The 57,320-nt window shown below is 72.1% G+C and carries 48 protein-coding genes, 4 pseudogenes and 1 riboswitch (2 of these 53 only partly in view); of the genes and pseudogenes, 26 read left to right on the top strand and 26 right to left on the bottom strand.

Annotation, left to right across the window (positions count from 1 at the left end):
* Positions 1–173, bottom strand: a riboswitch (cobalamin riboswitch); it reaches 54 nt to the left of the window's first position.
* A 59-nt stretch (positions 174–232) separates the two neighbouring features.
* Positions 233–442, top strand: a pseudogene (locus ACIQUR_RS02015) (hypothetical protein); the annotation flags it as partial.
* Here ACIQUR_RS02015 and ACIQUR_RS02020 read toward each other — a convergent pair.
* Complete coding sequence (locus tag ACIQUR_RS02020) at positions 385–1,404, bottom strand: erythromycin esterase family protein (RefSeq protein ID WP_403656754.1); 1,020 nt, start codon at positions 1,402–1,404, stop codon at positions 385–387. The pseudogene ACIQUR_RS02015 and the gene ACIQUR_RS02020 overlap by 58 nt on opposite strands.
* Positions 1,405–2,032: 628 nt before the next feature.
* Here ACIQUR_RS02020 and ACIQUR_RS02025 point away from each other — a divergent pair.
* The gene (locus ACIQUR_RS02025; RefSeq protein WP_403656757.1) at positions 2,033–3,682 is read left to right on the top strand and encodes a PE-PGRS family protein; all 1,650 of its coding nucleotides are present in this window, start codon (positions 2,033–2,035) and stop codon (positions 3,680–3,682) included.
* Here ACIQUR_RS02025 and ACIQUR_RS02030 read toward each other — a convergent pair.
* On the bottom strand, positions 3,612–4,454 hold the full coding sequence (locus tag ACIQUR_RS02030; RefSeq protein ID WP_403656760.1) for a PE-PGRS family protein: 843 nt from the start codon (positions 4,452–4,454) through the stop codon (positions 3,612–3,614). The two genes, ACIQUR_RS02025 and ACIQUR_RS02030, sit on opposite strands and share 71 nt — an antisense overlap.
* A 62-nt stretch (positions 4,455–4,516) precedes the next feature.
* Positions 4,517–5,062, bottom strand: a complete 546-nt coding sequence (locus ACIQUR_RS02035; protein WP_403656763.1) for a restriction endonuclease — start codon at positions 5,060–5,062, stop codon at positions 4,517–4,519.
* Positions 5,063–5,452: 390 nt separating this feature from the next.
* Between ACIQUR_RS02035 and ACIQUR_RS02040 the strand changes: the two genes are divergently transcribed.
* The gene (locus ACIQUR_RS02040) at positions 5,453–6,307 is read left to right on the top strand and encodes a hypothetical protein (protein ID WP_403656766.1); all 855 of its coding nucleotides are present in this window, start codon (positions 5,453–5,455) and stop codon (positions 6,305–6,307) included.
* A 100-nt stretch (positions 6,308–6,407) separates the two neighbouring features.
* Here the strand turns inward: ACIQUR_RS02040 and ACIQUR_RS02045 are convergent, their stop codons facing one another.
* Positions 6,408–7,229 (bottom strand): class I SAM-dependent methyltransferase, encoded by an 822-nt coding sequence (locus tag ACIQUR_RS02045; protein ID WP_403656769.1) that lies wholly within the window; start codon positions 7,227–7,229, stop codon positions 6,408–6,410.
* Positions 7,226–8,539, bottom strand: coding sequence for a multiprotein-bridging factor 1 family protein (locus tag ACIQUR_RS02050; protein WP_403656772.1), 1,314 nt, complete (start codon positions 8,537–8,539; stop codon positions 7,226–7,228). Before ACIQUR_RS02050 ends, ACIQUR_RS02045 begins: the two co-directional genes overlap by 4 nt.
* Positions 8,540–8,695: 156 nt before the next feature.
* On the opposite strand from ACIQUR_RS02050, the gene ACIQUR_RS02055 reads away from it, so the two are divergent.
* The 8 genes and pseudogenes from ACIQUR_RS02055 (at position 8,696) to ACIQUR_RS02090 (ending at position 13,630) form a co-directional block, all read left to right on the top strand.
* Positions 8,696–8,905, top strand: a complete 210-nt coding sequence (locus tag ACIQUR_RS02055) for a hypothetical protein (protein ID WP_403656775.1) — start codon at positions 8,696–8,698, stop codon at positions 8,903–8,905.
* Positions 8,902–9,267: a DUF6415 family natural product biosynthesis protein gene (locus ACIQUR_RS02060; RefSeq protein WP_403656778.1), complete on the top strand. Its 366-nt coding sequence runs from the start codon at positions 8,902–8,904 to the stop codon at positions 9,265–9,267. The genes ACIQUR_RS02055 and ACIQUR_RS02060 overlap by 4 nt, the downstream gene beginning before the upstream one ends.
* Positions 9,268–9,423: 156 nt before the next feature.
* Entirely contained in the window at positions 9,424–9,558 is a 135-nt protein-coding gene (locus tag ACIQUR_RS02065) for a hypothetical protein (protein WP_266906427.1), read from the top strand.
* Between the two features lie 178 nt (positions 9,559–9,736).
* A complete protein-coding gene (locus ACIQUR_RS02070; RefSeq protein WP_403656782.1) occupies positions 9,737–11,236 on the top strand; it encodes an MBL fold metallo-hydrolase in 1,500 nt (499 codons plus the stop codon).
* On the top strand, positions 11,233–12,102 hold the full coding sequence (locus ACIQUR_RS02075) for a hypothetical protein (protein ID WP_403656785.1): 870 nt from the start codon (positions 11,233–11,235) through the stop codon (positions 12,100–12,102). The genes ACIQUR_RS02070 and ACIQUR_RS02075 overlap by 4 nt, the downstream gene beginning before the upstream one ends.
* A 47-nt stretch (positions 12,103–12,149) precedes the next feature.
* Positions 12,150–12,503 carry a VOC family protein gene (locus tag ACIQUR_RS02080; protein WP_403656788.1) on the top strand — a complete coding sequence of 118 codons (354 nt, stop codon included), beginning with the start codon at positions 12,150–12,152 and terminating at the stop codon, positions 12,501–12,503.
* Positions 12,504–12,520: 17 nt separating this feature from the next.
* Positions 12,521–13,156, top strand: coding sequence for a GNAT family N-acetyltransferase (locus tag ACIQUR_RS02085; RefSeq protein WP_403656791.1), 636 nt, complete (start codon positions 12,521–12,523; stop codon positions 13,154–13,156).
* Positions 13,157–13,216: 60 nt separating this feature from the next.
* Positions 13,217–13,630 (top strand): annotated as a pseudogene (locus tag ACIQUR_RS02090) (NUDIX hydrolase).
* A gap of 180 nt (positions 13,631–13,810) precedes the next feature.
* On the opposite strand, the gene ACIQUR_RS02095 reads toward ACIQUR_RS02090, so the two are convergent.
* Entirely contained in the window at positions 13,811–15,034 is a 1,224-nt protein-coding gene (locus ACIQUR_RS02095) for a hypothetical protein (RefSeq protein WP_403656794.1), read from the bottom strand.
* On the bottom strand, positions 15,031–20,277 hold the full coding sequence (locus tag ACIQUR_RS02100; RefSeq protein ID WP_403656797.1) for an AAA family ATPase: 5,247 nt from the start codon (positions 20,275–20,277) through the stop codon (positions 15,031–15,033). Before ACIQUR_RS02100 ends, ACIQUR_RS02095 begins: the two co-directional genes overlap by 4 nt.
* A gap of 499 nt (positions 20,278–20,776) precedes the next feature.
* Here ACIQUR_RS02100 and ACIQUR_RS02105 point away from each other — a divergent pair, with 499 nt between their 5' ends.
* Together ACIQUR_RS02105 and ACIQUR_RS02110 are read left to right on the top strand one after the other, a co-directional pair.
* Positions 20,777–21,871: a hypothetical protein gene (locus ACIQUR_RS02105; protein WP_403656800.1), complete on the top strand. Its 1,095-nt coding sequence runs from the start codon at positions 20,777–20,779 to the stop codon at positions 21,869–21,871.
* 866 nt (positions 21,872–22,737) lie between these two features.
* A complete protein-coding gene (locus tag ACIQUR_RS02110; protein ID WP_403656803.1) occupies positions 22,738–24,159 on the top strand; it encodes an NAD(P)/FAD-dependent oxidoreductase in 1,422 nt (473 codons plus the stop codon).
* A 121-nt stretch (positions 24,160–24,280) separates the two neighbouring features.
* Here the strand turns inward: ACIQUR_RS02110 and ACIQUR_RS02115 are convergent, their stop codons facing one another.
* Positions 24,281–24,838, bottom strand: coding sequence for a DM13 domain-containing protein (locus ACIQUR_RS02115; protein WP_403656806.1), 558 nt, complete (start codon positions 24,836–24,838; stop codon positions 24,281–24,283).
* 331 nt (positions 24,839–25,169) lie between these two features.
* Between ACIQUR_RS02115 and ACIQUR_RS02120 the strand changes: the two genes are divergently transcribed.
* From ACIQUR_RS02120 to ACIQUR_RS02135, 4 genes are all read left to right on the top strand, one after another.
* Positions 25,170–26,102, top strand: coding sequence for an NUDIX domain-containing protein (locus ACIQUR_RS02120; protein ID WP_403656808.1), 933 nt, complete (start codon positions 25,170–25,172; stop codon positions 26,100–26,102).
* Positions 26,099–27,514 (top strand): phosphotransferase, encoded by a 1,416-nt coding sequence (locus ACIQUR_RS02125; RefSeq protein ID WP_403656811.1) that lies wholly within the window; start codon positions 26,099–26,101, stop codon positions 27,512–27,514. The genes ACIQUR_RS02120 and ACIQUR_RS02125 overlap by 4 nt, the downstream gene beginning before the upstream one ends.
* A 212-nt stretch (positions 27,515–27,726) precedes the next feature.
* On the top strand, positions 27,727–28,341 hold the full coding sequence (locus ACIQUR_RS02130; protein WP_403656814.1) for an NUDIX domain-containing protein: 615 nt from the start codon (positions 27,727–27,729) through the stop codon (positions 28,339–28,341).
* Positions 28,342–28,461: 120 nt separating this feature from the next.
* The gene (locus ACIQUR_RS02135) at positions 28,462–28,722 is read left to right on the top strand and encodes a hypothetical protein (RefSeq protein ID WP_403656817.1); all 261 of its coding nucleotides are present in this window, start codon (positions 28,462–28,464) and stop codon (positions 28,720–28,722) included.
* On the opposite strand, the gene ACIQUR_RS02140 is transcribed toward ACIQUR_RS02135, so the two are convergent.
* Positions 28,692–30,584, bottom strand: a complete 1,893-nt coding sequence (locus ACIQUR_RS02140) for a glycosyltransferase 87 family protein (RefSeq protein ID WP_403656820.1) — start codon at positions 30,582–30,584, stop codon at positions 28,692–28,694. The two genes, ACIQUR_RS02135 and ACIQUR_RS02140, sit on opposite strands and share 31 nt — an antisense overlap.
* Positions 30,585–31,120: 536 nt before the next feature.
* Here ACIQUR_RS02140 and ACIQUR_RS02145 point away from each other — a divergent pair.
* Both ACIQUR_RS02145 and ACIQUR_RS02150 read left to right on the top strand, forming a co-directional pair.
* Entirely contained in the window at positions 31,121–32,266 is a 1,146-nt protein-coding gene (locus ACIQUR_RS02145) for a molybdopterin-dependent oxidoreductase (RefSeq protein WP_403657954.1), read from the top strand.
* A gap of 629 nt (positions 32,267–32,895) precedes the next feature.
* Positions 32,896–33,330 carry a hypothetical protein gene (locus ACIQUR_RS02150; RefSeq protein WP_403656823.1) on the top strand — a complete coding sequence of 145 codons (435 nt, stop codon included), beginning with the start codon at positions 32,896–32,898 and terminating at the stop codon, positions 33,328–33,330.
* Positions 33,331–34,690: 1,360 nt separating this feature from the next.
* Here the strand turns inward: ACIQUR_RS02150 and ACIQUR_RS02155 are convergent.
* From ACIQUR_RS02155 to ACIQUR_RS02165, 3 genes are read right to left on the bottom strand one after another with little or no spacing between them, the layout of a single operon-like run.
* Positions 34,691–35,356: a class I SAM-dependent methyltransferase gene (locus ACIQUR_RS02155; protein ID WP_403656826.1), complete on the bottom strand. Its 666-nt coding sequence runs from the start codon at positions 35,354–35,356 to the stop codon at positions 34,691–34,693.
* An 11-nt stretch (positions 35,357–35,367) separates the two neighbouring features.
* The gene (locus ACIQUR_RS02160) at positions 35,368–35,997 is read right to left on the bottom strand and encodes a DUF2064 domain-containing protein (protein ID WP_403656829.1); all 630 of its coding nucleotides are present in this window, start codon (positions 35,995–35,997) and stop codon (positions 35,368–35,370) included.
* Positions 35,994–36,710 (bottom strand): glycosyltransferase family 2 protein, encoded by a 717-nt coding sequence (locus ACIQUR_RS02165; RefSeq protein WP_403656832.1) that lies wholly within the window; start codon positions 36,708–36,710, stop codon positions 35,994–35,996. Before ACIQUR_RS02165 ends, ACIQUR_RS02160 begins: the two co-directional genes overlap by 4 nt.
* 124 nt (positions 36,711–36,834) lie before the next feature.
* Between ACIQUR_RS02165 and ACIQUR_RS02170 the strand changes: the two genes are divergently transcribed.
* Together ACIQUR_RS02170 and ACIQUR_RS02175 are read left to right on the top strand one after the other, a co-directional pair.
* Positions 36,835–37,761, top strand: coding sequence for a response regulator transcription factor (locus tag ACIQUR_RS02170; RefSeq protein WP_403656835.1), 927 nt, complete (start codon positions 36,835–36,837; stop codon positions 37,759–37,761).
* Entirely contained in the window at positions 37,758–38,864 is a 1,107-nt protein-coding gene (locus tag ACIQUR_RS02175; RefSeq protein ID WP_403656838.1) for a sensor histidine kinase, read from the top strand. The genes ACIQUR_RS02170 and ACIQUR_RS02175 overlap by 4 nt, the downstream gene beginning before the upstream one ends.
* 80 nt (positions 38,865–38,944) lie before the next feature.
* Here ACIQUR_RS02175 and ACIQUR_RS02180 read toward each other — a convergent pair whose 3' ends face one another.
* Both ACIQUR_RS02180 and ACIQUR_RS02185 read right to left on the bottom strand, forming a co-directional pair.
* Positions 38,945–40,009, bottom strand: a complete 1,065-nt coding sequence (locus ACIQUR_RS02180; protein WP_403656841.1) for an NAD-dependent epimerase/dehydratase family protein — start codon at positions 40,007–40,009, stop codon at positions 38,945–38,947.
* A 128-nt stretch (positions 40,010–40,137) separates the two neighbouring features.
* Positions 40,138–41,274, bottom strand: a complete 1,137-nt coding sequence (locus ACIQUR_RS02185) for a sulfite oxidase (protein WP_403656844.1) — start codon at positions 41,272–41,274, stop codon at positions 40,138–40,140.
* A 183-nt stretch (positions 41,275–41,457) separates the two neighbouring features.
* On the opposite strand from ACIQUR_RS02185, the gene thpR reads away from it, so the two are divergent.
* Positions 41,458–42,045, top strand: a complete 588-nt coding sequence (thpR, locus tag ACIQUR_RS02190) for an RNA 2',3'-cyclic phosphodiesterase (RefSeq protein ID WP_403656847.1) — start codon at positions 41,458–41,460, stop codon at positions 42,043–42,045.
* Here the strand turns inward: thpR and ACIQUR_RS02195 are convergent.
* Positions 42,003–42,593 (bottom strand): hypothetical protein, encoded by a 591-nt coding sequence (locus tag ACIQUR_RS02195; protein WP_403656850.1) that lies wholly within the window; start codon positions 42,591–42,593, stop codon positions 42,003–42,005. The two genes, thpR and ACIQUR_RS02195, sit on opposite strands and share 43 nt — an antisense overlap.
* A gap of 6 nt (positions 42,594–42,599) precedes the next feature.
* A pseudogene (locus ACIQUR_RS02200) lies at positions 42,600–42,704 on the bottom strand (SidA/IucD/PvdA family monooxygenase); the annotation flags it as partial.
* 182 nt (positions 42,705–42,886) lie between these two features.
* Between ACIQUR_RS02200 and ACIQUR_RS02205 the strand changes: the two are divergent.
* The gene (locus ACIQUR_RS02205; protein ID WP_403656853.1) at positions 42,887–43,543 is read left to right on the top strand and encodes a DUF2278 family protein; all 657 of its coding nucleotides are present in this window, start codon (positions 42,887–42,889) and stop codon (positions 43,541–43,543) included.
* Between the two features lie 132 nt (positions 43,544–43,675).
* Positions 43,676–44,122: a hypothetical protein gene (locus ACIQUR_RS02210; protein WP_403656856.1), complete on the top strand. Its 447-nt coding sequence runs from the start codon at positions 43,676–43,678 to the stop codon at positions 44,120–44,122.
* Positions 44,123–44,152: 30 nt separating this feature from the next.
* Here the strand turns inward: ACIQUR_RS02210 and ACIQUR_RS02215 are convergent, their stop codons facing one another.
* On the bottom strand, positions 44,153–45,394 hold the full coding sequence (locus ACIQUR_RS02215) for a styrene monooxygenase/indole monooxygenase family protein (RefSeq protein WP_403656859.1): 1,242 nt from the start codon (positions 45,392–45,394) through the stop codon (positions 44,153–44,155).
* 133 nt (positions 45,395–45,527) lie between these two features.
* On the opposite strand from ACIQUR_RS02215, the gene ACIQUR_RS02220 reads away from it, so the two are divergent.
* A complete protein-coding gene (locus ACIQUR_RS02220; protein WP_403656862.1) occupies positions 45,528–47,201 on the top strand; it encodes an AMP-binding protein in 1,674 nt (557 codons plus the stop codon).
* Positions 47,202–47,219: 18 nt separating this feature from the next.
* On the opposite strand, the pseudogene ACIQUR_RS02225 reads toward ACIQUR_RS02220, so the two are convergent.
* From ACIQUR_RS02225 to ACIQUR_RS02240, 4 genes and pseudogenes are all read right to left on the bottom strand, one after another.
* Positions 47,220–47,423: pseudogene (locus ACIQUR_RS02225) on the bottom strand (ADP-ribosylation/crystallin J1); the annotation flags it as partial.
* 86 nt (positions 47,424–47,509) lie between these two features.
* Positions 47,510–47,923 (bottom strand): PaaI family thioesterase, encoded by a 414-nt coding sequence (locus tag ACIQUR_RS02230; RefSeq protein WP_403656865.1) that lies wholly within the window; start codon positions 47,921–47,923, stop codon positions 47,510–47,512.
* Between the two features lie 113 nt (positions 47,924–48,036).
* On the bottom strand, positions 48,037–48,267 hold the full coding sequence (locus tag ACIQUR_RS02235; RefSeq protein ID WP_403656867.1) for a hypothetical protein: 231 nt from the start codon (positions 48,265–48,267) through the stop codon (positions 48,037–48,039).
* Positions 48,264–48,599 (bottom strand): DUF6233 domain-containing protein, encoded by a 336-nt coding sequence (locus tag ACIQUR_RS02240; RefSeq protein ID WP_403656870.1) that lies wholly within the window; start codon positions 48,597–48,599, stop codon positions 48,264–48,266. The genes ACIQUR_RS02235 and ACIQUR_RS02240 overlap by 4 nt, the downstream gene beginning before the upstream one ends.
* 299 nt (positions 48,600–48,898) lie before the next feature.
* Here ACIQUR_RS02240 and ACIQUR_RS02245 point away from each other — a divergent pair, with 299 nt between their 5' ends.
* A complete protein-coding gene (locus ACIQUR_RS02245; protein ID WP_403656873.1) occupies positions 48,899–49,273 on the top strand; it encodes a hypothetical protein in 375 nt (124 codons plus the stop codon).
* Between the two features lie 205 nt (positions 49,274–49,478).
* On the opposite strand, the gene ACIQUR_RS02250 is transcribed toward ACIQUR_RS02245, so the two are convergent.
* The 5 genes from ACIQUR_RS02250 to ACIQUR_RS02270 all read right to left on the bottom strand — a co-directional run.
* Complete coding sequence (locus ACIQUR_RS02250; RefSeq protein WP_403656876.1) at positions 49,479–50,621, bottom strand: S8 family serine peptidase; 1,143 nt, start codon at positions 50,619–50,621, stop codon at positions 49,479–49,481.
* Between the two features lie 391 nt (positions 50,622–51,012).
* A complete protein-coding gene (locus ACIQUR_RS02255; protein WP_403656879.1) occupies positions 51,013–52,071 on the bottom strand; it encodes a hypothetical protein in 1,059 nt (352 codons plus the stop codon).
* Positions 52,072–52,217: 146 nt separating this feature from the next.
* Positions 52,218–52,799, bottom strand: coding sequence for a hypothetical protein (locus tag ACIQUR_RS02260; protein ID WP_403656882.1), 582 nt, complete (start codon positions 52,797–52,799; stop codon positions 52,218–52,220).
* Between the two features lie 2 nt (positions 52,800–52,801).
* Positions 52,802–56,725: a hypothetical protein gene (locus ACIQUR_RS02265; protein ID WP_403656885.1), complete on the bottom strand. Its 3,924-nt coding sequence runs from the start codon at positions 56,723–56,725 to the stop codon at positions 52,802–52,804.
* Between the two features lie 187 nt (positions 56,726–56,912).
* On the bottom strand, positions 56,913–57,320 hold the 3' portion of the coding sequence (locus ACIQUR_RS02270; RefSeq protein ID WP_403656888.1) for an ALF repeat-containing protein. 642 nt of this gene lie beyond the right edge of the window; 408 of the gene's 1,050 nt are visible here — the last part of the coding sequence; its start codon lies off the right edge, out of view — the gene reads right to left on this strand; the stop codon is at positions 56,913–56,915.

Genomic DNA, 57,320 nt, shown 5'->3' on the forward strand with positions numbered 1-57,320 from the left:
TCCCGGCGGGCACCTACTGGCCGTCGCTTCCCAGGACCGTTGTCCGGTCCCAGTGCGTATGACGGCGGTCGTTCCCGCTCACCGCTGCGGGGCAGTCCCGGATTCCCACCGGGTTCCCTCTTACGACGCATCCCGCCTGGCGGACGGGGCGAACCAGCTGCCCGGCCAGCCTACGGGGTGGGTCAAAGGCGTCAGCAGAGATGTCCACGTTTCGGACGGTGAATCGAGACACACAATGTCCCGGCTGCGGGTCGAACCGGTGACGCAGGCCCTCGCCCAGTCCGCCGCCACCCTGCTGCACCAGGCCGGGCTGCACGGCCACAAGCACGCCATCGACGCCATGCTCTGCGCTACCGCCCTCGCCGGGCTCTCGGCTGCACGACCCTACCGGCCGGTCACCGGCGCCGGAAGCGGGCAGGAGTCAGTCGCGACGGCGATGTAGGCCAGGCCGTCGTACTCGTCGGCCGGGGTGACCGGAATCGTGTTGTAGCGGTAGGTCCACAGGGGCGCCCCGGCGCCGAAGCTCCGTGTCCAGTGCCGGGTGTCGAGCCAGGTGTGGACGGCCTGCGGCGCGTCCGCCGCCGCGCCGCGCAGGTCTAAGAGGTGGTTACCGGGGTGGGCGGCGGCGAGTCGGGCCTCCAGGGTGGTGGAACGCGCGGGGCCGAGCCGGTGGGTGACAACGGCGGCGGACGGGCCGCGCGTCCAGGGGCCGGGCCAGACGCGCCGTGCGCGGAAGGAACCCGCACCGAACAGCAGGCCGAGCGCGTAGTAGGCGTCGCCGTAGCGTTCGGACAGGTGCTGCCCGAGCGCCGGTACGGCGCCGTCGTAGCGGCTCTTGGTGATGTGGCCGTTGTGCGCCCACAGGGCAACTTTGACGGACGGGTCATCCAGGACCCGCCCGAGGTTGCCTGCCATGTGCCGGTCACGGGCGGCGAAGACGGTCTGCCCCGGGTCGGTGTGGTGTCGCTCGCGCGTCACGAGGTCGGCGGCCTGCGCCAGGATCCGTGCGTGGCGCAGCACGTCGGCCGCCTCGGGAGCCAGTTCACGCAGGAACTCCAGCAACTCCTCGGCCTCGTGTGCCAGGCGGCGTTGTGGGTCGGGGCGCGATCCGGGATACGCCTTGGCCAGTACCCCGAGCGCTTCGTGCATGCCGGCCACCCGGTTCGGCGCCGCCCCGCGCAGGAAGGCGTCGAGCGCGGCGAGGGAAGCGCCGCATTGCTGGGGGTCGATGCCGACGAAACCCACCTGCTCGTCGTTCGGCCGTCCCCGGTTGTAGGCCCGCATCCATTCGAGGAGCGCCAGCACCTCCTGGGTCCGCCAGGTCCAAGAACCCAGCCCCGCGAGTACCTCGGCGCCGTCCCCGGTGCCCCGGCGGACATAGGCGTCGACGGCTTCAGGGGCCACGGCCGCAGACCACCAGCTGACCGCCGCCATGTAGAGGTCTGCCGGATGGACTCCTGCAGGGCCCGCTTCAGTCTGCGCCATATCCCCCAGCGGCCCCCGGAAGAGGGTTTCATCCTCCATCACAGCCCCGCCCCCGTCTCGGCTCCGCTCTGCGGCGTTTGCCGTACAGCTGCGGATTCTCCCTCACACCTCTGACACGGCCGGCAGCTGGTGTCAGCGAGAGAAGCGTCGTCGAGACCGCTCTCCTGCTGCCGAGGCACAGCCCGAGCGGGCGTCCGCCAGACCAAGATCCGGACCATTTCCCGACCAGCTCCCACCCGAGAGCTGCACGAAGCGCCGTTTTCCCTGGTCAGTGCGGGTGTGACTGCTGTACCGCCAGCCGACCAAGAACCTGCCGCGGTCAGCAGTCCAAGATCCAGGTCTCATGCGCGGCGCGAGGATCGGCTTCTCCCACTGCCGTTGCCGAGATCAGCAACGGCGGGACCTCATCCACGAAGACTCCTGCCAAAAGGCCGCCGCCGTCAGCGGGGTGGGGAGTCACGATGATGAGGACGCCACCTTACGGAGACTGGTATTTGGGCTGCCACACGACTTGAATCGGCATGAGGAGAGACGGTACGACGATCACATGCACCGTTGGACGCCGCTCAACGATCGCCAGTTTGCCCTCCTCACACGCATCGGAGAGGGCACTGAACCCGTCACCTCTGACTTCCCGGACCTCGCCCGCACCGTACGGGTCCTGAAAGAGCGGGGCCTCATCACCATGCCGCAGGAAGGTGGACGGTGGAAGGCGGAGATCGCCGAGGCGGGGCAGTTCTACCTCCAGCACGGCCATCACCCAGACCGGCCCGAACCCACGCCACGGAGGTCCCGTACAACGGCGGCCGCTACTGCACCCCAGGAGCCTGAGCCTCCGGAGCCCCAGACTCCAGCCATACCGAAAACTCGTGTTCAGCGTGTGCCCAAGGCTCGGCAGATCTCCTCTGCGGAGATCGGGGCGGCCTTGATCGCGGAGGTGCAGCAGGCCGGGCGCTTCCTGCGCATCCCGGATCCGGGCGAGGGGGAGCGGGCTCGGTACCGGCGGGCGTTCGATGCCGCAAGGCAGTGCCCTCCTGCCGGGTACCACCTGAAGTACACCGGGCGGGCCAAGGGAGACATCTGCTTCGGGCTGCTCCGGGTGAGCGGCGAGGATGACACCGAGTGGAACCGCATCCGGCTCGCGCGCAGCCGGACGCTGACCGACATCGACGATGTGATCGCCGCAGTCGAGAAGGACCACAGCGCCTTCGAGGTCTCGGAAGAGGTACTCCCCCGGGTTCTGTCTCTGATCCGGCTGTTCGCCGAGCGCGCCTTCACCCTCCATGGCGATATCACGGTGTCCAGGAAGCGCAAGCAGCCGAGACCGCTGCTCACCGTCCATGGCATCACGTACGAGATGAGCTTCCGTGAGCGGCAGAGGCAGGTCCGGTACGTGCCCCAGCAGCCGGGCCGGCGTATGTACGACTGGCAGCGGGTCACGCCGACGCACCGGTTCGAGCCCTCCGGGGAGCTGGAGTTGCGCTTTGGCATCAAGACGGAGTGGGCCGACACGGAGGGGAAGAGGCTGGAAGACCAGATCGATGCGGTCTTCAAGGTGCTGAAGGCCCGTGCGCAGGAGCAGGAGCGGGCCAGGCTGAAGTACGAGGCGGAACAGCGCCGCTTGCGGGAGGAACGCGAGGCGGAGCAGCGTCGGCTGCAGGAGGAGCGGGCGCGGCAGGAAGCCGAGCGCCAACGGCTGGAGGCGGAGAAGCGGCAGCGGCGGCAGGAGGAGTGGGAGGCCGCGGTGAGCGTGGCTTCGATCAAGGCGGTGGACGCCGTGCGGGCCGAGACGTTCGCGACGGCTATGGCCCAATGGCGGGCCGCCGGTGAGATCCGGGCCTTCTGCGACGCACTCGACGAGGCCGCTGACCAGGCGGATGATCCCGTCGAGGCAGGGAGCCTTCGGGAGTGGTCGGCCTGGGGGCGGTCAGAGGCAGACCGGCTGGATCCCGTCCTGGGCCGCAGGGGGCTTCGCGGGCGGAACTTCCACGCGGAGCCGACTGGTGACCAGCTTCGTCCGTTCCTCGACGGCTGGCACCCGCATCGTCCCGAGAAGGAGAAGCCGCCGGCGAAGCCCGCGCCGGCCCAGCCGGAGGTGCGTCCGGAGCCGGAGCGCTCACGGGCGTTCAGCGACGAACGTCTGGACCAAGGCTGGAGATATGGACGCCCAGGTCGCGCTCAATGGTGGAGGCGATGACGCCGTGGCCCCGGTCGCGGAGCGCCTTCACTGCGCGCTCGACCAGTTCGCCGAGTCGTAGCACTTCCTCCCTCAGGGCCACCAGTTCGTCGTGGCGCTCTGCCTTCTCCTGTCCGCACCACTCGCGCACCGTGTGCAGGGCTTCCTTCTCCGCGTCCAGCTTTCGGTCGTCCCGGCGCTGGTAGCCGTACCAGGGAGATCGGTCACGTTCCTCTTCCATGGCTCGGTGGCGCTGGTCGACCTCCGGGAGGATCTCGTCCGGCAGCCGCTGGGCGACCTGGCGTGCGATCCGTTCGGTGATCGGCCAGCCCGCCAGGGAGCAGCCGTTGCGGTCCTCGTGGAGCATGGGGTCGTTGCGCAGTTGGGCAGCGTCCATGCCGACGAGTGGCGCGGTCTCATCGAGGCGCCCGAGCTCCAGGACGCCGGCATCGGCTACCGCCTTGCGTAGGCGTAGCCGGCCCTTGGGCCGGACGAGGCCGAGGATCATCCGGGCCGCCTCGAATTCGGCGCTTCCCCGCACTGCCCTCGATGCCTCGGCCAGGGCCAGCTCCGCCGCGTCGTCCGCCCGGAAGGCGTCGACGTCAGCCCAGAGGACGAGCAGAGAGCCGGGGCTCACCCATTCCTGGAGGCCGGCCGCGTCACCGTCCAAGAAGCGCACGTGAACGCTCCCGGATCTGCCGGCGCCGCCTACTCGGACGATCTCGACTCGGCGCAGTGCACCGCCCAGTTCCTTCGGCCTTGCTCGATAGGCCCAGTGCTCCCCGATCTCCATGGGTCCATTGAGCCAGGCCGACGACGTCTGGAGGCCGTCAACGGCAGAAACCGCAGCGCCGGCTATCCGTACGTTTTCTTCCGGCGGGCGCGGTGTTGGCGGTCTCCCTGGCCGGAGCCGTTGACAGAGGCGAGGGCGGACAGTGCGGCGCCGTTGTTCCACAGGCCGAGGTGGTCGCGGTGGACGGCCATGACGCCGTTCTGCACGGCGCAGCGCTCGGCAGGGCCGCTGAAGTAGGTGGTGGTCACGAAGATCGCGACGTCGGCGCCGAAGTGGACCTGTGAGCCGAGGAGGTTGCGGACCTCGCTATTGGAGATCTTCCGCTTCGGGTTGTAGCGCTTGCACTGGATCACCATGGTCCGGCCGTCGGGAAGTCGTCCCCGGACGTCCGCGCCGTCGTCGTGCGAGCGACCAACCCTGCGCACGTCGGTGCATCCGTCCCGTCGACACAGGCCGGCCACGAACTCCTCGAAGTCCGGTCCGTCCATCGCGTCGACTTCGGTGAGCGTCCGGTGGCCAGTGTTGACCGCGTCCTCATGGCGCCACGTCCGGTCACGGGTGCGGATGAGCCGGTCGGTCTTCCACAGCCACCAGCCTCCCGCGGTCACCGCCCCGATTGCCAGAGTCCCGACGAGGTAGGGCCAGATCACGGCCCATGACGACGTGAGCAGGCCGAGGACAGCGATACCTCCGACGGCTCCCGCAGCGAGCCGGTCGTCCCTGCGCTTACGCCGGGACGACCGACGCTTCGACTTACGAGCTGCCACCCGTTCCTCCCCCTGGTGTCGGCAGCCAGTGTGGGTGAGGAACTCCGCAGGCGTAAGAGCGCCTGTTGGCCACGGCTCATCTCCCGGCAGCAGGGCCCCGATACTGGCCGTTTCAGAATGAGGTTCGCCCTCGTGCGAGGTCAGCAGAGAGGGCTGTCGACCGTGCTGTTGATGGAACCGGCATCAGTCGCGAGGCAACCACTGTCGGTGATGGGTGGCATGCTCGCAGCCATGAGTCTGAACATCTTGTTACGGGCGCGGTGGGGCCGGCGCGCACGGCGCTGGGGCGACGAGGCGATAGCGGAACTCCGCGCCGACCTTGATCGGCTGGGATACGGATGGTGGCCCATTCCACCGCGACTGAAGGTAGCTCTACGGCACACGTACGCAGCGGAAGTCCCGTGGTTCGTCTTCATGCTCGCTGCGACCATGCTTGCCTATCTCGCGGTCGCGTACTTCGTCATCGTGCTGGGCCTCTACCGCGAGCACGACCCGCTTTGGCGCTGGGCCGCGGCGTGGGCAATTACGGTCACGTTGCTCATGAAGCTGTGCGTGAAGACGAGAGGGGCCGGTCTGCCGTTCGTCCGCAACCTGCTCACCTTGGAGTGCAAGGCAACGATCAGAGCCTGCTCCGAGGCGTATGGCGCCAGCCATGCTCAGCGGGCGGAGAAGTTGTCCGCGGTTGGGACGGCGTTGCGCCGCCTTGAGGGGGACGTGATGCGGGCGCATCGCCGTTCCGGGACCGTTGCCTTCCTGTCCCCCCGGCGCCGAGAGCTGAAGGTCCACGCCGGTCAGGTGGTCGCCAAGCTACGCGAAGCAGAGGCCACCTTGGGACCCGGTGATCACGCAGCGGTGCTCAGCGAGATCGCCGGTCTGGCCGCGACGATCGCTGTGCAACATGTGGCCGGCCACATCGGATCTCTCCTCCCCAAGCCTGCGCTGGAGGGCAAGCAGCCGGTCCGCGACCGAGAGGTACTCCGTGTAGCTGCGGCTGTCGTGCTGATCGCCGGGGCGTCGTCGGGCTGGCCTTCCTCGGCCTTCCCGACATGGCAACGGTTGCCGCAGGAACCGCTTGGGCAGTGCTGATCATGATGGCGCTGTTCGGCAGCAACTGGGCTCGCTACCTCCCCATCCTCGACCTCTTCAAGCCGGGCCCCTGAGCGCTCCTTGGGCGGAAGGCCGCGGCCTACCCGCTCGCCGCGCGACAGACCAGGATTCCGCCGAGGCAGGTGATTCGGAATGCGCCCTCTGTCCGGATGGTCTCGCCCACCCTTTCGCGGGCCCGTTCGATCGTTTCCTTGAACGGCACGCCCATTTGGTCGGCCCATGCCTCGTACGAGGCCAGGTGGGCGACCACGGGCGCGGCGTCGGTCACCTCGATCACGCCTGGGAGAGGGATGGTGCGGACATCATCGAAGACGGCGCCCAGGATGACCGGGGCGTCTTCCAGAGTGAAGCGGGCAGAGAGCTGGACGCGTGCCGGTCCCTCAGCGACGCCGAGGACGTCGCCGGCGGCTCGTCGCCAGAGGTCCTCCAGTTCCTGCTTGTCCGTCCGGCTGTTCGTGGACGCGATGGCAATGCCTCCCTGGGCCAGGACACGACCCAGCTCTTGGGCGGCTCGGGCCTGGTCCTCGACGTGGTAGAGCATGTGCATGGCCAGTACTGCGCCCAGGGCGCCGTCCGCGATCGGGAGTCTCTGGGCGTCGCCGGCCACGGCCCCGGCGACGCCTGCCACGATGCCGGGAGAGATGTCCATGGGGAGAAGGGTCAGGTCCGGCCGGTCGGCGCGGACCCGCTGTACGAACTTGCCGTTGCCGCAGCCCACGTCCGCAACTGCCCCGCGGACGCTGGCCAGCTCGTCGACGACGATGCCGGGGAGGTCGTGTCGCGGGGTCTGCCACTGGTAGAGGGACTGGCGGGCGGCAAGGTGCTGGCCGGTGCCGTACGCCTGGGTGGAGAGCAGGTGCCGGTCGGTCACGGAAGGGTCGTTCGTGGGCTGGGTGGTCATCGCGGCTCCGTGGGTGTGCTGACGAGAGCGGGCCGGTCGGTTACCTCGCGGATGTGCTCCCGAAGATCGATCACCGGCCGTGAGTCACGGTACGGCCCGCTGCCGATGAGCGTGCCCAGTTTGCGAAGCCTGATGGTGATGCTCGCGGTGAACTGATCCGCGCCGAGGACCGCGGCGAGTTCCGTACCGGCTCCTTCCACTTCGCCGCTCGCCAGGTATGCGGTCGCCAGGTCCAGATGCGCGGCGTGCAGGTCTCCGGAGGACCGGTCGCCTTCAGCCCCGGCCTGGTACAGCTCCACGGCGCGGTTGGACGCCGCTATAGCCCGCTGGACTTGTTCGTCGCCGTCGATGGCAAGCAGCGTGGTGCCCGTGTAGGCCCACTGCTTGGCCTCGGGGAAGGCGAAGACGCCCGGCAGTTCGTCCCGTTCCGCGCTGCTGCGGGCGTCATGGGCCAGCGCGAGGGAGCGCAACGCGCTGCGGCCGTCTCCGTGGGCTGCGAGGGCACGGGCCTCCAGGCTTAGCAGCCGTGCGGTGAGCGTTCCTGAGCCCGGCCCTCGCCCGTCCTCGCGTCCGGCCCGTGCCAGATCTGCGGCCCGCCTGTAGTCGCCCGTCCAGTAGGCGGCCAGCGACTGGAACGAGCGTGCCCAGGCTCGCAGTCTCGGGTGTTCCGCGATTTCCGCGCACTGCACCACCGTCCGCGCATGGGTGGAGGCGGAGGGCTGGTGGCCGAGGTCGAGGGACACGTGCGCCGCGAGGCCGGACAACCAGCCTGCGAGCACGTACAGGTGTCGCGTCTGACCAGGATGCTGGCGTCCCTCGAGTAATCGGAACACGTCCGTGCGCAGGGAGCGGATCTCCGGGACCAGCAGGGGCAGGGGCCGGCTGACGAAGTCTCTGGCGAGACGCTCCAGGTCGGCGTCGAACTGCTCCAGCACCAATTCGTTGACGTTGGTAGCTGCCGCATGTCGGGCGAGCCGTGCTGACAGCTCCGTGTCGGCCTGGAGGCTGCTCGCCTCATTGCCGAGCGCCGAAGAGGCCTCATACGCGGAAGCACTGCCAGTCGGCTCTCCCTTCGGGTGCAAGCCCAGCTCTGCCTCGCTTGAGACACCGAACACCGCGCACAGCGCCGCCCTGTAGTCGCCCGAGGGCCAGGTGATCGCTCCGCGTTCCAGCCGGGAGATCCAATTCGCATCGAGTTCGGGGTAACGGCCTGTAGCCGCTTGGACCTGTGTGCACACCCGTTGGGCGGCCTGGGCCTGTGTCCATCGCTGCTCGCGCCTCAGTCGGCGCAGGATCTCGTTCGCCATCATCCCGCCGTCCGCTGGTCGAGTTGGGCGCCCGGAAGCCTAGCGGGATTCTGCCTAGCTCGTGCCTACAACGTGCCTAGTGGAATGCCCTGTTCGGGGATCCGGCGCCGGAGTTGACTGAACTCCATCCCCCGCTCAGACAGCCCCGGGAGAGCCCTCGTGATCACCCACGCAACTGCAGTCCGGCGCGACATCACGGACAACCACAACGAGCAGCAGGCCACTCTGCCGATCGCGTCGCTGCACCGGCTCGACGGCACCACGGAGATCACGACCCTGGTCCTCGACCCTGCCCAGCTGGAGGTCCTGTACGCGCAGATGGACTGGGCGCTTGGGATGCGGGAGGCGGCTGCGGGGCACCCGGCATGACGACGAGGGCTGCGACTCAGGCGTCAGTACCCGCGGACACCATGCGCGCCCTGTGCGCCCGCGTCCTCACGCCCAACGCCTACCGCATACAGGGCGGTGACGTACGGGAGGCCACGGCCCTTCTCCACGGCTACGTCCAGCTCCTGCTCTGCGAGCGGGACGGTGGCAGCCAAGCCTGTACGGATGCCGAACTTCTCCTGTCGCACGGGCCCGGCGAGGGGCGGCTCGGGGCCTGGATTCACATGCGGGCCCTCGCCCGCATCTGTCGTGTCCTGCTGATCGAGCGCCAGGTGCGGCAGCGGCGCAACAGAGCAGCCGTCGACCAGGCGCCTAAGGACCCGGACTCGGTGGTGACGCAGTGAGGCAGCGGATCGCCGTGATCGTTTACGTGATCCTCTGCAGTGCCGTCGTCGGCAGTCTCCTGTCCGCCACCGAACACTGACCACCCGCCGCTTGCAGCGGCGGGGCACGGCGGCTGCATCCGCACCGTCGAGAAACCGAAGTGATGGAGGCACGTCATGAACCGACCCAAGCCCCAGACGAAGCCGAGTGCGCCCGTGACCGCGGAGGCGGTCCGCCGGCTCCAGCAGCGCGTGACGGCGTTCGCCGCCACCGGCACGACCCACAACTCCCCGACCACCTACCACCGGTAGGCCCCGCCGGTCCGCAAACAGGTGCGGGGGGGGGGGGGGGCGGGGGCCCCCCCCCCCCCCCCCCCCCCCCCCCCCCCCCCCCCCCCCCGCGGCCCCCCCCCGGGGGGGGGGGGGGGCGGGCGCCCCCCCCCCCCCCCACCACCCCCGCACCCTTCCTGACCGCGCAAAGGAGTTCGTCATGGCAGCAGCCCCCGTCGGCCTGGAACTGACCTTCCTCGGCCACCAAACCTGGCACATCACCGACGGCCTCTCCTCCGTCCTCCTCGACCCGATCCTCGCGCCCGCGTTCGGAGCCGGGAGCCTGGAGTTCGAGATCTGGCCGCCCCGCACCGTGGACACCCAGGGCATGCCCGGCCCGAACGCGGTGATCCTCAGCCACGAGCACCTGGACCACTTCCACCTCCCCTCGCTCGACCTCCTCGCCCGCACGGTGCCCGTCTACACCGGCACCACCACCCCGGCCGCCGTCACCGACGCCATCGAAGCCCTGGGCTTCACCGTGCACCGCGTGGACCACACCCGGCCGCTAAACGTCGGCGACATCGAGATCACCCTCTACCCCGCGGGCGCCCGCACCCTCTTCTGGGAGAAGCGCGTCTCCCAGCCCCTGGTCCGCCTGTCCGGCACCACAGGCAACGACGTCTTCATCGGCGTCGACGCCGACGTCTCCGACCTCTACATCGAGCAGCTGGCCCAGGGCACCCTCGCCCCGCCCCGGCTCGCCGTGGTCTCCAACAACGCCCAGACCGTCCCGTACGGAGCGCTCGGAGCGGACAACAACCTGCTGCCCGGCATGGACGGACCCCGCAACCGCACCACCGGCCTCCAGATCCTCAACGGCCTGCTCATCGACTACCTCAAGCCCCTGGACGGCGTACGGGACGTCGCCCTGTGCGGCAACGGCTTCACCGCGCCCCGCAGCCCCCACGGCCCGTTCCTCTATGCCGACCACAAGGCCCTGGCCGCGACCGCGAACGAGCTCCAGCACCTCTTCCGCGTCCACGGCCCTCGCCCCGGCGACCGCCTCACCATCCGGGCGGGCGACGGTCCTGTCACCACCTCCCGCGTCCCCTGGGTCACCCCCGACCCCGTGGCGGAGAAGTCCGCGCTCGCCGCACTCGCTGACTTCCTCGACTCCCCGCAGCGCGTCGAGCCGACCCCGGTCACCCCGGCCCTGGCCGAGGAGGAGTGGGAGAAGGCCGACGCCCTGGTGGCCGAGGAGCTGCCCCGGCTCGCCCGGGAGCTGATCGCCACCCGTACCGGCGCCCTGGCCACCAGCATCCACGACTACCTCGCCGGCCCCCTCGGAGCGCACCGCGCCGTCCTGCGCCTCCTCGACCCGCCCGGCCGCCCCGGTGAGATCGACTCGTACGCCTGGAACATCACCGGCCCCACCTGGGACAAGGTCGCCACGACCAGCCGGGAAGAGGCCATGGCCGCCCACCCCTTCGGCATCGAGATCTACTTCCAGGACTTCGCCGCCGTCTTCCTCGGCCGCGCCCAGATCTGGGACGTCGTCGGCGGCTCGTACCAGGGCTGGCACATCGGCGAGAACCTCGACTCCCCGGTCTATGCCCTCTTCGCGATCTACGGCGAGCACCAGCGGCCCGACCTCGCCGCCCGCTGCTACGCCCACAGCCTGGCCACCCTGGGCATCCCCCAGGAGACCGCGGCATGAGCACCGCTCCCGCCGGGCCGCTGGACGGCGCCGCCCGCACGCGGCCCGACGGGTGGCTGGCCAACCCGTTCACCAGCAACCGCGCCACAGCCGAGCGCCAGGCGTACGTGATCCTCGCGCGCCACCACGCGGGCGAGCCGGGACCGGTGCGCTGCCTGACCGCCCGCTACCGCACAGCCGTCTTCGCCCTCGGCGCCCCTCCCCGCCGGGTCCTGAAGCGGCACGCGGACGAGGCTGGCTACCTCGGCGAAGTCCTCGCCTACGAACTCCTGGCCGACGAGAACGTCCTGCCGGACCTCCACCGTGCCTGCGATACGTCGCGCACGCTGCTGGTCGACCACCTTGGCGAGAAGGTCACCCTCTCGGGCGCCGACGCCTTCGAGGAGCTGGTCCGGGCGGTCGTCCTCATCCACACCGCCTCCGCCCGCTGGCAGCCCGAGGTCGCCGAAACCATGGCCTTCTGGCACACAACGGCTGCCCTGGAGGCCCCGTCCCCGGACTGGATCACCCGCCCCGACGACTGGCGCCGGCTCCTTCAGCTCGTCACCGATGCCCACGGACCACGTCACGTACCGCTCGGCCACCTGGACCTCAAGCCGGAACACGTCCGCCGCCGCGCTGACGGGCACCTCGCCCTCATCGACGCGGAAACCCTCCGCCCGGACATCACCGGCCTGCCCGACCTGATCACCCTCGCCCACATGGCTGACCAGCAAGGGCACCCGTCCCCCCGCTGGGTACGCCACGCCTACCTGCACCACGCACGAGAACTCGGCGCCCACTGGAACGATCACGGCCTCATATGCGCCCTGGCAGCGTTCGCCGCAGCCACCGGCCTCCGTTCCCTGCACGGCGCCCACGAGTGACCACCCCAGCGGTACCGTGCCACTTCCCGACACAAGGAGAATCCCAAGTGCGCGGTATCCGCACCGTCATGGTCTTCGTCGACGACCCCGAAGCCACCGCCCGCTGGTGGGGCGAGATCTTCGAAGCCGAGGTCAAGCTCGACATCAACGGCACCGCCGTCTACGCCTGGCTCGACCTCGACGGACTCGAGTTCGGCTTCCACCAGGCGTCCCCCAAAGCCAACGCCCACGGGCGAAGCACCGTCCCGTACTGGTCCGTCGAGGACCTCGACACCGAACGCAAGCGCCTCCTGGAAGCGGGCTGCACCCACCACCGCGGCCCCCTCGACGTGGAGCCCGGCCGGCGCATCTGCCAGCTCATCGACCCCTTCGGCACCGTCTTCGGACTCGACGGGCCCTGACCCCTCGGAGCCCACCCATGCGCCACTGGCCCCTCACCGCCCTCCGGCTCACCACCGCCGACCTCGTCCTGTGCCTCCCCTCGGACGACGATCTCGACGCGCTCGCCCAGGTGGCCGCCGACGGGGTCGTCCCCGACGGCGCCGTGTACTTCCCGCAGCCCTGGGCCTCCGCCCCGCCGGCCGAGAGGGCCAGGAACGTCGTACAGAACCACTGGTGGGCGAGGGGTGACTGGACCCGCGAGAACTGGCGTCTGCTCCTGGCCGTCTTCCACGACGGCCAGGTCATAGGCCAGCAGAATCTCTCCGCACGCGACTTCGACACCACCGGCGAGGCCCGGACCGGCTTCTGGCTCGGCCGCCGCTTCCAGGGCCACGGCTACGGCACCCAGATGCGCGCCGCAGCCCTGGCCCTCGCCTTCGACGGCCTCGGCGCCGCCCGCGTCACCTCCACCGCCTTCGCCGACAACGCTGCCTCCCGGGCGGTCTCCCGAAAGTTCGGCTACCGCCCAAACGGCGTCCACCGGATCTCCGTGGACGGCCACCGCTACGACGCCCACGAGGAGGTCATAGAGGCGGCCGACTGGCAGGGTTGCGCGAGCGTGGTGCCTGTCGGAATAGCTGGGCTGCCTGACTGCATCCCGCTCTTCCGCTGACTGGCGCGCTGGGCGTCGATACGATCTTCCGGCCCATCCCGGCCCCCTGGAGGAGTAGACGTGACGCAGCAAAGCGCTGAGGAGCGACCGGGCATCGCCGCGGCCATCGTGGTGTACGAAGGCCGCGTGCTGATGGTCCGGCGGCGGGTCAGCGAGGGCCAGCTCTACTGGCAGTTCCCGGCCGGCGAGGTCGAGCCCAACGAAGCCCTCGAGGACGCCGCCGTACGGGAGACCCAGGAGGAGACGGGGCTTGCCGTGAAGGCGGTGAAGCTGCTCGGCGAGCGGATCCACCCGGCCACCGGCCGGCGGATGTCGTATACCGCCTGCGAGACGGTCGGCGGTAATGCGCACGTGGCGGATACCGACGAGCTCGCCGAGCTGGCGTGGGTCGCCCATGCATAGATCCCGCGGTATGTCCCGTACGGGCTGTTCCAGCCGGTGCAGGCATACCTCGACTCGGTGTTGAACGAGTAGTGAGCCTCACCTACCGGATGGCGGAAGCGAGACGGGACGGCCTCGGCATCCTTGATCGCCAGATTCCGGCACAGCACCATCTCGAAGCCTCAGCAGTACTCGAGGCTCGCCAGGCATTCTGGTGCACTATGGGCTGCTAATACAGGCGTCTGAGGCGCGGTACCCAGGCCACGAAGATAGTTAAGTCGCCTTCACCGCCGACGTGATCAGTAGTTTGCGGTCGTCCTTGTCGGCGATGGCGCTGGGCTGCTCTGTTGGCTTGAGAACCACTCTGAGACCGACATGACAGCGAGCGGCACCAACCATGTCGTGAAGGCGGGTAAACAAGTCGGGGCGGATCAGCAGATCTGCCCCCTCGATCGCGGGCAGCAGAGGTCTGTAGTTCCCGTCGTGGACAAGGTGGCCTCGCCATTGACGACCGACCAGTGCTTCTCCCTGCGCGTCGCTGAGGCTGAAACCACAGACCCCTTCCGTAGGTTCGAGGCCGAGGGCAGCGATGACGCTGACAGCCGGTGCGAGGACAAGGTGAGGTAGCCCCAGGCCGTACGAGGGAAGGGGCTCGTTGACTAGTGTGGTAGCGCTGGCATCGGTCAGAGCCACGAAGGGTTGATCTGTGGTGCTGATATGCCTCATGGCCGCGCCCGTGTCGACAAGGTGAGGCGCCAGATGCCGCAGCGGGCGCGTCCACAACTGCCAGGGAGCTTTAGCGAGGGGCAGGGGGCTGGCCGGTGTACGACCGCCGCCAGCCTCCAGTCCGACGATGATCTGTATCTGGCGGACGGGCTCATCTGGATACCGGCGTGCAGGGGTGAGTTGCCGTTCGGTGAACCCGATCTGTACCCATCCCTCGTGGGGGCCGCTGCTCACACGAGGGAGTGCCTCGACGCCGTCCGGCAACCGTCGTTGACCGGCAACTGACTCGAATCCCACAGGTGGCCAGACGCCAGGTTCGCTGCGGCTTTCTGTGAACCAGGGGGCAGGGTCGAGTGACCACTCCAGAATTTGTGGGCGAGTGAGGGGCCGCGGCACGCGGGCCAGCTCCGCGCGCAGCGCCGCTCGTGGATCGTCACGTACTCGAGCGGCAGTCTTCCGTTCGAAGATCTGCGCATTACCGCTCATCTGTCCGGCTTGGGCAAGCGCGACGCACAGCCCGGCCGCAGCTTGCTGAAGTGCGTCTTCGGCAGCGCTTTCGTCAGCAAGGTAGGCATCGGGCCATTGAGTCCCACTCGGGTGGGTGAGCAAGTCCAGCTGGTGCCCCATCAGCGCTTCAACGTGCTGTGGGAATGCCTCGGTGACGAGGTCGACAACGGTCTCGTGTAGTCCCGGAGGATCACCCGCGGAGATGAGACGGGTCGCCAGATGATGATCGACGATCTCGGTCGCTGCCTCTTGGAAGTTCGTCATGGCGTGCCTTCCCTACGAGAAAAGACGGCACTTACGGCACGTGTGAGTGTCGGGTGGGCCGGTGTTGCGGGGGGCGGAGGAGGCTGATGCCCAGCACGCGTAAGGATCGCAGCAGCTTCGGCCCTGACGGACAGCATGTCACTGCTACACAAGGCAACGAGTCGGTCGAGGAGTGCTGCGTCCAGGGAGTCCGGTGGCAAGTGGTCACACAGAACGGACAGGAGCCAGGTTAGTGGCCCGGCACCGAGGGAGAAGGAAAGCACGTTCGCAAGTGCGGTCTGGGCTTGACCGGGGCGGCTCGCCAGCAGCACAGTCGCCGCGATCAAGGCGCGGCGTTTGTCGCCGCGTTCGGGTAGAGCAAGGGTGGCCAGGGCAAGCGTGCACAGCGCGGTGTCGATGTTTTGCTGTGCGGTCGGTTCCGGGCTCGGCTGATACACGCCGTCATCGAGACGGGCGTCGCCGGGTAGGCGGTGGGCGATGACTTCATAGGCTGCGTCCCAGCAGGAGAGCGCGTCGGCGCCTGGCGTCCGGTCGAGCGGGGCCTGTGCGGCGAAGGCGGATACCAGGGCCTGGCTGACACCAATCGTCCGGTCGTATGAGGCGCTGGCCACGGCGCGTGCCACTTGGTTGGCGAGCATGCTGACTGCGGTGGTGGGATCCGCTCTGTGGGCTTGCTGCCATAGCTCGAGCCTGTCTTTGCCCGCGAACGAGCGCCATCCGCCTCCTCCCCGCATCGTGGTGAAGGCGAGCGCGCCGGCCGTAGCGGCGAGCGTGCCGAGGGTGTCGGGGGCAGCCTCTTGGCGCAGACAGAGGCCGGTGGCGATATCGGCCAGAAGCTCACGCGGCTTGTACACACTCGTGTCTTCGGCAAGCCGGTGCAGCAGTCGGGTCGCCGCATCGGTGCCGTGTCGGTCGGCGATCTCCAGGAGCCTCCATCCGACTGTATTGGCGAGGGCGTCTGCCGACCACCGGGGGCCGGGAGGTGCTTTGTATGGCTTGTCGTCGTAGTCACGTACTGCGGCCAAGGCGCCGGCAGCACCTCCTGGCAGTGTGGGGCGCTGTTGCGCGTGCAGGTAGGCGTCTGTGGCATAGCGCCCTTCGGGACCGAACCAATTGCGAGAAGTCTTGGTCCTGGCCTGCTTCGGTGACCACAGCAGACCACCTTCACCGCCGCACTGCTGCGCTGCCGCGGACAGCGCCGTGGATAGTGGGTCTCCGATACTGCGAGAGGTGGAGACCAGGCGCTGGTCGTCGTAGGTGGCGGTGATCGCGTTGGCTAGTACCGGCAGCAGGCGCTGTGCCCGTGCCGCATCGTCGCAGGGTAGGTTCGCAAGTCTGTGGAGAAGAGCGATGTCGGTGTCGAGGCTCTGGCCCGCGTGGCCGGCAGCGATCCTCAGCGTGGCCAGGATCACAGGGTCGGCTGTGTCGACCTGTGTGGCGAGCAGCTGGTGATGGGATTCTTCCACTCGGGCGTCGGGTAGGCCGGGCTCGGTCAGTAGAACACGGGCTCCCAGTTGTGCGGCGGCCTGCGGATCCAAGCGGGCCAGCAGGCCCCACCATGTATGGGGAATTCCACTGGTGCCTCGTCCGTTGGTGTGCTGGGAGACGAGGTAGGTGAGAGACTGCGAGCGGGCGAGCCTCTCACGGGCCCGAGCAGGTTCGGCCTGGAATAGCACGGTCAATGGATCGAGCAGCTCGCTGATGGTGGCGTCCTTGTGGCCGCCATATGCGCCCATGAACCGGGCGGCGCGGTCCCAGCACTCCTGCGCTGCTGGCAGATCGCCGCAGGCGAGACTCACGCGGGCCATTTCCAGCTCGAAGTCCGCGTCTTCCGCATACAACGCCCGGCGGCCTGCTTGTGCTGCGCGCAGGGTAGCCAAAAGTTCACGCACGATACCGGCTCCAACCCGGCCGACGCTCGCGGCGAGCAGGGACACCAGTTCCGTCGTGGTGAGGGGCCCGCTCCCGGCCATGCCCATGAGGGATGTGGTGGTTCCGTGGCTGATGGCTTGCAAGGCTGCGATGCCCGGCGCCACGTCCTGGTCCCGGAGCACGACGACGGCATCGTGCAGTACCTCCCGCACCAGTCTGTGGATGCCGCCGAGATCGCTTGCCTTGGGCTGGCCCGCGAACGGCTGATTGTGCTGGGCCAGATGCTCAAGTGCCACACGGGCGGTCAAAGAAGCCGTCTCGGCTGGGATGACGCCAGCTTCGACATCGTGGCGCAGGCCCAGGGTCGCCACGGTAAAGCGCAGCCACGCGCGGTAGAAACCGACGCCCTCAAAGAGCGGGAGCAATCGGGCCGCGGCCTGCCGGTCGCAGACATGAGCCACGGCAAGCAGCGACAGCCACCTGTTCACCGGAGCCGGCAGGTCGCCTGCCCGGTCTACCAGCACCTCCCGCGTCGCCTTCTCGAGATCATCGGTGATGCCGCCAGAGAAAACGTCATGCACCAGATCCTCCGCGGGCACGCCGTGACGGAGCAGACGCCGCGGGTCGCACGGCCCACTCGCCCAGGCCGCTGCGGCCAGCATGCGTGCCGAAGGCAGCTCTCCTGCAGCGTCGGCCCGCGCGTCGGCGAGACACAGCAGAACAGCCACACGCCGGTCGGCACGCTCAATGAGGTCCACGCTCGCCATCAGCGCCTCGTGCCCCAAACACTCCAGCACTACGCCCAGCGCACGCTCAACAGCCGGCAGATTCTCCTGGTCAAAGAACTGCGCCACTCTCTGCGCGACGGGGCGCGGCGCGGCATCGCCGTCGATGTTCCTGCGTGGCTGCCTGATCCGTCCACGCAGCTCCGCGAGGAACACAGCATCGTCAATGTCAGAGCCGTAACGGACATTGTCGTCGCGTTCCTCGTCCCAGGCCGCCAGGTACGTCTCCCACGGTGCGGCCAAGCCAGCACGATCGACAGCCGCGCACAGCGGCAGGCCCCATCGCGCCATCATGGTGCGCTCGCCCTCGTACATCAGGCTCGCTGCCACCCGGTCGGCTCCACACAGTGTCACCAGGACGTCGGCGTACGGCACGAGGGAGCCCGGCAGGCCCTCTTGCTCGTAGGTCACCCGGGCCCGGCTGAGTTCGACGCAGCGCACCAGTGTGGACCAGTCACTCCGGACTGCCGCTCGCTGCGCGGCCACGGTCAAGGTGTGGACGATGGCCTGCGGGGGCTGCAGACCGGCAATCGCTCGGGAGAGGAAATCTGGTCCGATGTGAGAGGCCAGCTCTTCGTCGTGGCCCAAGGCGGACAGAAGCTCCGGCAGGTGCCGAAATGCCCGCGGGTCTGTGAAGAACCCACGCCTGGTGAGCCAAGCGGCAGCCTGTTTCCTAACGAGATCGACCCACCCCTGGTTGCTGTCGATCTTCCGGATGAAGCGGCTGAAACTCTCATGGTGGATCTTCAGCCCGCCAATACCCGGCTGCTGCGCGACAATCGGTGCCACACTCGTCAGCGCAGCGCCGAGCATCGGACCGGGCAGCGGGAAGATCTCTCCAAGCTCCTGCGCGGTGACGGCGAAGTCGCAGATGGCAAGCATGCTGACGGCCTGCCGCTGTTCGCTAGTAAGGCCTTTGAGAAGGTAGTCGTAGTAGTCGTCAAGGTCTTGTGCTGAGGAAGGAACTGCGCGCAGACGCTCCAGAGGGTCCTCAGCAACGTCTCGTGCCGACAGCGATGCCACGACGGGTGTCGGTCCCACCGCCTGTCGGCATAGGTACGTGGCATAGAGGGCATTGCCCCGTGAGCGCTCATCGATCAGCCCGACAGCGGCCTCTGCAAGGTCAGCGGATGGCTGTTCTGAGCCCGATTCCGCCAGGGCCGACAAGACACCCAGCCGATCCGCCAGCGCATACAGCTCTCCACGATCAAGAGCAGGGACCGTCAGGTGTTCCGCATGGGCGCCCAGGGCTTGAAGATGGAGGCCAGGCTGGCTGGCAAGGACCAGGACGACACCTGGAGGCAGGCTGAGGGCAGCGAGTCCCTCCACCAAGGAGGCGGCCGGGTCCGACTGCTGCTGAAACGCGCTGCCGGTGATGCTCCCGAGGACCCGGCTGACATGGTCGAGACCGTCCACGATCAGCGCCACCGGCTGATCCGGAACCAGGCTACGCACGGCTGTAACTGCCGCCGAGAGCGTCTCGGAGGTGGCCGCGTAGCGTGGTCTGATCTGCGCCACAGCCTCTGGGACCGCTGTCTGCAACTGCTGCAGAAGACTGCCGATCACCACTTCGGTCAGGACACGATCACGAAGCCGCTCGTCATCACTTCCGAGCCAGCAGTGATGCCTCGCAACGACCCAGGTGTCCCCGAGCGCATCACCGAGCTGCTCGCACAACCAGGACTTGCCGACGCCAGGACCACCGGTGACAACGACGACACCGCCCGAGCGAGCCGCACTCTCCAGGGCGGCCACCATGCGCGTAAGAACCGTCGGACGGGTCACCTCCGCGGCACGGTCCACAGGGTGCCCTTCCTGAGCCGCCCCGAAGTCGACTCTCAAAGCCATCCGGGGAAACAAACTCTCGAGAGCCACCGTTCCCGCTCTGGCACGGGCCTCTTTAGCTGCCTCGATAAGGGCCAAGGCTACATCTTCAGGTGCACGATCCCGGTTCGGCGGCCGGCCGGCGCCGAGTTCGTCCCGGACGCGATGCAGCAATGCAGCCTCGGCCGGCCCTGGCTCGCGAACGTTGAGCGAACATGCTGGTACACCCGTGTCGACGATCAAAGAGGCGCATGCGCTGCGGAGCAGGTCATCGTCCATGTCGACGAGCATCGACCGCCACGGCTCGTGTTCCCGCAGTGCAGTGGGGCTGAATCGGAAGCGCCTGCTGCTGAGCCCCAACAGCGCTGGCCCCGGGTCGCTGCTCCCGCTGAGAGGCTGCAGAACCTGGGATAGATCAGGGTCATCCGGTTCCGTGTCGCGTACCACGAGGCGGTGCGAGGTACGGGGATCCGTTTGCAGATCTTGACTGACGGAGGCGAACAGCAGATCCAGTTGCAGGCCGCGCTGGTCCTTGGTGAAACTCTTCAGCGACAACGTGCGATCGTGAGTCGTGTGCTTGATCTGCAGCCGCTCACGGCTGCCGTCGGCCCACTCGCAGGTGATGTCGTCGAACCGGTCCCCAGCGAACATCTTCGTGTCGACGAGCACCGACCTCGCACGTCCCACCGTCAGATCCACCAGACGCAGCGCGGTGAGTAGATCCTGATAGGCATAACCAAGATGCGTCGGGCGCAGGTCCACACATACCTCCGGCACGCCCTGGCTTCACAGGGACGTCGGCCCCGGGCATGAGTCTGAGCGAACTGTAACCTCAGCAGCCCCACCGCTGTCGGTACATAGCCTTTGTAGCTACCAAGCAGACAGCTACGAGATCGCGTAGGGATCCGACTGCATCCGCTTGTGCGTTAACTGCACCTCGTTCACGAACGACATCTGCCTTCGCGGCCCGCATGCGCTGCTGGCAGTCCTCACGCTTCCCTCCCTCAAAGTATGCCGCTGTAGCCGCTGGCATCCCGCACGGCAGTGGGTCCACGAAACCGCGAGACGTCCCACGGCTCTGCGCCGCCGGCGGGCCGCCGCCACCACGCAGCGGTCCTCCCGCCTCGAAACCCTGCTGTGTGGCAGCACAGATTGCTGACACGATGCCCTGCACGACTGGTCCATGGACCGACCCTATTGCGGGACTGATGCCGTACAGCAGGAGGCAGCACCCGCCTCTTGCACTTGGAGAAGAGCACCAGTGACGACGACCCCCGGCAACGACATAGCCCTGGCGCTGATCGCGCAGGACATCATGTTCTTGCGACGCTTCGCCCGCAGCATCACAGCCGCCCCACAACTGGCTGTCGTCCCGATCTTCTGCATGCACAACTACATGTGCCTGATCATCCACGAGTCCCACCGAGCGCTTCGCCACATCGCTCCCGACCTCTCGGACGCACTTGCCTACGACTACGCACCTGCCATCGAGCGCGCTCGGCAATCGGTCAAGCTATACGACGACAAGTACAAGGAACTGGACGACATTGGCGCCGACTTCCGGCGCATCGTCGACGAGCACCGCGAGGAGTTCCTGAACAATACCTGGCTACCGCTGGCCCGGCCGCTGGAAAAGGACCTCGTCCTGTGGCGTTTTCGCGGCAGGCTCGTCTCCACCTCCCACACAGCCAGCTTCTTCCTCGCCTTCCCCCCGCAAGCTTTCAAGGATTCCGAGATGCTTGGCGCCAAACTCCACGCCATCGCCGTGGAACAGGGCAGCTATATCGCCACAGCGGCAGACGGACTTCCTTGGGAAGGACAGTCATTTTTCGACACCGTGCAGGAGACGGACCTGACCAAGACAGAGGTACGTGCAGAGAAGTATTACCGTCTAAGCTTCGATCCGATCCTGCCAGAGGAGATCAAGGCATCCCTGGCAGCCATGACCTGTGCGCTAAACACGACCAGTGTCCTCGTCACCGACGACCGCAACCCCTCCTCAGCGATCACCTTGTGGAAGCTGCGGTACATCACGCTCCACCACGCGCTCTCCAGTCTCCGCAAGCTTGATGAAGAGTACGGAGCCCAACTCCGCCCGCCGGACCGATCACTGCTGAAGGGCGTCCTCGACTCCCCGACAAGCAACCTGATCCTCCAGACCCACGGAGGGTTCCGGAACACTTTGGTTCACTACCGCCCCTCATGGCAGGTGCAAGAACGGCTTTCCCTCCAGGCGCCGCTCTACGGTCTCCTAGACGCCTATTTCTCTGTGGATGAAGCACAAGCGTTGTACGAGCAACTCGCGGACCACACGGCTCATGTTGCCAGCCGCATGAGCGCCTGGTGCGAAAACTAGGTAGCCGCCAAACTGCCATGCAGGTCTGTCCCAATCACCGATGCCTCCCTGGCCCGGGAACAAACCGCGGCGATAATCCGGCAGGAATACAGTGCAGGCCCCTGGCCAACCCTCCAGGTGGCTCTGGAACCGGTTCGGCCGCGTTCGAAACCGCCCGAACCGCCAGCGCTGAACTAAGGAGACGAGGGCTGTCGCCGCCGTCGCGTCCGGTGGATGACTGCACCCGTGTCGCTGGCGAGGACGGCCGGGCGCGGCCTCACCGACGTCGGGTTCCACGTGACAGAGGCCGTCACGACGCACCGACACGGCCCTGCGCCAGCAACATGCGCGACTGCCGACTGGCTGTGCCCCGTGAACAACCCAAGGGGCTGATGCTGAGCATTTGCTGACCAGAGGCCCGACACCACGCCGCTGACCTGCGAAAATGTCCGGAAGTCAGATGTTGGACTTGAACATGGTGCGAAACATGAAGAAGCTCCCGAGATGTCTGCTCCCTGCCTGCTTCCCGCAGGTCAAGGGCGGTCCCGGCAGACTAACAACCCTTCGCGTGTCCGGCAGCCCTCCCCAGGTCTTCCGGTTCTTCGTCACAGGGATGCCGGTCGTCCGTCTGCCCGGACCGACGGTGGGGCGGACCGGGCGGGGCCACGCCGGAGGAGGAGCCCTCCGTCGCGGGCGGTGTGGATGCCATCATGATCCTCGTCGCTCGCGAGCAACAGCAGCACACCGAACACGGGGGCAACCGATGGGAGGCACCCGGACTTCGGCGCTGCGCGGGCAGGATCTGGTGCCCCTGTCCTCGGCAGTTGCCCCGATGGCCGCCGAAGACGTCCGTGCGCGTTTCGCGCCCGTGCAGAAAGCAGGCCGTCATGAGTGAAGGCAGGGGCTGGGCCCCCAGGCACGTCCTCATCGTGGGGGGCAGCATCGCCGGCATGCTCGCGGCCGCCGCCGTCATGGACCACGTCGATTCCGTCGAGGTCATCGAGGCACACGCGCTGCCGGCTGGACCCGAACCGCGCACCGGCGTTCCTCAGGCGGCCCACATCCACTGGCTGCAGAGCGGTGGGGCGGAGGCGATCGACTCTCTGCTTCCAGGCAGCATCGATCGACTGACGGCCGCGGGCGCCCACCGCATACCCGTGACCACCGACATGGTCATCCATTCGCCCGAGGGGTGGTACCGCCGCTGGCAGCGCGCCACCCATCACGTGATCACCGCGAGCCGGGACCTGACCGACTTCGTCCTACGGCAACAGGTCCTCTCGAACCCCCGGGTCAGTGTGCGTACGAGGACCAGGGCCGTCGGGCTGATCGGCGAGAACGGCACCGTCACGGGGGTCACGGTGCGGGGAGCCGACGGCTCGGAAACGGAGCTGCACACCGACCTGGTCATCGACGCCTCGGGCCGGGCCTCCCGCCTGCCCCAATGGCTCCGTCGGCTGGGTGTCCACGGTCTCGCCCAGGACAGCGTCGACGCGGGCCTGGCCTACGCCAGCCGGCTCTACCGCGCCCCGGTTCCCACCCGCGGGTGGCCCGTCGTGGGGATACAGGCCGACCCACACCTGACGGGGTCCGCCAAAGCCGGGGCCATCCTGCCGATCGAGGGCGACCGTTGGCATGCCGGCCTGATGGGCGCCCCCGGCGGACACCCGACCCGGAACGCGGAGGACTTCGAACCCTTCGCCCGTACCCTGCGCCACCCCGTCCTGGCCGATCTGCTCCAGCGTGCCGAACCCCTCTCCGACGTCACCGTCACCCACACCACCGCGAACCGGCGCCGTCACTACGAACGACTGCGCCCGTGGCCCGAGGGGCTGGTGGCTCTCGGGGATTCCGTCGCCACCTTCAACCCCGTATACGCCCAAGGGATGTCGGTGGCCGCACTGGGTGCTCTTGCCCTGCGCGAGGCGCTCTCGGCCCGCCCGGCTCCCGGCCTGTCTCTCCGGGCACAGCGCGCCATCGCCCGCCCGGTCGACACCGCCTGGACCCTCGCCGTCGGGGCGGACATGCACTTCCCCTCCACCCGGGGCAGGCAGCCGAACCCGGCCGACCGCCTGCTGCACCGCTACGTCAGCCGCCTGTCCCGTACCGCGACCGGATCGTTCCACGCGGCCACGGCACTGACCGATGTGCTGGCCCTCCAGGCCCCGCCCGCATCCCTCGTCCGCCCCCGCGTGCTGCTGACCGCCCTCCTGGGCCCGTCGCGCCCCCCGCTGGACCGCCCTCCGCTCACCCGCGCCGAGCTCAGCCTCCTGAACGGCCTCCCCGAGCGCCGGAGTCCCCGGCCCTGACGACCAGGCTCGCGGGGCCCGGGCCGACCGAACCGGACGGGGTCGGGCTGCCGGGAGGGGGGTTCGGTCCGGTCGTGGAGCGGGCTGCCGGGAGGGGGTTCGGGCCGGTCGTGGAGCGGGGTCAGGCGCGGGTGAGGGGGGCGGCGCCGAAGGAGACGTCGAAGCGGTCGCACCAGATGCTGACGCTGGGGTACGCCGTCCAGTCGAGGTCCGCGGGCAGCGGGTAGTTCTGGTCGCCCTTGTTGGCCTTCAGGGGGGCGAGGTTCACGTACCGGCCGTCGTCGAAGACGCGCCAGCCGGCCTTGCCGGGCTTGACCGGCGCGTCGCTCAGCCAGACGCGCACGTCGGGGCCGCTGCTCGTGTCCAGGCCCTCCAGGCGGAGCGTGTGGGTGCCGTCCTCCAGGCGGATGATCTTCACGGTGCCGGTGGTGGCGTGCTCGTGGCTGATCAGCGTCCCCTGCGCGACGGTGACCGGCCCCGAGGGAGCGGGAGTCGCGGGCGACGTCCCCCGCGTACCGGGGGCCGGCGCGGCCTTCGCGGACGGCAGCGCCTCGTGCACCGTCTCGTCGACCCACAGCGCCCACGGCTTGAACCACACCAGCCCGGCCGCCAGGACCGCCAGTCCCGCCACGACGGCCGCGGCCCACCACTGCTTCCTCTTGTTCCCGGCGCGCCCCACGACGGCCCTCCTTCTACGTCTCGTCCTCGGCTTACTCCGCCATTCAAGTGGGCCGGAGTCCGGGTGGGGAGCCCGGGCCGGATGACGAAACCCTTACGGCGCCGGCCGGAGGCGCTCTGGCGCGGCGGCCGGGCCGGGGCCGACAATCCCCTGGTCGGGGGACACGTCCCTGTTCGAGCGAGTTTCAACGGCGCCGACGCAGGCCCGTCAGGACCAACGGAGCCGACTGGAACATCCGTTCACCTTTTCGCCCCCGATCCGGCCGTGACGCACCCGAACGGGAGCCGTTTCCAGAGCACCAGTGCCCACCGCGCACTCTTCCGGAGGACCCGTGGATCCCGAGCCGTTCCGCCCCGCGGAACCCGCCGCAATCGAACGGACCGCACCCGACGACGACCCGCGCGGCACCGCCGCGCTCCTGGTGGACTCCCGGGGCCGCTACCTGCTGCACCTCCGGGACGCCAACAAGCGGATCTGCGACCCGGGGACGTGGAGCATCCCCGGCGGCGACCGCGAGGGAGCGGAGACCTCGCGGGAGGCGGTGGAGCGGGAACTGCTGGAGGAGACCGGCCTGGTGGTCCCGCTGGAGGAGTTCGCGGTGGTGGACAGCCTGAGTCCGGAGGGGGTGAAGGGCCGGGTGCGGGTCTACCTCGGGGCCTGGGACGGGGACGCCGACGACCTGCCGTGCCCCGAGGGCATCATGTTCCGCCACTTCGAGGCGGCCACCGTCCCGTACCTGACGATGTGTCCGTGGACCAAGGAGGTCATCGACCTCCACCAGGCGCAGGGAGCCCCGGTACCGGTGCCGTCGCGGGCGTCCTCCGGGGGCCGGGCACGGCTGCACGTCGTGGGCGTGCACCTGTACCTGGAGCGGGAGGGACGGGTGCTGCTCGGGCTGCGGCACCCGGACTCGGCGTACGCGGGCGCCACCCACCACTTCCTCGCCGGGCACTGCGAGCAGGAGTCCGCCGTCGCCTGCCTGGTCCGCGAGGCGGCGGAGGAGGCCGGACTCTCCGTCGACCCGGCCGACGTGGAGCTGGTGCACGTCGTGCACGTGGTGGACCGTCCCGGCGGCCGGCCGCGCATGCAGCTGGTGTTCCGCGCCCGGCGGTGGACCGGCACGCCCGAGGTCCGCGAGCCGGACCGCTGCGTGTCCTGGGACTGGTGGCCGGCCGAGGCCCTCCCCGACCGGGTCGTCCCGTACGCGCGCGCCGCGATCGAGGGCATCCGGGCAGGCCGCCCGTACACGGAGATGGGGTGGTGACGGCCACCACGCAGCGGTACGCGGTGCCGGTCGACGTGCACCTCGTCCTGCGGCGCGACCGTGCGGACGGCGGGGCGGAGGTGCTGCTGTCGCGGCGGGCCGGGCCCGTCTACGCGGCCGGGATGTGGCACCTGCCGTCCGGGCACCTCGACCCGGGGGAGGACATGGCGGAGGCGGTGGTCCGGGAGGCCCGCGAGGAGACCGGTGTGCTGATCGCACCGGAGGACGTCACCGTGGCCCTGACCGTCCACCACCACCCCCCGACGGGCTCACGCTCCCGGATCGGCGTCTTCTTCGAGGTGCGGCGGTGGGCGGGCCGGCCGGGGATCAGGGAGCCGGACCGGTGCGACGCCATGGGCTGGTACGCGCTGGACGCCCTCCCGGCGCCGATGGTGGCGTACTGCCGGGCCGGGCTGGACGCCTACCGCGCCGGCGTGCCGGGGGCGGTGCACTTCCAGCGGCCCGGCGACGCGGTCGAGCACGTGCCGCAGGGGCCGGACCGTACCAGGCTGCTGGCCGGACCACCGGATCCAGGGGCCGAACTCCCTTACCTGATCAAGGAGTTCGCCGAGCGGGCCGTGGGCCGGATCGCGCGGGCGACGGAGGTGTCCTGGGTCCGCGGCGGCAGCCGGGTGTGGCGGCTCACCGGGTCCGGGGGCGGCACGTGGTTCCTGAAACGGCACCGCGGTGCGCGGTTCCACGACCGGGAGGTGGCGGCGTACCGGTCGTGGGTGCCGGCGCTCGGGCCGAGCGCTCCCCGCCTCGTCGCGGCCGACACCGCGGCGCGGGCCGTCGTCGTCACGGCGCTCGCCGGGCGCCCGCTGCACGGCATGGTCCTGGACCCGGCCGCCGAGGCGCGCGTCCAGCACGGCCTGGGCCGGCTCGCCGCCACCCTCCACCGCAGCGCCCCCGAGCGGCCCGCCGGGACGGTGACGGCCGCCGACAGGGTCGGACGCCACCTGGAGGCGGCCCGTCCGCACCTGGCCGACGGCGACGAGGACCTGGTCCTCGCCCTGGCACGGGTCCACGCGGAACTGCCGCGGCCCGTCCTCGTACCGACCCACGGGGACCTCCAGTACCGCAACGTCCTGCTCGCCGCGGACGGCGAGCCGCGGCTGTTCGACTTCGAGCGGTCGGAGTACGGCACCGTCACGCGCGACCTGGCCCGGCTGTGCGACACCTGGACCGGGCGGCCGGAGCTGCGCGAGGCGTTCCTCGACGGCTACGGCCGGCCGCTCGACCCCGTCGAGGAGCTGCGCCTGGACTGCGAGGCGGCCTTCGACGCCGTCTCCGGCATCGCGTACGGCACCGGGCACGGCGACCCGGAGGTCACCGAACGCGGCCACCGCACCCTGCGCCGCCTCCGCGCGGCCCGTCCCGTCCCTTGGCGCGCGGGCGGCCGGGCACCCTGAGGAGCCCCGTCCCTCGGTGCGCGGGCCCCCGGTCCCCCCAGGGGGCCGTCCCGTGGCGCAGGACCGGCGGGTCACCGCCGAGCAGCCGTCCCGCACCGCACCGCCACCCGGTCACCCCCGAGGAGCCGCCCCGTGGCGCAGGGCCGGCCGGTCACCCCCGAGGAGCCGTCTTGTACCGCACCGCCGCCCCGTCACCCCCGAGGAGCCCTTCCGTGTCCGAATCCCGCCCGACCACCCCGGCGGCCACCCCGGCTCGTCCGACGCCGACGCCGACGCCGACGCCGACGGCGTGGCCGCCGCATCCCGCGGTCCCGCCAGGGCCCCGGCCCCGGCCCTGGCTGCCGCCCGACGAATTCGCCGCGACCCTGCCGAAGGCCGCGGTCTTCGGGGCGGTGTTCTTCACGGACGAGGACGACCGTCCCGTCCAGCTCCGCGCCACCTACGCGCGGAACCACCCCTGGCAGTGGCCGGGCGGCGTGGCCGAGTCCGGCGAGCGCCCCTGGGAGACCGCCGTACGCGAGTGCCGGGAGGAGACCGGGATCCGCCTCCCGGGCCCGCCGCGGCTCCTGGCCACGGTGTTCGGCCTGCCGGGCGCGGACTGGCCGCTCGCCACGGTCGGCGTCGTCTTCGACGGCGGGCGCCTGAGCGCGGAGCGGCTCGCCGCGATCGTGCTGGACCCGGACGAACACGACGAGGTCCGCGCCCTGACCGTGCCCGAGTGGCGCCCCCTGATGCCGCCCCGTGACCACGCCCGCCTCGAAGCCGTCATGACCGCCCGCCACACCGGCCGCCCGGCGTACTTCGACACCTGGGACTGGGAGTCCTGACGCCGGGCCGGCGGGCGCCCCGGTGCCGTTCTGGCAGGGGGGTCGGGGGCGGTTTACCGTGGGTGGGCGGGGGTGTGCGTCTGCCCCCGGCCTCGCTGTCGGGTGGCGATCGGAGCGGCCATGGGACCGGTTCTGCTCACCGCGGCCGTCGTCGTCGCGGTCTTCGTGGTGCGGGCCGCCGTCGTCGAGATGCGGCACCCGGGCAGTGCGTTGGTGCGGTGGTCCTTGCTGCGGGACGCGCGGACGCTGCGTACCGGTGCGTTCGTGGCGGGGCCGCTGGCGGTGGTGGGGTGGGTGCGGGCCGGTGCCGAGGGGCTGGTGTGGGGGCTGCTCGTCGCCGCCCTCGTCGCCTACGCGGTGTCGAAGCTGCGGGCGGAGTAGGCCGGGCCGGTACGTCGGGTGCGTCGGGTGCGTCGGGTGCGTCGGGTGCGTCGGGTGCGGAGGGTGCGGAGGGTGTGTCCGGCCAGGACCAGGAGCAGGGCGGTGCCGTAGGCGACGGTGCCCGCGGCGGGGTGGAGCGGGGTGACGAGGTAGGCGACCGCGCCCGCGAGCGCCACGCCGAGCCATTCCCAGCGGCCGTCGAGGGCCACCAGGGCGATCAGGAACAGGGCGTACCAGGAGTAGCCGGGGGTCGTGAGGAGGAAGACGGTGCCGGTGACGAGGAGTGCGCCGGACCAGGGGCGGGCCGGGTCGCCGCGGCGGATGACGTACAGGCTGACCGCGGCCGCGCCGACCAAGACCGCGGGTACGGCCCAGGAGTCGGGCAGCAGGAGGCGCAGGAGTGCGTAGCGGCCGCCGGAGGAGGCGTCCTGGTAGCCCTCCTCCTGGGCGTAGCCGCTGAGGTAGCCGAGGACGGACGAGTCGGAGAGCAGGACGTACGGGAGGTAGAGCGCGGCCGTGACGGTGGCGGCGGGGACCAGGGTGGCGGCCGCTTCCCGGGGGCGCCGGATGCCCGAGAGGGCGCCGGGGAGCAGGACGGCGGGCAGCAGTTTCGCGGCGATGGCGAGTCCCAGTACGGCTCCTCCGGCGAGCCGGTGACGGGCCGTCAGGGCGAGCGCGGTCACGGACAGGAGGACGGCGAGCACGTCGGCGTGCGCGTTGTTGACCGCCTCCGCGGCCACGGCCGGGCACCAGGCCCACCAGGCGGCGTCGCGCGGGTCGCCGCAGCGGCGCAGGACGCGGAGGAGCACGAGGGTGGTGGCGAGGCTGAGGAACGCGCCGGCGGTCTGGAGCGGCTTGTGGCGGGCGCCGGCCGGGGAGAGGACGTCGACGAGGAGGAAGTACGCCTCGCCGGCCGGCGGGTAGATCGTGTGGACGGCGGGGCGGTTGATACGGGTGCAGCCACCGTCCGGGAGGGGCGCGAGCCCGGGGGCGAGGGTGGGAGCGGGGGCCGTGGCGTGTGCGGGGGCGGGTGCCGGGCCGGATGGCGGGCCGGCGGCGGGGGCCGAGGCCGGCCCGGGTGCCGGACCGGGTGCCTGGCCGGGTGCCTGGCCGGGCGCGGGCGCGGGTGCGGGCGCGGGTGCGAGAGCCGAGGCGGGCCCCGATGCCCAGCCGGGCGGGGGCGCGGGTGCGGGGGCCGAGCCGGGCCCGGATGCCGGGCCGAGCTCGGGCGCGGGAGCCGAGGCGAGCCAGGGTGATGGGCCTGACTCAGGGCCGGGAGCGGGCCCGGTCGCGCCGCGGCAGACTGCCTGCGGCGGGAAGAGCCAGGCGTCGCGGAGTGCCGCGAGGGCGGGGTCGGCCGGGGCGTGGTCGTACGGGGAGATGCCGGCGGCCTGCACCCGGCCGTCCCAGGCGTAGCGGAAGGAATCGGTGCTGGTCCGGGGCGCGGCGGCCAGGCCGGCCGCGGCCACGGCGATGCCGCCGGCGAGGACGAGGACCGTGACGTGCCGGGCGGGTACCCGGCGCAGGGTCCAGGCGGCCGCACCGAACAACGCCCAGCAGGCGGCGTACCGCCAGGCGAGTCCGGCCGCGTCGGGGAAGGACGGGTCGGGCGAGGGCGCGCCCACCCGGACGGTGAGGACGACCGCGACGGTGAGCGCCGCCAGGAGGAGGGCGGTGGCAGCCGTGGCGGCCGTGCTCCGTGCGGTCCTCGTGGTCCTCCTCGGCCTCGTGGTCGCCGGGACTGTGGCCCCTGTGGTGGCTGGGGCCGTAGTGGGCGTGGCGTCGGGTGCGGAGGCGCGCTCCGGTGAGGCCGAGGGCACGGGCGGCTGCGGGTCGGGGCGGGACGGACGGGGGCGGGTCACCCGATCACCCTGGCAGTGGGGGCGCCGCTCAGGGCGTGGGCGCGGCGGGCCGTTCGCGTTCCGTAAGGTGTCGGAACCCGCTGCCGGGCGGCACCCCGCGGTTGCATGGGGGCATGGACATTCCGATCGGCCGACGACGTCCCGGCCGTCCGCCACTCCGCCGGCCCGACGGACGTCGGCCTGACCAACACGGTCCCGACCACCTCGGTCCCGACGGGCACGAGCCGTCCGGGCGCGGGACGCAGGGGCCCGAGCCGTCCGGGCACGAGGCGGACGGGCACGGAACTGGCGGGCACGAGGCGTACCGGCGCGGGCCCGTCGGGGCCGGGCCGGACGGGCCCGGGGCGGACGCGCACCCGCCGCACGAGCAACGGCCCCCCGCCCACCAGCCGCACCGGCCCGGTCCCTTGGGGGCCGGGCCACGCGAGCACGGGGCCGAGGGTGACGCGCCGTACGGACGCGGGGCGGACGCCCGTCCGGCGCTCGCCGTCGCGGACGGGGAGCGGCGGGATGCCGGAGGGGCGGTCGGCGGGCGTCTGGTCTCCCGGCTCCTGGCCGCCCGCGGACCGTTCGCCGGGCCGTTGCACGACGCCCGTACCGCGACGGCCCTCGGGCGGTGGCTGGGCGTCGCGCTGGCCGTGTGCTTCCTGACCGGCCTGGTCAGCCACTTCCTCCAGCAGCCGCCGCCCTGGCTGCTCCCCCACCTCCCGTCACGCCCCTCCTGGGGCTACCGGCTCACGCAGGGGCTGCACGTCGCCGTCGGACTGGCCGCGATCGTGCTGCTGTTCGCCAAGCTGTGGGCGGTGTACCCGCGGCTGTTCGTCTGGCCGCCGTTCCGTTCGGTGCGGCACGCGGTGGAGCGGCTGTCCGTGGCGGTGCTGGTGGCGGCGGGGGTGTTCGAGGTGCTGACCGGGCTGCTGAACATCGCCGAGTGGTACCCGTGGCCGTTCTCCTTCGTGCCGGTGCACTACGCGGTGGCGTGGGTGGTCGCCGGTTCGGTGCTGCTGCACGTGGCGGTCAAGGCGCCCGAGATCCGGGCCCATTGGAGCCGGCGGTCCCCCGGCACCCTCTCCCTGCCGGACGAGGAGCGCGACGGGCCGGACCGCCGTGCCCTGCTGCTCGGCGTCGGGGCGGCGGTGGGGGCCGTGACGGTCACGACGGTCGGGCAGTCCTTCACGCCGCTGGGGGCGCTGGACCTGCTGGCCCCGCGGCATCCCGGGTACGGGCCGCAGGGAGTGCCGGTGAACCGTACGGCCAGGGCCGCGGGCGTGACGGCGGCCGCCGTGCGCGGGTGGCGGCTGGAGGTGCTGGGCCCCGAGCCGTACGGGCTGACGCTCGCCGAGCTGGCGGCGCTGCCGCAGCACCGGGTCCGGCTGCCGATCGCCTGCGTGGAGGGCTGGAGCGTGGACGCGCACTGGACGGGCGTACGGATCCGGGACCTGCTGGCCCGCGCCGGGGCGCCGCGCGGGTCGGGGCTGCGGGTGGTGTCGCTGGAGGTGGCGGGCGCGTACCGGGTCACGGACATGGGCCGGGAGTACGCGGACGACCCGCTCACGCTGCTCGCGCTGCGGCTCAACGGGGAGGTGCTGTCGGCCGACCACGGACACCCGGCCCGCATCATCGCGCCGAACCGTCCAGGGGTGCTGCAGACGAAGTGGGTCACGCGGCTGGAGGTCGTGTGATGGCGGGGACGGAGGACGGCGCGCAGCCGGAGGGTGGGCGGGAGACCCGTCCTGCGACGGGGCGCGACCCCGTGCCGGGGGCCGGCGATGCGTCGGCGCCCGGGGGCGGGGGTCTCCCAGGGACCCGACCACGGCCGGGGGCGGCGGATGTGCCGGACGCCGGCGACGGGGCGGGGTCGGATGCCGGTCCCGCACCGGACACCGCAGGGGCGCCGCCGACTCCGGAGGCTGCCGACAGGCGTGAGGCCGGGCAGGAGCCTGTGCCCGAGCCCGGGCACGTGCCCGGCGGCGGGGAAAGGCCTGCGGGCGGAGGCAGATCGTTGCCGGAAGGGGACGACGCGCTCAGGGATACCGACCAGCCGCCGGTACCGGGCGGCGGGGACGGCCTCGTGCCCGGAGATGAGGACGAAGCCGAGGTGCCAGCCGCCGGGCGCGGCGACGCGCCGGGGGCGCCGACCGCCGGGGACGGGACCGAGACGCCGCCCGCCGGTGACGGGGACGGGGCCGAGGCGCCGCCCGCCGAGGCCCGGGAGGCTTCCGGACCGCCGGTCGCCGCAGCCGGGGGTACGGCCCCGGTGTCGGCCGCCGGGGACGGGGACGCGTCCGGGGGCGCCCGGACTTCCTCCCCCGTGTCCCCTGCGCGCTGGGTGGTCGGCGGGCTCGGGGTGCTGCTGATCGGGATCGGGGGATGGCATCTCGCCGCCCAGCCCGATCCGTACGCGGTACTGGTGTGGCTGGGCGGGGCGTTGGTGCTGCACGACGGGGTGCTGGCGCCGCTGGTGCTGGCGGTCGGGCTGCTGGTGGCCGCCCTGCCGGCGCGTCCGGTGGTGCGCGCGGCGCTGGTCACGGCAGGGGCGCTGGTACTCGTCACGCTCCCCCTGCTGCTGCGGCCGGGGGCGCCGCCGAACCCGTCGGCGCTGCCGCTGCCGTACGGGCGCAACCTGCTGCTGGTGCTGGCGGCCGTGGCCGTGTGTGCGACCGCCGCGGCGCTGCTCGCCCGGCTGCGGAGCCGACGGCGCCCCCGCGGTCCGGGGGGCGACGGGAAGGCTGATGCGCCGGCTTGACGGCGCCGGCGGGACGTCGCGCCGGCACCGGGGGCGATGCGCGGCGGGGACCGCCGGCTCCGAGGACGAGCCCGGCCGGGTGCGGCGCGGGGGCGACGCGGCCCGGAGGACCACCGGCTCCGGAAACGAGGTCCAGCCGAATGAGACGCCGGTCGGCCACGTCCCCGGAGACCGCAGGCTCCGAGGACGTGGCCCCGCCGGGTGAGAGGCGGGGCGACGCGGCCCGGGAGACCGTCGGCTCCGCCCCGGAGACCGGCCGGGTGGGCCGCGAAGGCTACGCGACCCGGGAGACCCCCGCCTCCGAGAACGGGGCCCAGCCGAGGGAGACGCCGGGAGACGTGGACTGGGAGACCGCCGGCTCCGAGGACGAGGCACGGCCGGATGGACGGGCGCGGAGCGGACGAGGCGCCAGGGCGCGGGCGGGCGCTCGACGGTCCGCTGGGAGCAGCCGGTCCCGAGCCCCGGCCGCGTGCCGGACGGGGTGGCCGGCATGAGTGCGCCGGAGCGCGGTGGCCGGTACGGGTTGCCGATACGTCGGGCCGGTCGAGCAGGTCGGCCGGTCGAGTCGAAGGCTGCGGTGCGGCCGGGTGACGGCGGTCGTCGGAGCTGCTTGGCGGGTGATGCCCGTGGCCGGGTCGGGGGTGGTCGGCGACGGAGCCGCCCGGACCGATCACCTTCGTGGCCGGTGTGGGCGGCGTGCTGCGGTCGGCGCCCCGGCGGAGCGAGTGCGGGGCATGTGTCGGCAGGGGCGTGGTCCTGAGGGCCGGGGAGACCGTCGTCGCGCACGAGGGAGGCCGGTGGCGGTGAGCGAGGCCGGCAACCGGTCCACCGGGTACTGCCCGGACGTCGGTTGCCGGCCGGCGGGCCGCCGCCCGGCGCCGGTGCCGGGTCGGGAGCGGCCGACGGTCGCCCGCGCCGGACGTCGGGGGTGGGGCGGCCCTCCGCCGTCACCCACGAGGTCGTGTTCCGGCGGTGCCCGGCTGCCGGGAACGCAACCCCTCCACGTCGCCCACGACATCCTGTCCCGGCCGTCCACCGGCTGCCGGGAACACACCCCCTCCCCCGCCACATCCACGACGTCCTGTCCCGGCCGGGCGCCCCGACCGCCGGATGCGCAACGTGCTCCAGCCGCGCACCGACTGACCGGGAACGGAATCCCTTCGGCTTCGCCTCCGACGTCGTGTTCCGGCCGGCCCCGGCTGCTGGGCCGCGACGGCGTGCGCCGGGGGCGGCTTCGGTTGAGGGCCGTGCCGAGGGCGAGTTGCGCGTGGTCCGGGACGTGGGGTCCCGGGGCGTGCGGGGCGGGGCGTGGGTCCTGCCGGGCGGGGCCGGCGGTGCGGCGGCTGCCCGCTCCCGCCCGCTACCGGCGCAGTTCCGTGAAGGTGCGGCCCGCCGTCGACCAGGTGCCGACCGGTGTCCAGCCCGCGGCGGCGGCGTGGCGGCGGAGGGCGTCCGGGCCCACGCGGGCCCAGGGGAACGGGACGCCCGGCGTGCCCCGGAAGTCGTCGAGGCGGACCTCGCACCGTTCGTCCACCTCCACCGGCGCGGCCTCGGCGATCAGCCGCCCGCCGGGGGCCAGCAGGGCGGCCGCCCGGCTCAGCAGCGCCCGGGGGTCTCCGCCGATTCCGACGTTGCCGTCGATCAGCAGGACGGTCGTCCAGCGCCCCTCGCCCGGCAGCGGGCCGAAGACCGAGCGGCACAGGGCCGTTCCGCCGCGCCGTACGGTCCGGGTCACGGCGGCCGGGCTCACGTCCACGCCGAGGACCCGGTGGCCGCGGCCGGCGAGGGCGGCGACCAGGCGGCCGGGCCCGCAGCCGATGTCCAGCACCGCGCCGCGGCACCGGGTGAGCACGCTGTCGTCCGCGGAGTCCGCGTCGGCGAGCCACCGCTCCACCTCCAGCGGCAGCAGCCAGCCGTCCGCGCGGCGCAGGAAGAGCGGCCCGTGCCCGGCGCGCAGGGCACGGGTGTACGGGTCGTCCCGCCAGGGGGCCGGGCCGGGTCCGGGCCGTGCGGGGCGCGTGGTCACGCCTCGGGCGGTCACCGGGGCCGGCCCGCGGGGGTGGTGAGGCGGGTGTGCAGGGTGGCGAACCTGGTCCCGGGTGCGGCCGCCGACACCTCGTGGGCGTCCGGCGCCGTGTCCACGTCGCGCAGGACCGGGAGGCGGCCGACGCGCAGCCCCGCCGCGCGCAGGCGTGCGTACTGGACGGCGCCGGTCTCGGGGGCCGACATCGGTACGCCGAGCAGCAGGGCCGGGTCGGGGGCGGCGAGCCCGAGGGCCCAGAAGCCGCCGTCCGCCGCGGGGCCGTACCAGGCGTCGTACGTCCCGAAGTCCAGGGCGGGCCGCAGGAGTTCCGGGGTGACCTGGGGGGTGTCCATGCCGATCAGCAGGGCCGGGCCGGCGCAGTCGGCGAAGGCGGCGGCGAGCCGTTCGTCCAGGCCGCGGCCGCGCTGCGGCACGACCTCGAAGCCGGCCGGCAGCCAGTCGCCCGGGCTGCCGTCGAGGACCAGGACCCGGCGGTCGGCCGGCGCCGCGGCGACCGCGTCCAGGGTGTCCGCGAGCGCCGCCCGGGCCAGGCCGGCCGCCTCGGCGGGGGTGAACGGCGGCGTCAGCCGGGTCTTCACCCGGCCGGCCACCGGCTCCTTGGCGATCACGAGCAGGGCGGTCATCGGACACCCTCGGAGGAGCGGGCCACGGCGCCCGGCCGGGGCGGCTCCGCGAGGACCGCGCGCATGTCGCGCACCGCCTGCCAGGTGCCCCGCCAGGTGCCGGTGACCTTGGAGCGGCCGGTCCGCGGCAGGTACGGGACGTCCTCCTCCCGGACCCGCCAGCCGGCGTCGGCGGCCCGGACCACCATCTGGAGCGGGTATCCGCTGCGCCGGTCGGTGAGGTCCAGGGCGAGCAGCGCCTCCCGGCGGGCGGCCCGCAACGGCCCCAGGTCGTGCAGCCGCAGGCCGGTACGGCGCTTCAGCATCCGGGACAGGGCCAGGTTGCCCGCCCGGGCGTGCGCGGGCCACGCACCGCGTCCCCGCGGCCGGCGGCGGCCCAGCAGCAGGTCCGCCTCGCCCGCGGCGACCGCCCGTACGAAGCCGGTCAGCAGGCCGGGGTCGAGGGAGGCGTCGCAGTCGCAGAAGCAGACGAACTCGGCCTCCGCGGCGAGGAGTCCGGCGTGGCAGGCGGCACCGAAGCCGCGCCGGGCCTCGGGCACGACGGTGGCGCCCAGGGAGCGGGCGACCTCCGCCGACCCGTCGGTGGAGCCGTTGTCCACCACGAGGGCGCGCCAGCCGGCGGGGATGCGGGCGAGGACCCAGGGCAGCGCCCCGGCCTCGTTCAGACAGGGCAGGACGACGTCCACGGGAGGGTTCAGGGGGTGATCGGTCACGCCTGTCACCGTAGGAAGCGGGGCCCGCGAACGGGGCGATCGACTCCTTACGAAACGCGGACGGCAGCACCGGGCGGGCCGGGCAGGGGGACGGCCGGGGGCCCGCCGTACGACACTGGGGCGCATGAGCACGCCAGCATCCCCCGCGGGACGGCCGGGCCCCGCGGAGCCCGCCCGGATCCTCGTCGTCGACGACGACCCGACCGTCGCGGAGGTCGTCACCGGGTACCTCCGCAGGGCCGGCCACACGGTCGGGCACGCCGCCGACGGGCCCGGCGCCCTCGCCCAGGCCGCCGCCGACCCGCCGGAACTGGTCGTCCTCGACCTGATGCTGCCGGGCATCGACGGGCTGGAGGTGTGCCGGCGGCTGCGCGCCGAGCGCCCGGTGCCGGTGATCATGCTGACCGCGCGGGGCGCCGAGGAGGACCGGATCGCGGGGCTCGAACTGGGCGCCGACGACTACGTCACCAAGCCCTTCAGCCCGCGGGAGCTGGTGCTGCGGGTGGAGTCCGTCCTGCGCCGCAGCCGGCCCGGCGCGGAGGCCACGGTCGTGCGGGCGCCGGCACCGCTGCGGGCGGCCGGGATCACGGTCGACCCGGTGACCCGCAAGGCGACCCGGCACGGCGCCGAACTGGCGCTCACCCTCCGGGAGTTCGACCTGCTGGCGCACTTCCTGTCGCACCCCGGGCGGGCCCACACGCGTGAGGAGCTGATGCGGGAGGTGTGGGGATGGGACTTCGGGGACCTGTCCACGGTCACGGTCCACGTACGACGGCTGCGCGCGAAGATCGAGGAGGACCCGGCCGTACCGCGGCTGATCCAGACGGTGTGGGGCGTCGGCTACCGCTTCGAGGCGGGTGCGGATGCGGGTGCGGACGCCGGTGCCGCGGCCGGTGCCGGTGCGGAGGTCGGTGCCGCTGCCGCGGCCGGTGCCGCCCCGCCGGATACGGCCTCGGGCCCACCGTACGTCACCCCCGCCGCGCCGCACGCCGCCACCCCGCCGTGCGCCGCCCCGGTCCGGCCCGCCACGCCTCCGGGGGGCCGGTCGTGACGGACTTCCTGCTCATCGCCCTCTTCGCGCTCGGCGGTGCCGCCTGTGCCGGGGCCGCCGGGGCGCTGGCCCTGCGCCTGCTGCGGCGGCGGTCGGTCACCGTGTCGCTCGCCGTGGTGGCCGTGGTGGCGGTCACGGCCATGCTCGCCGGTACCCTCGCGGTCGCCCGGGCCATGTTCCTGTCGCCGCACGACCTGACGGTGGTGACCCTGGTCGTCGCGATGGCGGCCCTCGTCTCGCTGGCCACGGCCCTGCTGATGGGCCGGTGGGTCGTCGCCCGCAGCCGGGACCTGGCGCTCGCCGCACGCGACTTCGGGGACGACGGCAGCTTCGCCGCGCCGCCCGCGCCCGCCACCGCCGAACTCTCTGCGCTGGCCGCGGAACTGGCCGCCACCAGCGCCAGGCTGGCCGCGTCCCGGGAGCGGGAGCGCGCGCTGGAGTCCTCCCGCCGCGAACTCGTCGCCTGGATCTCGCACGACCTGCGCACCCCGCTCGCCGGTCTGCGCGCCATGGCGGAGGCCCTGGAGGACGGCGTCGTGGACGACCCGGCCCGGTACCACCGCCGGATCCGGACCGAGGTGGAGCGCCTCGACACCATGGTGGGCGACCTGTTCGAGCTGTCCCGCATCCATGCCGGGGCGCTGGAGCTGACCCCCAGCCGGGTCTCGCTGCGGGACCTCGCGGCCGACGCGCTGCTCGGCGCCGACCCGCTGGCCCGGGAGCGCGGGGTGCGGCTGGTCGGCGAGGAGATCGCGCACGTGCCGGTCGACGTGGACGGCAAGGAGATGACCCGGGTGCTGGCGAACCTGCTGGTCAACGCCATCCGCCACACCCCGGCCGACGGCACCGTCGCGGTGGCCGTGGGCCGGGGCGAGGACGGGGCCGTGCTCTCCGTCACCGACGCCTGTGGCGGCATCCCGGACGAGGACCTGCCCCGGGTGTTCGACACCGGGTGGCGGGGCAGCGCCGCGCGTACGCCGCCGTCCGGCGCGGGGCTGGGGCTGGCGATCGTACGGGGCATCGTCGAGGCCCACTCGGGCCGCGCCGAGGTGCGCAACGTACCGGGCGGCTGCCGCTTCGAGGTGACCCTCCCCCTGGCCTGACCCGCAGCCACCCGCTCTCGCGCGGGCCGCCGGCCTCCGCGCCGGGTCGGGCCGGCCGGGCCGGGTCGGGTCGGGTCGGGTTACCGACGGCCGCTCGCCGTGGCGCGTTGTGCGGCGTGGGCGAACTGCGTCATGCCCTCCTCGAAGCCGACCCGCGGCTGCCAGTGCAGTTCGTGCCGGGCCAGTGACGAGTCGGCCGTGATGTGGCGGACGTCCCCGAGGCGGAACTCCCCCGTCACCACCGGTGCCGGGCCGCCGTGGGCGCGGGCCAGTGCCGCCGCCATCTCGCCGACGGTGTGCGGCTGTCCGCTGCCGATGTTGTACGCCGCGTGCCGCCCCTCCCCCGGGTCCGCGAGGCGGGCCAGGGCGGCCGTGTTGGCCGAGGCCACGTCCCGTACGTGGACGAAGTCCCGGCGCTGGCCGCCGTCCTCGAAGACCCGGGGCGCCTCGCCGCGGGCCAGGGCGGACCGGAAGAAGGAGGCCACCCCCGCGTACGGGGTGTCCCGCGGCATCCCCGGCCCGTACACGTTGTGGTACCGGAGCGAGACCGCCGAGCCCCCGGTCGCGCGGGCCCAGGAGGCGGCCAGGTGTTCCTGCGCCAGCTTGGTGGTCGCGTAGACGTTGCGCGGGTCGGCCGGCGCGTCCTCGGCCACCAGCCCCGGTGCCAGCCCGGCACCGCACAGGGGGCAGCGGGGCTCGAAGCGGCCGGCCTCCAGGTCCGCCACGGCCCGCGGTCCCGGCCGTACGACGCCGTGGGCCGGGCAGGCGTACCGGCCCTCGCCGTACACCACCATCGACCCGGCCTGCACGAACCTCCGGATCCCGGCCCCCGCCATCGCGGCCAGCAGCACGGCCGTCCCGAGGTCGTTGCAGGACACGTAGTCCGCGGCGTCGGAGAAGTCCCTGCCCAGCCCGACCATGGCCGCCTGGTGGCACACCGCGTCCACCCCGCGCAGGGCCCGCCGGACCGCGTCGGCGTCCCGTACGTCGCCGCGCAGGAACTCCGCGTCGGGGAGCACCGGCTCCTCGGGGTGCGCGGCCGGCAGCAGCACGTCGAACACCACCGGTTCGTGCCCCCGGCTCCGCAGGTCGTCGACCACGTGGGCGCCGATGAACCCGGCGCCTCCCGTCACAAGTACGCGCATGCCCGGCACGCTACGCAGCGGGGCGCCGGACCGCGCCGTCCCACACCGCCCCGTAAGACTTCCGTCATGACCGGCCGGCCCGACCCGGTCGGTGACCCGGTCGGTGACCCGGTGACCCGGTCGGGCGGTCAGGCCGGTCCGGGACCGGCCAGGCACAGCACCGGCTGCCGCTGCACCTGGTTGTTCGCGAAGCCGCCGCGGTTCCACGGGGGCCGGACGGGCTGCCGGTTGCCGAGGGCGTCCGCGGCCCGGGCGCACAGCACGTACCGGCCCGGCGCGGCGGTCCAGGGGAACGTCCACCGGCGCCAGGCCCAGCGGTGCCGGGCGTCGGCGGGCGGCGGCTCCAGTTCCGCGGGCCGCCACGTCGCGCCGTCGTCCGTGCTCACCTCGACGGACGTGACGGGGGCACGCCCCGACCAGGCACGGCCCTCCAGCAGCACGGGCCCCGGCCGCAGGACCCGGGCCCGCGACATGAAGTCGGGGAAGCCGGGCGGTACGAGCAGGGCGCGGGGCGCGATCCTGGTGACGGGCTCGCCCGCCTCGCCCGGCTCCTGCCGCAGCCGGTAGGCGACGGTCTGCTGGAAGCCCGTGAACGCCGTGCCCAGGACGGTGATCCGGCGCAGCCACTTCACGTGCGCCATGCCGTACCAGCCGGGTACGACGAGCCGCAGCGGATACCCGTGCTGGGGCGGCAGCGGGGCGCCGTTCATGGTGTGGGCGAGGAGTACGCCGTCCTCCTCGCCCAGCGCGGTGCGCACCGGCAGCGCCCGCTCGTAGTCCTGCTCCACGCCGCGCTCGACGCCGTGGTCGGCGCCGGTGAAGACGACGTCCACGGCGTCCGGCCCGACGCCGGCCTCGGCGAGCAGTGTCCGGAGGGGGACGCCCGTCCAATCGGCGGTGCCGACGGCTCCGGTCAGCCACGGCTGGCTGACCGGGCGGGGCGAGAGCAGGGCGCGGCCGTTGCCCGCACACTCCAGGGTCACGCGGAGCGTCACGGACGGGCGGGCCCGCAGGGCGGCGACGTCCAGTTCCAGGGGCCGCCGGACCCGGCCGCCGACCGTGAGGGTCCATTCCTCGCCGTCCGCCCACGGGATGTCGTAGTGGGTCAGGACGTAGTGCAGGCCGGGCGGCGTGACGGGGTGGCGCAGCGCCTCCAGGGGCAGGCCGTGGTTGCGGGCCGCCAGCGCGAGCTCGTCGCGCCCGATCCCTTCCTCCGGGCCGGCCAGCCGGGCCGGTCCGCTGACCTCGCCGAGGCCCTCCGCCATGTGCCAAGTCTGCGCCCGCCGCGCGCCGGTCCACCACCGCAGGGGTCCACCACCGCAGGGGGTGGGGTCCGGTTCCACCGCCGCGGGCGGCACCGTCCACCCGCCCCGCCGCGCACAGCCGGTCCACCGCCCGGCGGCGGGCCCGGTGTGACCGGGGCGGGCGCGGCGCGGTACGAAAGGGGGGTGAACGAGACGACCCGGGACGCGAGCACCGTCCGCATATTCATCGCCCTCGCCCCGCCCGACGACGCGAAGGACGAGCTGGCCCGGGCGCTGGGGCCGGCGTACGCGGCGTACCCGGACATGCGGTGGAACCGCATCGAGGACTGGCACATCACCCTGGCGTTCCTCGGCGAGCTGCCGGCCGGCAGCGTGCCGGGGCTGCGGCCGCCGCTGGCGGAGCTGGCGGCGGAGCGCGGGCCGGTGCGGCTGGCGCTGGGCGGCGGCGGGCACTTCGACGAGCGGGTGCTGTGGAGCGGGATCGAGGGTGACCTCGACGAGCTGCACCTGCTCGCCACGGACGTGCGCGCGCTGGTGAAGGAGTGCGGGATCGACTTCCCGGACCGGCCGCTGCGCCCGCACCTGACGCTGGCGCGGGCCCGCCGGGGCGACGCCGCCTCCGTGGTGGAGGCGGCCGGCGGGCTGGCCGGGTTCCGCGGCCGCGGGTGGGCGGCGGCCCGGCTGCACCTCGTGGGCAGCAACTTCGGACGCGGTCCGGGACCGATCCGCTACCGCGACATCGAGTCCTGGGGGTTCGGCGGGGCGGGGTGACCGGACGGATCCCGGTGGCGGGGCGGCTCCCGGTCAGCGGGCGGATCCCGGTCACCGGACGGCTCCCGGTGGCGCGGCGGCGCGAAGCTGGTGAACGCGCTGCGGCGCGGGAGGCGGTAGGTCACGCGGCCCGTGACGGCGTTGAGGATCGCGGCGTTGCGGACCGCGCCGATGTCGAGGTTCGGTGACGAGACGCCGTGGGCGTGGGTCCCCGCGTTGGCCACGAAGATCCGCCCGGTGACTCCCCCGGCGAGTTCGAGGGAGTGGTCGAGGCGCACCCGGGGACGGCCGCGGCCGTCCCGGGCGACCAGTCCGGCGACGGGCCCGAGGAAGGCCGGGGTGCGATCGCGGTACCCGGCGGCGACCACGAGGTCGGTGGTGTGCTCGAAGGCCCGGCCGGTGTCGCGGTGGCGGCAGCTCGGCACCGGCCGGCCCGACGGGCCGACGGCGGCCGACTCGACGGTGGTGCCGGGGCGCAGTTCGAGGAGGTCCGCGGCGACCTCGGCTCCCGACTGGCCCGAGCCGACGGGGCAGCCCGGCCAGGGCATCCGGGCCAGCGCCCAGCGCAGGTAGTCCTCGTACTCGCGGCGGGAGGGGAAGAAGTTCTCGCGGAGCGTGAAGGCGTAGAGCCGGTCGTTGTCGTGGAGGACGACGAGCAGGGCGCCGGCGGCGGCCGGCTACCTCAGTGCTCGCGCGGAAACCCGCCGCCTCGTAATCAGGTCGAGACGTCGCGTACCCCCGCGCGCCCCCGGGTTGCGCGTAAAGGCCCCGCGCGGAGGCGTTGCGCTCCTCCGGGTGAACGCCGATGGCCGGGACGGACGGTCCGGTGTTCACTGGCCCCATGCCCTTCCAGCGCTACGGCGTGCTGTCCGGCACCCTGCACCAGCACTTCCGGGACACCCCCGACGACGAGGGCGCCTGGTTCCACGTCAACCTGCGGGTGGACGCCCCCGACGGGCGGTACCGGTGCGCCGTCGACGTGGACAGCCACGACTTGGCCACCGGCGTGCAGTGGAAGGTCTTCACCGTGGACGCGGCGGCGCTCGGCCCGGTGGCCGCACTGGCGCCGGGCTACCACGAGCTGGCCCGCACCCCCTCCTCCGGGGCGCTGGACTACATCCGGCACCCGGCCCTGAAGGGCCGGCCGGCCTGGTGGGCGGCGCTGCCCGGCTGGCTGCGGAAACTGCTCGCGCCGCTGGTCGGGCCCGCGCAGCCGTGGACCTCGGGGTCCAACCTGGACGCCGCACTCGCGCTGGAGCCGATCCTCGTCCTCGGGCGGCCCGTGCTGGTCTTCGGCGAGCCGTTCACCGCCGGCCTGGGCATGCACAACGTCCACCAGAACCAGGGCGACCCGGCCGGCAGCCAGTGGTGGGCGGAGAACGGCATCTGGCAGGACGGGGCCACCCTGACCCGCCGCCCCGACGGCCGGTACGACGTCTTCCTGAACAAGTTCTCCACCCAGGCGGACCAGACCGGCAAGGGCGGCCACCCCCTCTAGGCCGTACGCTGAGTGATGTCCGTTTTCACCCGAATGGCTCTGTTCGCGTGGTGGATGCCGCCGTCCGGGTGAAGAGTGATCGCAGGCCCGCGGCGCGGCACGACCGCGGGGTGCGAACGGAGGCATACGGCCATGACAGAGTCATCACGACCTTCAGGTACCCCCGGGTACGGCACACCCGGCGGCCCGCCGGTCAACTCGTCCTGGGTGTCCGGCGGGGTGACCTTCGCCGGCATCCTGCTCCTGATCAACGGTGCACTGGCGGTGCTCCAGGGCATCGCCGCGATCGCCGAGGACGACATCTACGCCCGCTTCGGCGACTACATCTACAAGATCAACCTCACCGGCTGGGGCTGGATCCTGCTCATCATGGGCGTGCTCGCGCTCGTCGCCGGCTGGGGCGTGCTCAGCGGCGCCGGCTGGGGCCGCCTGATAGGCATCGGGCTGGCCTCGCTGAGCATGGTGCTGCAGTTCCTGTTCCTGCCGTACCAGCCGCTCTGGTCGATCATCATGATCGGCATCAACATCTTCGTGATCTGGGCACTCGCCGTCTACCAGCCCGAGGGACCGGAAGGCTGACGGGACGTCCGGACGGCCGCGCGGGACGCCTCAGGAAGGCCGCGCGGGCGACCAGCCGAGCCAGGCGTCGGTCCGGTCCGGGTCGAGGAGCCAGTCCTCGAGCCCGGCCGGATCGGCGTACGCCGCCGCGAAGCGGTCCGCCACCGGCGGGACGGCCGCGGCGGCCCCCAGCACGCGCCGGACGTGCGGCGGGGGCGGCGCCTGGAGCATCAGGTTCGTGAACGCGACGCTGTACCGGGCGTGTTCCCAGAAGAGGGCGTGGGTGCGCCGCATCCACGCCTCGTCGAAGGGGCGTTCCCCGTGCGCCAGGATCTCGCGCAGGTACGTGGCGGCGCAGCGGGCGGCGTTGTTCGCGCCCTGGCCGGTGACCGGGTCGTTCAGCACGAGGGTGTCGGCCATGCCGAGGACGGGGCTGCCGGGCGCGGGCAGCGCGACGGGGTGACGCACCCGGGGGGTGAGCGCGCCGTACAGGGTGGCGCGGGCGTCGGTGGGTTCGGCGCCGCGGCACCACTCGTACTCCCAGGGGACGTGACGGCGCAGCAGGCCGAGGGACCGCTCCAGGAAGCCGGCGGGGCCGGGCCGGTCGGCGAACACGTCCAGCGGACCACCGGGCAGGGCCTCCCACAGCAGGATCGTGCAGGGGCCGGACAGGGTGAGGGCGGGCTGCAGGAAGAGTTCGCCGCCGCCGGTCACGGCGGTGATCCGGGCGTGTTCGGCGCCGGGCCCCGGCGGGGTGCCCACGCCGTGCAGGTAGCAGCAGGCCAGGGTGCGCTGCGGCTTCTCGTACGGCGAGTGGGCCGCGTCGGCCGGGAACAGGGCGGAGATCCCTCCCCGCCCCGCCGCCACCAGGGTCAGGTCGTGGCCGGCCGCCAGCCGGGCCAGCCCGTCGCGGTCCACGGTGCGGTACTCGGTCCGGCCGCCCCGCTCCTCGAAGAGGTCCAGCCAGGCGGGCAGTTTCACGCGCTGGTCCACGGACTGCTGGCCGTCGTCGAGCCGCGCCCCGAAGCCGGTGAGCCGGGCGCCGTCCGGACCGGCCAGGGTGAAGGTCATGTCCCGTACGAGCGGGGTGCGTTCCGCCCAGAGGTCCAGGCCGAGTGCGCGCTCCAGGCTCCGGGCCGGGCCGAACATGGCCTGGGTGGACAGCGGGTGGCCCTCCCTGACCTGGCCGGCGGTCCGTGCGGCCGTCAACGTCACGTCGTATCCGTGCCGTTGCAGCCCCAGGGCGAGGTGCAGCCCCGCCTGGCCCGCCCCGACGATCGCGATCCTGCGCACCGCGCCCTCCTCCGCGAGACACCCCGTGGCCGCCACCGTACGCAGGGCGGGGCGCCCGGCGCCGGGCGTCACCGCAGGCTGTCTCGATCCGACCCGTCCGGGGTCTGGCCGCGGCCCGCGCCCGGCGGAGATCATGAAGCGCTCACCGCAGTCCCGTCGATCCAGGAGGTACGCCGTGCCGATCGCCCCGAGTTACGCGTCCGGGCCCTCGCGGGTCCCGCTGCTGGGCCGCACGATCGGGGACGACTTCGACCGTGCGGTACGGGCGTTCCCGGACCGGGACGCCCTGGTCGAGCGGGAGACGGGGCGCCGGTGGACGTACGCGGAACTGGCCGCCGACGTCGACGCGCTGGCCCTGGGCCTGCTGGGACTGGGCATCGTCAAGGGCGACCGGGTGGGCATCTGGGCGCCGAACCGGGCCGAGTGGACCCTCGTGCAGTACGCCACCGCCAAGATCGGGGCGGTGCTGGTGACCGTCAACCCGGCGTACCGGGCGCACGAGCTGGAGTACGTGCTCAACCAGTCCGGGATCCGGCTGCTGGCCGCGGCCGACCGGTTCAGGACCTCCGACTACGCGGGGATGATCGAGGAGGTGTCGCCCCGTTGCCCGGCCCTGGAGCACGTCCTGCTGCTGGGGTCCGGGCGGTGGGACGACGTGCTGGCCGCGGGCCGGCGCGCGGACCCGGCCGTGCTGGCCGCCGCGCAGGCGGCGCTGAGCCCGGACGACCCGATCAACATCCAGTACACCTCGGGCACCACCGGCTTCCCCAAGGGCGCCACCCTGTCGCACCACAACATCCTCAACAACGGCTTCTTCGTGGGCGAGTTGCTGGGGTACACCGAGCGGGACCGGGTCTGCATCCCGGTGCCCTTCTACCACTGCTTCGGCATGGTGATGGGCAACCTGGCGTGCACCAGCCACGGCGCCACCATGGTCATCCCGGCCCCGGCCTTCGACCCGGCGGCGACGCTGGCCGCGGTGGCCGCCGAGTCGTGCACCTCGCTGTACGGCGTACCGACGATGTTCATCGCCGAACTGGCGGACCCGGGCTTCGACGCGTACGACCTGTCGAGCCTGCGCACCGGCATCATGGCCGGCTCGCCGTGCCCGACGGAGGTGATGAAGGAGGTCATCGGACGGATGGGGATGGCGGAGGTGTCCATCTGCTACGGCATGACGGAGACCTCCCCGGTGTCGACGCAGACCCGGGTGGACGACCCGGTCGAGCGCCGGGTGTCCACGGTGGGCCGGGTGGGGCCGCACCTGGAGGTGAAGGTCGTCGACCCGGACACCGGCCTGACGGTGCCGCGCGGCACGCCGGGCGAGCTGTGCACCCGCGGGTACTCGGTGATGCTCGGCTACTGGGGCGAGCCGGAGAAGACCGCCGAGGCGGTGGACGCGGCCCGCTGGATGCACACCGGGGACCTGGCGGTGATGGACGAGGAGGGGTACCTCGCCATCACCGGGCGGATCAAGGACATGGTGATCAGGGGCGGGGAGAACCTCTACCCGCGCGAGATCGAGGAGTTCCTGCACGGCCACCCCGACGTCCTCGACGTCCAGGTGATCGGCGTGCCGGACGAGAAGTACGGCGAGGAGCTGATGGCGTGGGTGCGGATGCGGGAGGGCGCCGAGCCGCTCACGGCGGAGGCGGTCCACGCGTACTGCCGGGGGCGGCTCGCCCACTTCAAGATCCCGCGGTACGTGCACGTGGTGGACGCCTTCCCGATGACGGTCACCGGGAAGGTCCGCAAGGTGGAGATGCGCGAGGCGGCGGCGGGCATCCTGGGCCTCAAGTCCCCCTGAACGGGCGCCGGACGCGCGTCAGCGGAACTCGCGGACGACCCGGATCCGCCCGACGATGTGGGCGTTGAACTCGTCCGGCTCCTCGGCCGGCACCCACGGCTCCAGGATCGTCTGCCCGCCGGCCTCCCGCACGGGGTGGCGGGCGAGGAACCCGGTGTCCACCTCGAAGCGGGTGACGAACCCGGCCCCACTGTGCGGGACGTTCCAGTCGCGGGCGATCCTCGGTCACGGAGCCGCCCGGTGCGGGCGGCGCGGTGGGCGAAACGCCAACCGCGCGCCCCCGCACGCGGCACGTGCTTTTCCTGCCGTCAGCCGAGCAGGGCGTAGACCGTGGAGGCGCGGGCGGCCGGTTCCTCGGCGCCCTCGGCGGTCATGGTGACGTCGGCGAAGGCCATCCGCTTGCCGAGCTTGGTGACGTCCACGCGGACCAGCAGGTCGGCGCCGACGACGGGGCGCTGGAAGCTGGTCGACTGCTGGACGGTGGTCATCGGCCCGTACGCACCGCGGGCGGCCGACACGGCGATCACGGTGGCGGTGTCGGCGGCGGCCATCATGGCCTGCCCGGACAGCCCGCCCCCGTCCCGGGCCAGCCGATCGGACCAGGGCAGCCGCAGCACGGCGTGGCGCTCGCCGGTCTCGGTCACGGCGAGCCCGAGGGCGAGCACCCAGGGAGCGAAGTTGTCGGCAAGGATCTTGTCGGCCTCAGCCACAGTCAGGGTCACCCCCGAATTCTGACCGCCCCCCACCCCCACCCACAACACCCGCTCCCCCCAATCCCGTCGGCCGCCCTCGCGCAGCCCTCACACCACCTCACGCGCGCTGCCGTTCCGGCACTTCAGGCTCCGTCGGGGTCCGGCGAGCCCCAGACGGCCGGTCCGCCGCCACGCCACTCGATGAGCAGCGTGTCGTCGAGGCGGACGTCGTCGGGGTCCAGGCCGGCCCGGCGCAGGAACTCGAGGAGGTCGTTCGGGCCGAGGGCGCGGCCGAGCATCTCGCCGTCGACGCGGACCCGGCGTCCGCCTCCGGCGTCCGGCGGGAAGACGATGACGCGCAGCCCAGGCCTCACTCCAGCACTCCGAGGGCCGTGTCGGGGCGGCAGTGGAGACAGGCCGGTACGCCCTCGGCCAGGAGCCGGCGCACCTGCTCGGCGCTCGCTGGTGCGGAGTGCCTGCCGGCGTCCCAGCAGCCCCCGACGTGCAGCCGGACCGGCAGCCGGCCGGTGATCCCCCGCTCCACCAGCCACGCCGGCGGCTCGGGCGCCGGCCTGCGCCGAGCCGTCGCCGCTTCGCGCCGCTCGGCGGCGGCAAGGGCCTGCTCCGCCCGGCGGAGTTCGCCGCGCAGGTAGGTGATCAAGGTCTTCAGCCGGGGCAGGTCAGGCGGCAGCACGGACATACGCATCGGCCTTCGCTCTACGGCCCCCTGCCCAAGGCAAGCGCCTGCCCGGAAAGGCTGACGGGGCCCTCGGGGGAAGCGGAACAGTGCTCTCACCCCTCCACTAAAACACGTGTTCGATTCATCGCGCGAGCGTCACGCGGTGGACTGTTTGCGGTAACGAAAATCGTTTCCGCGGTGAACCTGCGCCCGGCCGGGGAGCGGGAGCGGCGGAAAGGCGGCAGCGCCGGGGTTGGGTGGGTGCGGGGCCGCGCCGCCGTGCGTGACCCTCTCCCCTCTTCCGGTTCCAGTGAAGGCAGGACTCCGTGTTGAAGAAGTCGTTCGTCGCCGCCGCAGCCGTCGCGATGGTGTTCGGGGGTGCAGGTCTGGTGCAGGCCGACGATGTGGTCCGTGTCGTGGAGGGCTCGGAGGTCACCCTTCCGCCGGCTGCCGGCGGCTACCCCGGCCGGGCCGTGGCGGTGGCGGAGTGCCCGGCGGGCGAGACCCGCACGGGCGGCGGGGCGGTCGTGACCGCCGGCAACTCCTACGCCGACCGCTACCACCTGACCGCGAGCGCGCCGATCAGCGGGGAACGCTGGTGGGCGTTCGCGACGAACTCCGACCCCAGCAACGCGGGGACCCTGAAGGCGTACGCGATCTGCGCGAAGGTGGTGAAGAACCCGACCCTCACCACCCCCTGACCCACAGCACCCGCCCGGTTCCGGACGAAACCCGAAGCCCATTCGTCCGGAACCGACGCCCACCGGGCATGCAGGGCGACCAGCAGATCGCGGCAGACCCGCACCTCCCCACGCCGAGCATGCCGCTGCACCTGCCGGACGACCCCAGGAGGCTCCCTGACGAGGTGCGGGGAATCACGGGGCTTCCGAGGTCTGCGGGAAGCGGTCAGCTTCGGCGGCGTTTGATGATCAGCGTGCCGGCAAGGCCGAGGCCCGCGGCAACGACGATGCCGAGTGCCAACCACTGCCAGGACGGGCCCGCTTCCGCAACCGCAGCTTCCGCTCGCGCACCGGCCTTCTGGCTGGGGACGGGCACGGGGCCGGGGGTGTTCGTGGGGGCCGGGGCCAGGGGGTCGACGTCGGGTGCCCCCGGGTTGCCCGCCTTCTCCAGCAGCACCATGCGAGGGCGGGCCACCCCGTAGCCGATCCAGTCGCTGCGCCGGGAACCGTCCTCGGGGGCGCCGGCGGTCTCGATGAGGACGCGGGCGACCTGGTGTGCCGTCCAGTCGGGGTGAGCCGACCAGACGAGCGCGGCGGAGGCCGAGGCCAGAGCGGTCGCGTACGAGGTTCCTCCGTCAGCCACGCACCAGCCGCGGTTCTCCGGGCAGCGGATCCGGGCCTTGCCGCCGTACGCGGACAGGTCCGTGTCCGGGCCGTGGGAGGAGAGCTTCAACGCCTTGGCCTTCTCGTCGACGGCTCCTACACCGATGACTCCCGGAACCCTGGCGATCAGGTTGGTCGAGTTGTTGCCCTCGCCCTGATTTCCCATGGCGGCGAAGACGAGTGCCCCCTTGCTCTGGGCGTACTGGACAGCCGCCTTGAGCTTCTTGAAGGCGTAGTGGTCGCCCCAGCTCACATTGATGATCCTGGCCCCGTGGTCGGCCGCGTACCGGATTCCCTCGGCGCCCTCGGCGCCTGCGGCAAACGCCAGGGGCATGCCAATGCTGGTGCGGACGGGCATGACCTTGGCGCCGGGAGCCAGACCCTGAGGCGCCCCTCCTGAGCCGTCGCCGACGATGGCGGCGGTCATCGTGGTCCCGTGCCCGTCGGCATCGTCGTGCGCCGGGTACTTCTTGTCCGGGTGCTCGACCGGCGGTGACATGACCGACACGCCGGGAAGGACGGACTCGCTCGGCACGCCCGGGACCTTCTTGAAGCCGCTGTCGACGACGGCCACCGTGATACCGCTGCCGTCCGCGACCTTCCACATCTGCTGAGCCTTCATGGGCGTGAGGTAGTCCGGCGGGTCCGTCTCGGCCGCCGCGGGCATCACCGATCCCGCACCCATCACCAGCGCTGCGAGGATCACGCCCGCCGCCCTCATCCTCGACCCTCGTCGTACGGTGCCCTGCATTCTTGTCCCCTCGTGTGCATGCGCTGCGATCTCGCGCGGACCAACCTCATCACACGAAACGCCGACCGCCTGTGGGGGGGCACCGGCAAGGACCGCCGTTCGCGGCCGGTGACGGCGTTCCCCTGCGCGACATCCCCGGTGCGGGGCACGCCGGTTGGACGGCCGGTCGAGATCTCCGCCGACCGGGTGCCTGGCGCCGCAGGGTGTGCGCTGATCCTTTCACCCCAAGGTGAGCCTGGGGCAGCCCCGAAGGTCGGCCTGACGGTCGAACTCGCCACCGGCATCGGGCATCGGGCATCGGGCATCGGGCACACCATGCCCGACGCGAGCAGGTCTGCGTCGGCCCCTACCGCTCCCAGCCCTCCGCGCAGAACGTGGGCTCGCTGACCATGACGTCACCGGCCCTCGTCGCGTCAAGTACCAGCGCGAGCCCGTCCCAGACGGCGGCTCCGCTGAGGCAGAAGAGCAGGCCCAGGCCGTGGTCCTCCACGTGCCGGATGATGGCCGCGTCCAGGACGGAAGGCGTCATGCCGACGAGCGGAATGCCGGCGTAAAGCACCTGCGGTCCGCTGCGGCCGTACGAGGTCACAGCGCCCAGCCGTGGAACGCCGTCCGGCTGTGGCCAGTAGTGCGCGCTCACCCCCGCCTTCTCGAACCGCTCCTCGCTCAGGTTCCACTGCCCGGCCTCGGCGAACCACCATGAGGGGAACCGGCCGATCCGTCCCGCTGGCGTCTCGCCGCCCAGCGCCGCCGCCACCTGGGCCGGGCTCATCCCGAACCGCAGCGGCCCGACCCGCTCCTTCGGCACCCAATCCCAGCGCGGCCGCTCCTGGTCGGACGCCACCGGCCAGGCCCCCGGGTTCCACGCCCGCCCACGAACGTCACACCAGTGCAGGACCGGCGGTGTCGTGTAGGGCGCGTCGGCCAGTTCGGGCCCGACGAACAGCGCGGAGGTCGCCACGGTGTCCCTCGGCTCCAGCCAGCCTTCGGCGGAGACACCCACTTCTCGCCCGGTGCCCACGGACACCCCCCACGCCGCCACCTCCGGGTCACCGCTCCAGTTCACACCCACCGCAACCCCTTCCGCGCGGGCGTGTTCATGGATCTCGGCAGTGAGCTCGGAGGGAACCCGGCCGATCAGCTCGACTTCCCCCACCCGGACCCGAGGGCCTTCCACAGCGTCGACCACCAGGCCCGCCAGGATCATCCCCCGGTCGTAGAGGCAGGTCAGACCTGTCCCCTGGTATCCCTGCCACGTCAATCCATCGGCTGAGACCTGACCGTTGCCGGCGGTCGGCCCGCCCAAGGCGGCTTCCACCTCGTCGGAATCCATCCCGAACCGGAGGGGCCCCAGCCCCTTCAGCGGCTCCAGCACCCAAAGCGGTCGGCCCTCCGGGTTCTTCACCCACCCGTCCAACTCAATTCCCCCCTCCACGCGGGTACCGCCCGCCGATCACGAACCAAGGCTACGAGCTCCCTCTGATGGCCGATCACCTCCTCGATCCCAGGGGTCCCGGCCTGAGGCCCGAATGCGGGCACTGACGTGGCAGCTCACTCCGGCCGTGGCCAGGCCAGCTGCCAGAGACCCGCCCCCGCCTCCTGCCTCGCCAGTCCGGTGGACGCCTCTGCGAGCTTCTGTGCGATATGGCTCTGGGTGAGCACCACATCCGGGATGCGGGGGACTCTGTCTCCGTCGTACAGCACGAGTGAATCCCAATCCTCCGGATCGGAGATGCCGCGCCGGTCGACGATCACCGCACGTGTGGGCACTGGCAGCTTCGTCGCGGCGACGGTCGCGGCCGCTTCGACGCGCGCCGCCTCCTCGAATGTGAGCCCGTCCAGCCAGAGTGTCTGGATCTCGCAGCCCAGCGGCTCGTAGGCGAACGTGTCGATGATGTTGGTGTTAGCCGAGAACCACCAGGTCATCGTGATGTCGGCGATGCGGTGACCGAGCAGCAGCCCCAGCTCCTCCTGCTCCATGGGCACCTGCTCGCCCTCGACGTCGAGGACGAACGGAACGCCTCTGACCGGGTGCGGCAGGACGATCCCTTGCTCAGCGAAAAGCTCCACCTGCTGCGCGAAGACCGACGTGGCCGCGGATTCCCGGTACCAGCGAATAAATCCGTCAGCCATGGCTAGCAACTCGGCAGCGTGAAGATGTGCACATTGTCTTCTCCAAAGACCTTCTTGGCCTGCTTGATCGCGGATTCCGGCGTGTTGTCGGCAAGGTAGTAGATCGCCTTCACGCCAGCCTGGTCGGCGGCATATTTGTTGATCTTAAGTGCGGTTCCGAACTTGGACGGGTTCTTGGCTTTTGCTCCGCCGCCGACGAACACGTACTCACCGTTCGGCCCGATGACATCGAGGCCGCTGGAGCCGACGTTGGGCATTTCGATCTTGATGTCCTGCCCCTTCTCGTCCTTGGCCAACGTCCCGCCGATCAGCTTGGCTATGTACTCCTCGCGCTTGAGGCCCAGACCGCCTGGGTCATTGCCTCCATCGGCCATCGGCACGAACGAGCGGTTCGGGCCGTACGCGAAGAATGCCGCACCACGTGACGCGGAGCGGCTCTTCTTCTTGTCAGTCACGCATGCCGGGAGCTTCTTCCACGCCTTCTCGAGGATCTCGTCGCTCTTGTCGACCAGCTTCTTCGCGGTGGCTGACCTGTCGAGGAACTCGCCGATGCCCCAGATGACCTTGCCGATCCTGGGGAGCTTGCTGACCAGCTTGGCGGCCTTGGCCCACGGCAGGTTCGAGACGATCGCCCACACGCACGTCGGGATGTCGGGGTCGTCCCAGCACTCCTGAATGTCCTCGGCTGCGAGTTCGATGAGGATCTCGGCGCCGTTCTCCGTCAGGTAGTCGAGGAGGCCCATCTCTGCGAGCTGGCGTGCTGCCTCGTACTGCTCGACGGTGATACCTGCAGCTTCGAGTGCCTCACGCTCGCCGTCTTCCAGGTCGAGCAGTGACCCGTCGCTCTTCTCCTTGGTCTTGGCGGCCTCCTGACGCGCCTTGCGTTGCGCTTCGCGCTGATATTCCTCCGCTTTCTTGGCCGCTTCACCGGCTTCCTTGGCGTACGCGCCGGCGTTCTTGGCCGCGGTCTCGGCTGATGTGGCCCGCGCCTCCGCGGACGCGGCCAGCTTGGCGGCGTCGACCGCCTCCTTCTCTGCCTTGGCGGCCGCGGTCTGGGCGGTGCTCGCTTCCTTCTCCGCGAGGGTGGCCGCGCTGTTGGCGGCCGTGGCCTGGTTGTCCGCGTCCGTGGCGGCGGCGCGGGCGCGCTCTGCTTCGGCCTCGGCCTGGGTGGCCGCGGTGCGGGCCGCCGCTGCGTCCGCGAAGGCCTGCGTGGCGGCCTGGTTGGCCAGCTTCACGTCTGCCCGGGCCTGGGCGTCGGCCTTGCCGGCTCGGGAGGCTGCCGCACGGGCCTTGGCTCCGTCCTCGGCAGCCTGCGCGGCGGACTTCATCGCGGCCACCGCGGAGCGTGCGGCGTCCGCGGAGGAGCGGGCCGCCGCTGCCGACGCCTTGAAGGCAGGGGCCAGCTGGGCGTTGGCGCGTGCTGCGGCGGCTTCCGCCGCTTCGGCAGCCTTGACTGCCTCGGTTGCCCTGGCCTCGGCCTTGGTGACCTCCTCCTGGCCCATGGCCAGAGCTGCCTGTGCCACCTCGGCGGCGAAGTCGGCGTCCACGTCCGTGGCGGTGAAGGGCGCGACGAGGAGGATCGCGGAATTGGCCGGGTCCGCGATGCCGGCGGCGCTGGTACGCGCCGACGTGGCGGCCTGGAGCGCGACGGTGGCCTGGACGCGGGCCATGGCCGCTTCACGGGTGGCTCCGTCGGCCTCCTCCCTGGTGCGGTTGGCCGCCTGGAGAACCTGGTTGGCCTGGATCGCGGACAGCCCGGCCACTCGGGACGCTTCGTGGGCGGCGGTGCCCGCGCGCGCTTCCTGCGCGGTGGCCTCAGCCGCCTGGGCGTTCGCCCGCTGCGTCGCGGCGCGGGTGGCCGCAGCCTGGGCTTCGGCCTTGTTGGCCGCGGCGTTCGCCGTGAATGCAGCGGCTTCGGCCTTGTTGGCTGCGGCGTCGGCTCGCGCGGCGTGTGCCGTGGCCTGACCGGCTGCGGCGCGGGCTCGCGCCGCAGCGCCGGCGGCCTCGATCGCGGCCTGGCGGGAACGCACCGCCGCACCCGATGCCGCGTCAGCGGCATCGCGCGCCTGGCCAGCGGCGCTCTTGGCTGCGTTGGCCGCGGCCCGGGCCTCGGCCGCCGCGGTGCGGGCGGCCCCGGCCTGTTCGGTGCCCTCGGCCTTGGCGGCCAGCGCCTCGGTCGCGTTGGCGCGCGCCTCCTCAGCACGGTGCAGCCGCTCCATCTCGAACGCCTTGTTACGGGCGTTGCGCGCGTTCGTCTCGGCGAGGGCCGCCTTGTCGTCGGCGCCCGCGGCAATGGTCTCCTGGGCCTGGGCCGTGGCGCGCTTTTGTGCGGCCAAGGCCGCCGCCGCCTGCGCGTCCGCGCGCTTGGCCGCAGCCGTACGCTGCTCCGCTTCCGCACGCACCCGGGCCTGCGCGGCACGGTCCCGCTCCTGTTCGGCGCGTACCCGCGAGGCCTCCGCCAGCTCGCGCTCTCGCTGGGCGATCGCCCGCTGGTCGGATGCGACCTTCGCCTGGCGCTGTGCCTCGACTCGTGCGTCGCGGGTCTTCTTCGCGTGCGCCCATGCCTGCACTTCGGCCTGTTCGGCGTCGGTGCGGGCCTGGCGTGACTTGGCCGCCGCCTCCTTGGCGATCTTCGCCTGCCTGGCGGCCGCCTCGGCGAGACGGGCCGCAGCCTTGGCGTGCTCCTCGGCGTTGGCCCGCCATTTGGCGGCCCGCTGAGCGTGGAGCTCGGCTTGGTTCTTGGCGTTGAGACCGGCTGCGTCGGCGGCTGTTGCGTCCACCGCGTGCTCAGCTGTCGCCGCCGCCTTGGCCGCCGCGTCCGCCGCGGCCGAGATGCCGGATGCGACCTGGGCCCACTGGACTCCGTACGTCAATCCGGTCTCGATCAGGATGTCCGCCTGCACCTTGGCCTGCAGTGCCGCCACCTGTGCCTGCTTCGCGGCCGTCTGCGCGATGTCGACCTGCCGGGCGACCTCGGCCTTGACCGGCCCGTAGTCCGAGACGCGCTTGCCGGCACGGTCGGCGTCGAGCATCCGATCGGCTTCACGTGACTGGCCGGCCGCCGAGCTCATCGCGTTCGCCGTTGTCTTGAGCGCTTTCACCGCCCTGCCATGAGCAGCGATCAGCTTCGTACGCGCCTCGGCCGCGCGGGCGGTGTCCTCCGCCAGCTTGCGCAGCTTCTCCGCTGCCTCGAGAGCTTCCTTCTGCGCCTTCTCCTGCGCCTCCCGGTCGTCGGCGTCCTTGCGCGCCGCGACCAGGTAGCCGTTCGCCAGGAACTCCGCGATCACCTTGTCGTCGCCCGTGGCCAGGGCCGCCTGAGCGGCGCGCTTGACCTCGGGGCCGCCGATGGCGACGAGCATCTCGACCCGCGTGCGGTTCTCTGCCGCGCGTTCCTTGTCGTTCTGCTCCGTCGCCCTGTCCCACTGTCTGGCGATCTCGGCGCCGAACGCCAGGAAGTCGACACGATCCCGTGCGGAGCCCTTGAGGACCCTTTCGACTTCCGAGTTGAAGTACGGGCCTCCCGTGCCCCGCAGGGCCTGGATCTTCTGCAGGTTCTCGACGTCGGCCGCGTCGCGCTTGTCCTTGGCCCTCTGACGTGCCTCGGCCTCGCCCCGCTCCAGGAAGTCCCGGATCGCGTTCGGATCCGTACTGTCCAGAGCCTTCCTCGCGGCCTGACGGACTTCCTCCTCCTCGTCTAACTCGGCGAAGTCCTCGACCAGCTGTCGGTCGCGTTGCGCGCTGATGTCATCGAGCGCGGAACGCGGCGGGAGGGGCGGAGGCGGTGGCTGGTTCCGCAGGGCGGCCAGCAGGCGCGTGACGTCCGCCTTCGAGCCGGTACGCTCCTCAGCCGCGGCTTGCGCCGTCATACCTCCCAGCAGCATCACGGCCAGCGCGGCCGACACCGCCTTGCGCACAGCGCCGGGCACGTGGCCCCTCGCATGTCGCCGTCCGGCCGATGGCCGGAATCCACCCAACACAGAAGAATCCCCCTCACTGGAAGAAATGGAATCCCCTGCCCGCGCGGGACGGACAGGGGGAACGATTGGGCCCCCGGACGTTCGCCCGAGCCGGTGCAACCGAACCGTCGGGCCGTTGGCCGCCGGTCGCGTGGCGTCAGCCCGTGACCCGGCTCTCGTTGTCCCGGGCCTCGTCGGCCATCACCTTCCAGAAGCCGGCCGCCTCGCCGGCCTCCGCCTGCTCCGTCGACCAGTCGCCGCTACGTGATTGGGCCGGAGCGCTGATGTGCTGCCACACCTCGTCCGCGCTCTCCTTGGACACCCGGCCCGTGCTTCGCCAAGCCTCGGCCTGGGCCGTGGCCGTGGCCTGCTCGGCGATCCAGGCCTTACGGGCGCCGTCCGCGTGATCGGCCACAGCCTGCCAAGCCCCCTCGGCCTCGGCGCGCAACTGCGCTGCGCCGGGCGACGACCTCAGGGCTGCCTCGGCCGTCGCCACCCTCGCGATCAGCATCGACAGCTCATGGCGACGACGTACCTCGGCACCGGTCACCCGAAGCCGAAACGC

This window comes from Streptomyces sp. NPDC101132 (genome assembly GCF_044759225.1).
Classification (GTDB): domain Bacteria; phylum Actinomycetota; class Actinomycetes; order Streptomycetales; family Streptomycetaceae; genus Streptomyces.

Excerpts from the sequence above, each read along its gene's own strand:
- ACIQUR_RS02185 (WP_403656844.1), bottom strand. The coding sequence starts at position 41,274 with ATGGCGGAGGGCCTCGGCGAGGTCAGCGGACCGGCCCGGCTGGCCGGC.
- ACIQUR_RS02180 (WP_403656841.1), bottom strand. The coding sequence starts at position 40,009 with ATGCGCGTACTTGTGACGGGAGGCGCCGGGTTCATCGGCGCCCACGTG.
- ACIQUR_RS02220 (WP_403656862.1), top strand. The coding sequence starts at position 45,528 with ATGAAGCGCTCACCGCAGTCCCGTCGATCCAGGAGGTACGCCGTGCCG.
- ACIQUR_RS02210 (WP_403656856.1), top strand. The coding sequence starts at position 43,676 with ATGACAGAGTCATCACGACCTTCAGGTACCCCCGGGTACGGCACACCC.
- ACIQUR_RS02065 (WP_266906427.1), top strand. The coding sequence starts at position 9,424 with ATGAACCGACCCAAGCCCCAGACGAAGCCGAGTGCGCCCGTGACCGCG.
- ACIQUR_RS02135 (WP_403656817.1), top strand. The coding sequence starts at position 28,462 with ATGGGACCGGTTCTGCTCACCGCGGCCGTCGTCGTCGCGGTCTTCGTG.
- ACIQUR_RS02110 (WP_403656803.1), top strand. The coding sequence starts at position 22,738 with ATGAGTGAAGGCAGGGGCTGGGCCCCCAGGCACGTCCTCATCGTGGGG.
- ACIQUR_RS02160 (WP_403656829.1), bottom strand. The coding sequence starts at position 35,997 with ATGACCGCCCTGCTCGTGATCGCCAAGGAGCCGGTGGCCGGCCGGGTG.
- ACIQUR_RS02205 (WP_403656853.1), top strand. The coding sequence starts at position 42,887 with ATGCCCTTCCAGCGCTACGGCGTGCTGTCCGGCACCCTGCACCAGCAC.
- ACIQUR_RS02095 (WP_403656794.1), bottom strand. The coding sequence starts at position 15,034 with ATGACGAACTTCCAAGAGGCAGCGACCGAGATCGTCGATCATCATCTG.
- ACIQUR_RS02030 (WP_403656760.1), bottom strand. The coding sequence starts at position 4,454 with ATGGAGATCGGGGAGCACTGGGCCTATCGAGCAAGGCCGAAGGAACTG.
- ACIQUR_RS02050 (WP_403656772.1), bottom strand. The coding sequence starts at position 8,539 with ATGATGGCGAACGAGATCCTGCGCCGACTGAGGCGCGAGCAGCGATGG.
- ACIQUR_RS02060 (WP_403656778.1), top strand. The coding sequence starts at position 8,902 with ATGACGACGAGGGCTGCGACTCAGGCGTCAGTACCCGCGGACACCATG.
- ACIQUR_RS02195 (WP_403656850.1), bottom strand. The coding sequence starts at position 42,593 with ATGCCCTGGCCGGGCTGCCCCGTCGGCTCGGGCCAGTCGGGAGCCGAG.
- ACIQUR_RS02260 (WP_403656882.1), bottom strand. The coding sequence starts at position 52,799 with ATGGCTGACGGATTTATTCGCTGGTACCGGGAATCCGCGGCCACGTCG.
- ACIQUR_RS02075 (WP_403656785.1), top strand. The coding sequence starts at position 11,233 with ATGAGCACCGCTCCCGCCGGGCCGCTGGACGGCGCCGCCCGCACGCGG.
- ACIQUR_RS02085 (WP_403656791.1), top strand. The coding sequence starts at position 12,521 with ATGCGCCACTGGCCCCTCACCGCCCTCCGGCTCACCACCGCCGACCTC.
- ACIQUR_RS02170 (WP_403656835.1), top strand. The coding sequence starts at position 36,835 with ATGAGCACGCCAGCATCCCCCGCGGGACGGCCGGGCCCCGCGGAGCCC.
- ACIQUR_RS02045 (WP_403656769.1), bottom strand. The coding sequence starts at position 7,229 with ATGACCACCCAGCCCACGAACGACCCTTCCGTGACCGACCGGCACCTG.
- ACIQUR_RS02070 (WP_403656782.1), top strand. The coding sequence starts at position 9,737 with ATGGCAGCAGCCCCCGTCGGCCTGGAACTGACCTTCCTCGGCCACCAA.
- ACIQUR_RS02040 (WP_403656766.1), top strand. The coding sequence starts at position 5,453 with ATGAGTCTGAACATCTTGTTACGGGCGCGGTGGGGCCGGCGCGCACGG.
- ACIQUR_RS02025 (WP_403656757.1), top strand. The coding sequence starts at position 2,033 with ATGCACCGTTGGACGCCGCTCAACGATCGCCAGTTTGCCCTCCTCACA.
- ACIQUR_RS02240 (WP_403656870.1), bottom strand. The coding sequence starts at position 48,599 with ATGCGTATGTCCGTGCTGCCGCCTGACCTGCCCCGGCTGAAGACCTTG.